Source organism: Streptomyces sp. NPDC055632 (genome assembly GCF_053618675.1).
On record NZ_JBSHHY010000004.1, the window covers coordinates 1 to 56,529 of the forward strand.

Annotated in this window: 52 protein-coding genes and 6 pseudogenes (1 of these 58 only partly in view); 31 read left to right on the forward strand and 27 right to left on the reverse strand. The window is 68.0% G+C overall.

From position 1 onward, the window contains the following. The first annotated feature begins 246 nt into the window (after positions 1–246). Positions 247–606 carry a UBP-type zinc finger domain-containing protein gene (locus ACWGSR_RS07295; protein ID WP_453564228.1) on the forward strand — a complete coding sequence of 120 codons (360 nt, stop codon included), beginning with the start codon at positions 247–249 and terminating at the stop codon, positions 604–606. Positions 607–772: 166 nt separating this feature from the next. On the opposite strand, the gene ACWGSR_RS07300 is transcribed toward ACWGSR_RS07295, so the two are convergent. Beyond that, complete coding sequence (locus ACWGSR_RS07300) at positions 773–1,495, reverse strand: flavodoxin family protein (RefSeq protein ID WP_453564230.1); 723 nt, start codon at positions 1,493–1,495, stop codon at positions 773–775. A 188-nt stretch (positions 1,496–1,683) separates the two neighbouring features. On the opposite strand from ACWGSR_RS07300, the gene ACWGSR_RS07305 reads away from it, so the two are divergent. Both ACWGSR_RS07305 and ACWGSR_RS07310 read left to right on the forward strand, forming a co-directional pair. Then, complete coding sequence (locus ACWGSR_RS07305; RefSeq protein WP_453564232.1) at positions 1,684–2,634, forward strand: DUF5996 family protein; 951 nt, start codon at positions 1,684–1,686, stop codon at positions 2,632–2,634. 562 nt (positions 2,635–3,196) lie between these two features. Further along, positions 3,197–3,451: a hypothetical protein gene (locus ACWGSR_RS07310; protein ID WP_453564234.1), complete on the forward strand. Its 255-nt coding sequence runs from the start codon at positions 3,197–3,199 to the stop codon at positions 3,449–3,451. A gap of 108 nt (positions 3,452–3,559) precedes the next feature. Here the strand turns inward: ACWGSR_RS07310 and ACWGSR_RS07315 are convergent. Beyond that, positions 3,560–4,404, reverse strand: a protein-coding gene (locus ACWGSR_RS07315; RefSeq protein WP_453564237.1) for an IS5 family transposase whose coding sequence is annotated in 2 segments (ribosomal slippage) — positions 3,560–4,068 and positions 4,068–4,404 — 846 coding nt in all. Because the reading frame shifts where the segments join, the coding sequence is not laid out codon by codon here. Positions 4,405–4,796: 392 nt separating this feature from the next. Here ACWGSR_RS07315 and ACWGSR_RS07320 point away from each other — a divergent pair. After that, positions 4,797–8,192: an RHS repeat-associated core domain-containing protein gene (locus tag ACWGSR_RS07320; protein WP_453564239.1), complete on the forward strand. Its 3,396-nt coding sequence runs from the start codon at positions 4,797–4,799 to the stop codon at positions 8,190–8,192. 35 nt (positions 8,193–8,227) lie between these two features. Further along, positions 8,228–8,353, forward strand: coding sequence for a hypothetical protein (locus ACWGSR_RS07325; RefSeq protein WP_261993161.1), 126 nt, complete (start codon positions 8,228–8,230; stop codon positions 8,351–8,353). A 479-nt stretch (positions 8,354–8,832) separates the two neighbouring features. Here the strand turns inward: ACWGSR_RS07325 and ACWGSR_RS07330 are convergent, their stop codons facing one another. Beyond that, positions 8,833–9,123, reverse strand: a complete 291-nt coding sequence (locus tag ACWGSR_RS07330) for a glyoxalase/bleomycin resistance/dioxygenase family protein (RefSeq protein WP_453564241.1) — start codon at positions 9,121–9,123, stop codon at positions 8,833–8,835. A 674-nt stretch (positions 9,124–9,797) separates the two neighbouring features. Beyond that, complete coding sequence (locus ACWGSR_RS07335) at positions 9,798–10,295, reverse strand: hypothetical protein (RefSeq protein WP_453564244.1); 498 nt, start codon at positions 10,293–10,295, stop codon at positions 9,798–9,800. 278 nt (positions 10,296–10,573) lie between these two features. On the opposite strand from ACWGSR_RS07335, the gene ACWGSR_RS07340 reads away from it, so the two are divergent. The 4 genes from ACWGSR_RS07340 (at position 10,574) to ACWGSR_RS07355 (ending at position 12,598) form a co-directional block, all read left to right on the forward strand. Beyond that, positions 10,574–10,963 (forward strand): transposase family protein, encoded by a 390-nt coding sequence (locus ACWGSR_RS07340; RefSeq protein ID WP_453564887.1) that lies wholly within the window; start codon positions 10,574–10,576, stop codon positions 10,961–10,963. Then, entirely contained in the window at positions 10,951–11,214 is a 264-nt protein-coding gene (locus ACWGSR_RS07345) for a transposase (protein ID WP_453564247.1), read from the forward strand. Before ACWGSR_RS07340 ends, ACWGSR_RS07345 begins: the two co-directional genes overlap by 13 nt. A 98-nt stretch (positions 11,215–11,312) precedes the next feature. Further along, on the forward strand, positions 11,313–12,128 hold the full coding sequence (locus tag ACWGSR_RS07350; protein ID WP_453564249.1) for a hypothetical protein: 816 nt from the start codon (positions 11,313–11,315) through the stop codon (positions 12,126–12,128). After that, positions 12,125–12,598 carry a hypothetical protein gene (locus tag ACWGSR_RS07355; RefSeq protein WP_453564252.1) on the forward strand — a complete coding sequence of 158 codons (474 nt, stop codon included), beginning with the start codon at positions 12,125–12,127 and terminating at the stop codon, positions 12,596–12,598. Before ACWGSR_RS07350 ends, ACWGSR_RS07355 begins: the two co-directional genes overlap by 4 nt. Before the next feature lie 210 nt (positions 12,599–12,808). On the opposite strand, the gene ACWGSR_RS07360 is transcribed toward ACWGSR_RS07355, so the two are convergent. Then, positions 12,809–13,219 carry a hypothetical protein gene (locus tag ACWGSR_RS07360; protein ID WP_453564254.1) on the reverse strand — a complete coding sequence of 137 codons (411 nt, stop codon included), beginning with the start codon at positions 13,217–13,219 and terminating at the stop codon, positions 12,809–12,811. Positions 13,220–13,480: 261 nt separating this feature from the next. Further along, positions 13,481–13,912 carry a hypothetical protein gene (locus tag ACWGSR_RS07365; protein WP_453564256.1) on the reverse strand — a complete coding sequence of 144 codons (432 nt, stop codon included), beginning with the start codon at positions 13,910–13,912 and terminating at the stop codon, positions 13,481–13,483. 352 nt (positions 13,913–14,264) lie between these two features. Here ACWGSR_RS07365 and ACWGSR_RS07370 point away from each other — a divergent pair, with 352 nt between their 5' ends. After that, the gene (locus tag ACWGSR_RS07370; RefSeq protein WP_453564258.1) at positions 14,265–14,891 is read left to right on the forward strand and encodes a helix-turn-helix domain-containing protein; all 627 of its coding nucleotides are present in this window, start codon (positions 14,265–14,267) and stop codon (positions 14,889–14,891) included. Positions 14,892–15,987: 1,096 nt separating this feature from the next. Further along, entirely contained in the window at positions 15,988–16,701 is a 714-nt protein-coding gene (locus ACWGSR_RS07375) for a Type 1 glutamine amidotransferase-like domain-containing protein (protein ID WP_453564260.1), read from the forward strand. Between the two features lie 46 nt (positions 16,702–16,747). On the opposite strand, the gene ACWGSR_RS07380 is transcribed toward ACWGSR_RS07375, so the two are convergent. After that, positions 16,748–17,119, reverse strand: coding sequence for an ankyrin repeat domain-containing protein (locus ACWGSR_RS07380; protein ID WP_453564262.1), 372 nt, complete (start codon positions 17,117–17,119; stop codon positions 16,748–16,750). Between the two features lie 108 nt (positions 17,120–17,227). Between ACWGSR_RS07380 and ACWGSR_RS07385 the strand changes: the two genes are divergently transcribed. Continuing rightward, positions 17,228–17,377 (forward strand): hypothetical protein, encoded by a 150-nt coding sequence (locus tag ACWGSR_RS07385; protein WP_453564266.1) that lies wholly within the window; start codon positions 17,228–17,230, stop codon positions 17,375–17,377. A gap of 126 nt (positions 17,378–17,503) precedes the next feature. Continuing rightward, on the forward strand, positions 17,504–17,812 hold the full coding sequence (locus tag ACWGSR_RS07390; protein WP_453564269.1) for a DUF6300 family protein: 309 nt from the start codon (positions 17,504–17,506) through the stop codon (positions 17,810–17,812). A 276-nt stretch (positions 17,813–18,088) separates the two neighbouring features. Here ACWGSR_RS07390 and ACWGSR_RS07395 read toward each other — a convergent pair whose 3' ends face one another. The 3 genes from ACWGSR_RS07395 to ACWGSR_RS07405 all read right to left on the reverse strand — a co-directional run bounded on the left by ACWGSR_RS07395 (position 18,089) and on the right by ACWGSR_RS07405 (position 20,060). Continuing rightward, positions 18,089–18,541: a hypothetical protein gene (locus ACWGSR_RS07395; RefSeq protein ID WP_453564272.1), complete on the reverse strand. Its 453-nt coding sequence runs from the start codon at positions 18,539–18,541 to the stop codon at positions 18,089–18,091. Between the two features lie 435 nt (positions 18,542–18,976). Beyond that, positions 18,977–19,558 carry a hypothetical protein gene (locus ACWGSR_RS07400; RefSeq protein WP_453564275.1) on the reverse strand — a complete coding sequence of 194 codons (582 nt, stop codon included), beginning with the start codon at positions 19,556–19,558 and terminating at the stop codon, positions 18,977–18,979. Between the two features lie 250 nt (positions 19,559–19,808). Then, positions 19,809–20,060 carry a hypothetical protein gene (locus ACWGSR_RS07405; RefSeq protein ID WP_453564278.1) on the reverse strand — a complete coding sequence of 84 codons (252 nt, stop codon included), beginning with the start codon at positions 20,058–20,060 and terminating at the stop codon, positions 19,809–19,811. Here ACWGSR_RS07405 and ACWGSR_RS07410 point away from each other — a divergent pair. Then, entirely contained in the window at positions 20,055–20,852 is a 798-nt protein-coding gene (locus ACWGSR_RS07410; protein ID WP_453564281.1) for a hypothetical protein, read from the forward strand. The genes ACWGSR_RS07405 and ACWGSR_RS07410 overlap by 6 nt on opposite strands. Here the strand turns inward: ACWGSR_RS07410 and ACWGSR_RS07415 are convergent. From ACWGSR_RS07415 to ACWGSR_RS07425, 3 genes are all read right to left on the reverse strand, one after another. Then, on the reverse strand, positions 20,766–21,467 hold the full coding sequence (locus ACWGSR_RS07415; RefSeq protein ID WP_453564284.1) for a hypothetical protein: 702 nt from the start codon (positions 21,465–21,467) through the stop codon (positions 20,766–20,768). The two genes, ACWGSR_RS07410 and ACWGSR_RS07415, sit on opposite strands and share 87 nt — an antisense overlap. Positions 21,468–21,792: 325 nt before the next feature. Continuing rightward, a complete protein-coding gene (locus ACWGSR_RS07420; protein ID WP_453564286.1) occupies positions 21,793–23,682 on the reverse strand; it encodes an SMI1/KNR4 family protein in 1,890 nt (629 codons plus the stop codon). 727 nt (positions 23,683–24,409) lie between these two features. Next, positions 24,410–26,590, reverse strand: coding sequence for a HEAT repeat domain-containing protein (locus ACWGSR_RS07425; protein ID WP_453564289.1), 2,181 nt, complete (start codon positions 26,588–26,590; stop codon positions 24,410–24,412). 390 nt (positions 26,591–26,980) lie between these two features. Between ACWGSR_RS07425 and ACWGSR_RS07430 the strand changes: the two genes are divergently transcribed. After that, positions 26,981–27,241, forward strand: coding sequence for a hypothetical protein (locus ACWGSR_RS07430; protein ID WP_453564291.1), 261 nt, complete (start codon positions 26,981–26,983; stop codon positions 27,239–27,241). Between the two features lie 114 nt (positions 27,242–27,355). Here the strand turns inward: ACWGSR_RS07430 and ACWGSR_RS07435 are convergent, their stop codons facing one another. Beyond that, positions 27,356–27,829 (reverse strand): hypothetical protein, encoded by a 474-nt coding sequence (locus tag ACWGSR_RS07435; RefSeq protein ID WP_453564294.1) that lies wholly within the window; start codon positions 27,827–27,829, stop codon positions 27,356–27,358. A 424-nt stretch (positions 27,830–28,253) separates the two neighbouring features. Here ACWGSR_RS07435 and ACWGSR_RS07440 point away from each other — a divergent pair, with 424 nt between their 5' ends. The 3 genes from ACWGSR_RS07440 (at position 28,254) to ACWGSR_RS07450 (ending at position 30,127) form a co-directional block, all read left to right on the forward strand. After that, positions 28,254–28,787 (forward strand): DUF4240 domain-containing protein, encoded by a 534-nt coding sequence (locus ACWGSR_RS07440; protein WP_453564297.1) that lies wholly within the window; start codon positions 28,254–28,256, stop codon positions 28,785–28,787. A gap of 90 nt (positions 28,788–28,877) precedes the next feature. After that, the gene (locus tag ACWGSR_RS07445; protein ID WP_453564300.1) at positions 28,878–29,282 is read left to right on the forward strand and encodes a hypothetical protein; all 405 of its coding nucleotides are present in this window, start codon (positions 28,878–28,880) and stop codon (positions 29,280–29,282) included. 32 nt (positions 29,283–29,314) lie between these two features. After that, positions 29,315–30,127: a DUF4253 domain-containing protein gene (locus tag ACWGSR_RS07450; RefSeq protein WP_453564303.1), complete on the forward strand. Its 813-nt coding sequence runs from the start codon at positions 29,315–29,317 to the stop codon at positions 30,125–30,127. Between the two features lie 804 nt (positions 30,128–30,931). Here ACWGSR_RS07450 and ACWGSR_RS07455 read toward each other — a convergent pair. After that, on the reverse strand, positions 30,932–31,711 hold the full coding sequence (locus ACWGSR_RS07455) for a hypothetical protein (protein WP_453564306.1): 780 nt from the start codon (positions 31,709–31,711) through the stop codon (positions 30,932–30,934). 222 nt (positions 31,712–31,933) lie between these two features. On the opposite strand from ACWGSR_RS07455, the gene ACWGSR_RS07460 reads away from it, so the two are divergent. The 5 genes from ACWGSR_RS07460 (at position 31,934) to ACWGSR_RS07480 (ending at position 35,442) form a co-directional block, all read left to right on the forward strand. Further along, positions 31,934–32,512, forward strand: coding sequence for a hypothetical protein (locus ACWGSR_RS07460; RefSeq protein ID WP_453564309.1), 579 nt, complete (start codon positions 31,934–31,936; stop codon positions 32,510–32,512). Positions 32,513–32,702: 190 nt separating this feature from the next. Then, complete coding sequence (locus ACWGSR_RS07465) at positions 32,703–33,329, forward strand: hypothetical protein (RefSeq protein WP_453564312.1); 627 nt, start codon at positions 32,703–32,705, stop codon at positions 33,327–33,329. A gap of 77 nt (positions 33,330–33,406) precedes the next feature. After that, positions 33,407–33,649, forward strand: a complete 243-nt coding sequence (locus ACWGSR_RS07470; protein WP_453564889.1) for a DEAD/DEAH box helicase family protein — start codon at positions 33,407–33,409, stop codon at positions 33,647–33,649. A gap of 81 nt (positions 33,650–33,730) precedes the next feature. Continuing rightward, positions 33,731–34,207, forward strand: coding sequence for a hypothetical protein (locus tag ACWGSR_RS07475; RefSeq protein ID WP_453564314.1), 477 nt, complete (start codon positions 33,731–33,733; stop codon positions 34,205–34,207). A gap of 566 nt (positions 34,208–34,773) precedes the next feature. Then, a complete protein-coding gene (locus ACWGSR_RS07480; RefSeq protein ID WP_453564317.1) occupies positions 34,774–35,442 on the forward strand; it encodes a hypothetical protein in 669 nt (222 codons plus the stop codon). Positions 35,443–35,801: 359 nt separating this feature from the next. On the opposite strand, the gene ACWGSR_RS07485 is transcribed toward ACWGSR_RS07480, so the two are convergent. Both ACWGSR_RS07485 and ACWGSR_RS07490 read right to left on the reverse strand, forming a co-directional pair. Beyond that, complete coding sequence (locus ACWGSR_RS07485) at positions 35,802–36,623, reverse strand: hypothetical protein (protein ID WP_453564320.1); 822 nt, start codon at positions 36,621–36,623, stop codon at positions 35,802–35,804. 441 nt (positions 36,624–37,064) lie between these two features. Further along, positions 37,065–37,352 carry a hypothetical protein gene (locus tag ACWGSR_RS07490; protein WP_453564322.1) on the reverse strand — a complete coding sequence of 96 codons (288 nt, stop codon included), beginning with the start codon at positions 37,350–37,352 and terminating at the stop codon, positions 37,065–37,067. A gap of 625 nt (positions 37,353–37,977) precedes the next feature. Between ACWGSR_RS07490 and ACWGSR_RS07495 the strand changes: the two genes are divergently transcribed. After that, positions 37,978–38,601 (forward strand): helix-turn-helix domain-containing protein, encoded by a 624-nt coding sequence (locus ACWGSR_RS07495; protein ID WP_453564324.1) that lies wholly within the window; start codon positions 37,978–37,980, stop codon positions 38,599–38,601. 131 nt (positions 38,602–38,732) lie between these two features. On the opposite strand, the gene ACWGSR_RS07500 is transcribed toward ACWGSR_RS07495, so the two are convergent. Continuing rightward, complete coding sequence (locus ACWGSR_RS07500; protein ID WP_453564327.1) at positions 38,733–38,942, reverse strand: hypothetical protein; 210 nt, start codon at positions 38,940–38,942, stop codon at positions 38,733–38,735. A 123-nt stretch (positions 38,943–39,065) separates the two neighbouring features. On the opposite strand from ACWGSR_RS07500, the gene ACWGSR_RS07505 reads away from it, so the two are divergent. From ACWGSR_RS07505 to ACWGSR_RS07520, 4 genes and pseudogenes are all read left to right on the forward strand, one after another. Then, positions 39,066–41,978: an NACHT domain-containing protein gene (locus ACWGSR_RS07505; RefSeq protein WP_453564330.1), complete on the forward strand. Its 2,913-nt coding sequence runs from the start codon at positions 39,066–39,068 to the stop codon at positions 41,976–41,978. 91 nt (positions 41,979–42,069) lie between these two features. Further along, a pseudogene (locus ACWGSR_RS07510) lies at positions 42,070–42,877 on the forward strand (transposase family protein). A 121-nt stretch (positions 42,878–42,998) separates the two neighbouring features. Beyond that, positions 42,999–43,391 carry a hypothetical protein gene (locus ACWGSR_RS07515; RefSeq protein ID WP_453564333.1) on the forward strand — a complete coding sequence of 131 codons (393 nt, stop codon included), beginning with the start codon at positions 42,999–43,001 and terminating at the stop codon, positions 43,389–43,391. A gap of 368 nt (positions 43,392–43,759) precedes the next feature. Continuing rightward, positions 43,760–43,897, forward strand: a pseudogene (locus ACWGSR_RS07520) (IS5 family transposase); the annotation flags it as partial. A 90-nt stretch (positions 43,898–43,987) separates the two neighbouring features. On the opposite strand, the gene ACWGSR_RS07525 reads toward ACWGSR_RS07520, so the two are convergent. Continuing rightward, positions 43,988–44,407, reverse strand: coding sequence for an Imm10 family immunity protein (locus ACWGSR_RS07525; RefSeq protein ID WP_453564336.1), 420 nt, complete (start codon positions 44,405–44,407; stop codon positions 43,988–43,990). 213 nt (positions 44,408–44,620) lie between these two features. Between ACWGSR_RS07525 and ACWGSR_RS07530 the strand changes: the two genes are divergently transcribed. Continuing rightward, positions 44,621–45,145 carry a hypothetical protein gene (locus tag ACWGSR_RS07530; RefSeq protein WP_453564918.1) on the forward strand — a complete coding sequence of 175 codons (525 nt, stop codon included), beginning with the start codon at positions 44,621–44,623 and terminating at the stop codon, positions 45,143–45,145. A gap of 18 nt (positions 45,146–45,163) precedes the next feature. Here the strand turns inward: ACWGSR_RS07530 and ACWGSR_RS07535 are convergent. From ACWGSR_RS07535 to ACWGSR_RS07550, 4 genes and pseudogenes are all read right to left on the reverse strand, one after another. Then, positions 45,164–45,963 (reverse strand): annotated as a pseudogene (locus ACWGSR_RS07535) (IS5 family transposase); the annotation flags it as partial. 186 nt (positions 45,964–46,149) lie between these two features. Continuing rightward, positions 46,150–47,340: a cytochrome P450 family protein gene (locus ACWGSR_RS07540; protein ID WP_453564338.1), complete on the reverse strand. Its 1,191-nt coding sequence runs from the start codon at positions 47,338–47,340 to the stop codon at positions 46,150–46,152. A 412-nt stretch (positions 47,341–47,752) separates the two neighbouring features. Beyond that, positions 47,753–48,333: pseudogene (locus ACWGSR_RS07545) on the reverse strand (AAA family ATPase). A 228-nt stretch (positions 48,334–48,561) separates the two neighbouring features. Beyond that, positions 48,562–48,831 (reverse strand): annotated as a pseudogene (locus tag ACWGSR_RS07550) (hypothetical protein); the annotation flags it as partial. On the opposite strand from ACWGSR_RS07550, the gene ACWGSR_RS07555 reads away from it, so the two are divergent. Continuing rightward, positions 48,736–49,089: a DUF6924 domain-containing protein gene (locus ACWGSR_RS07555; protein ID WP_453564892.1), complete on the forward strand. Its 354-nt coding sequence runs from the start codon at positions 48,736–48,738 to the stop codon at positions 49,087–49,089. The pseudogene ACWGSR_RS07550 and the gene ACWGSR_RS07555 overlap by 96 nt on opposite strands. 74 nt (positions 49,090–49,163) lie before the next feature. Here ACWGSR_RS07555 and ACWGSR_RS07560 read toward each other — a convergent pair whose 3' ends face one another. The 4 genes from ACWGSR_RS07560 to ACWGSR_RS07575 form a co-directional block, all read right to left on the reverse strand. Continuing rightward, the gene (locus ACWGSR_RS07560) at positions 49,164–49,727 is read right to left on the reverse strand and encodes a hypothetical protein (RefSeq protein WP_453564341.1); all 564 of its coding nucleotides are present in this window, start codon (positions 49,725–49,727) and stop codon (positions 49,164–49,166) included. 215 nt (positions 49,728–49,942) lie between these two features. Next, positions 49,943–53,260: a hypothetical protein gene (locus ACWGSR_RS07565; RefSeq protein ID WP_453564344.1), complete on the reverse strand. Its 3,318-nt coding sequence runs from the start codon at positions 53,258–53,260 to the stop codon at positions 49,943–49,945. Continuing rightward, entirely contained in the window at positions 53,257–54,543 is a 1,287-nt protein-coding gene (locus tag ACWGSR_RS07570) for a hypothetical protein (protein WP_453564347.1), read from the reverse strand. The genes ACWGSR_RS07565 and ACWGSR_RS07570 overlap by 4 nt, the downstream gene beginning before the upstream one ends. Then, entirely contained in the window at positions 54,540–55,595 is a 1,056-nt protein-coding gene (locus ACWGSR_RS07575) for a hypothetical protein (protein ID WP_453564350.1), read from the reverse strand. Before ACWGSR_RS07575 ends, ACWGSR_RS07570 begins: the two co-directional genes overlap by 4 nt. A gap of 631 nt (positions 55,596–56,226) precedes the next feature. Here ACWGSR_RS07575 and ACWGSR_RS07580 point away from each other — a divergent pair. Then, a pseudogene (locus ACWGSR_RS07580) lies at positions 56,227–56,529 on the forward strand (IS5 family transposase) (its annotated part continues 258 nt past the right edge of the window); the annotation flags it as partial.

Consider the following 56,529-nt stretch of genomic DNA (forward strand, 5'->3'; position numbering starts at 1 on the left):
CAGGCACAAGATCATCCGACACCCGAACCACTGTGCCGCCACCCAACCCGACTGCCAAGCCCCTACGCCGAACTCATTCTGAAACGATCAGTAAGTGAGGAGCCGACCAGGCCTGCGAGAGCCAGACCGGCCGCCGTTCTTTTGCCCGCTGGCGCCCCTCCCCTGCCGGGCGCAGCCTGGGAAAGGGCCATCGTCCCGCGCCGTGCGGCCGTACCGGCCGGTGCCTACCGAACGAGGAGCACACCAATGGCTGACCGAGCGATTCCCGGCATCGACCCGCAGGCCACCCCCAGCGGCCCGGGCTGCGCCGACTGCATGGCGGGAGACGGCCCCGGCTGGTGGTTCCACCTGCGCCGCTGCGCCGCCTGCGGCCACATCGGCTGCTGCGACTCCTCGCCCTCCCAGCATGCCACCAAGCACTACCAGGCGGTGGGGCATCCCTTCATCACCAGCTACGAACCGGACGAGGAGTGGTTCTACAGCAACGAGACCGAGCAGTTCTACGAAGGTCTGCAGCTCGCCCCGCCCACTTCCCACCCGGCCGACCAGCCCGTGCCGGGCCCGGCCGGAGCAGTGCCCGATGACTGGCAGCAGCGGTTGAACTGAGTCGGCGGCAGGCCGCCGCGGACCCGGGCGCGCGACCGCGAACACCACCACGTCATTGAGTCGCCCGCCGTGACGCCGCCGGCGAGCTGTCCCGTATGGCCGAGGGGGATTGCCGTCCTCCCCGCGGCCTCTGCACCGCAGTCCCGTCCGGGGCGCTGGTCGCATGTCAGCTGCGATGCTCCGGGTTGGGAGCGTCGAAGCGGCAACCGGCGTCCCACTCGGGGCGCTGGTTGCCGTACGCGGGGATACCGCCGGCCCGTTTGAGGAGGGCAGCGAGGTGCATGAGGTTCCAGGCGGCGAAGGTCGTGTTCCGGTTGGTGAAGTCGTTCTCGGGACCGCCGGAGCCCGGATCGAGGTAGCTGGGGCCCGGGCCGGCCTCGCCGATCCAGCCCGCGTCGGCCTGCGGGGGGATGGCGAAGCCGATGTGCTGGAGGCTGTAGAGGATGTTCATGGCGCAGTGCTTGAGGCCGTCCTCGTTGCCGGTGATCAGACAGCCGCCGACCCTCCCATAGTAGGCGGACTGGCCAGCCTCGTTGAGTTCGGCCGAGTTGGAGTAGAGCCGTTCGATGACATGCTTCATCACAGAGCTGTTGTCGCCGAGCCAGATCGGGCCGCAGAGCACCAGGATGTCGGCGGCCATCACCTTGGCGTACAGCTCTGGCCAGGCGTCGGTGGCGGCGCCGTGCTCGGTCATGTCGGGCTGGACACCGATCGCGAGGTCCCAGTCGACGGGGCGGACCACCTCCGTGCGCACGCCACCCGCGCGCATCACTTCGGCGCTCAGGTCGATCAGTCCCTCGGTGTTGCTGGTCTCCGGTGAGGATTTCAGGGTGCAGTTGAGGTAGAGGGCGCTGAGACCGTCGTAGTGGGGCGGAGTGCTGGAGGGCATGTAACGGCTCCCTTCACAGAGGCTGATGCCGCAAGCCTGGAACACCCGGGCGGGGACGGCACCACAAGCGAAGCGAACGCGGTACCCACGTGGGTCCTGTGGATGCGGCCATGTGTGCCGGGGCCGAGAGTGGAACCAGGTGTCCCCGGCCGGCCGGGCCGGGGCGGGCCCCGCGGGAAGGATCCCCGATGGACTTGTTCCCCGCGCTGCCCAGGGAGTCCTGGGCAGCGACGAAGGAGACGCTGCGCCGGTTCCTCCAGATTGTCGGCAAGGTGCGTCTGGCGGCCAGTGTCCGGCGCAACCACTGGTGGAACGTCCCCTTCCATCTGACCGGGAGCGGTATCACCACCCGGCCCACCGGCCCGCTCGCCGACGGGACAGTCTTCACCGTCGACTTCGACTTCGCCGCCCACCGGCTGCGGGTACTCAACCTCGACGGGCGTCAGGCATCGTTCCCTCTGATGGGCCTGTCGGTCGCCGGCTTCTACCGCGCGTTCACCGGCACCCTGCCCCACCTGGGCATCGGCATCCTCCCGGAACACCCCTACCCCTTCGACCTGCCCGACGCCGCCCGGCCGTTCGCCGAGGACGACGAGCACGCCGCGTACGACCCGGCCGCTGTGAACCGCTACTGGACGATCCTCACCCAGGTCATGCTGGTCCTGGAGAAGTACGCGGCCGGATACTCCGGTAAGACCAGCCCCGTCCACCATTTCTGGCACACCTTCGACATCGCCGTGACCCGGTTCTCCGACCGGAATGTGGCGCAGGGCCCTTCCGTCGATCCTGTCACCCGCGAGGCGTACTCGCGCGAGGTGATCAGCAGCGGCTTCTGGTTCGGCGACGACCGGTCCTACCCCGAACCCGCCTTCTACTCATACACGGCGCCGGAGCCTGACGGGCTGGCGCGGCAGCCACTGGAACCGGCGACCGCGCAGTGGACGCAGAACAACGGCTCACACCTCGCCCTGCTGCCCTACGACGACGTGCGCACCGCACCGGACGCCCGCGCCGAGATCCTCCGGTTCTACGACAGCGCTTTCGTGGCCGGCGCGCGCCTGGCGGGGTGGCCCGCCGATCGGCTCTGCCCGGGTGGAGTGACCGACCCCCAGGTCCGGGACGCCTCCAAGGCTCCGTAAGCGCTCGCGGGACCCGCCTTCGGTGACCTCCTCCGCCATGCGTGCCCTGCTCCGGTGCGAGATGACGCACGATGGGGACCCCGATCGCGAGACCTCGTGCGCTTTCCAGCAGCCCAGCGTCGTAGCCCGTCGTACGTCCCTCGTGCTGAAGCGGGTCCTCGCTCCACGAGGGCACCCTGAGGACCTACACCTACATCTGTATGTCGCCGGAGTCGCCCGCTGAAATGCGGGTCTGTCGTGGGCTCCGGCCAGGGCGCGACCACGTTCCGGTCAAGTATTCCGGTTGTCCCGTATAGGCGCCAGTTGCTGAGCGAGGCCGTGCTGAGCAGAAGGTGAAAGGCCGCCGCTAGCAGCGCCACTGGCGTAGGCGCTTCGTCAGCCACCAGACCTCACACCACTGTGCCGCGTCCCTGACCTCCCATAAAGACCATGAGGTGGACGACCAGCCCACGGGCTCGTACCCAGCCGGGCAGCGCTAGGAGCTCTCTTACGGATCACTGGCGGAGATTCGGTCGCAAAACCTGCTGGCGTTGACAGAACTGCTGCCTGCGACGATGCGCCTGTGAGCTACGACCTTGCTGTGTGGGACGGCGACCGTCCATTCGATGACCGCCAAGCGGGCTCGATGTACGACGAGCTCTATGAGCGCTACCTGGAGTCGGACGATGTCGTCGCGCCTCCGGCGCCGCGCATCGTGGCGTACGTGGAAGCCCTCGTCGCACGGTACCCGGATGACATCGACCGCAGCATCGTGTGGGCGTCGACACCGGTCGTCAATGAGGCATCGGGGCCGATCGTGTACCTGCTCATGTCTTAAGGCAAGGCCGAGGAGGTGTCGGAGTACGCCGCTGAGCTGGCCCGCGAGCATGAGCTCGTCTGCTTCGATCCGCAGGGAGAATGTCTCCGCCCCTGAGCGGGCTGTTCTTCAGCGGACGGACCAGAGGAAGATGCCCGCGATGAGGAGGCCGACGCGGTAGACCGTGGCGGTCTTCTCGTAGCGGGTGGCGAGACCGCGCCATTGCTTGAGGCGATCGATGCAGCGTTCGACGGTGTTGCGTCGCTTGTAGGCCGCGCGGTCGAATCCGGGCGGCCGCCCGCCGCCGCGTCCTCTGCGCTTGCGGTTGGCGATCTGGTCGGCGGGTTGTGGAATCACGGCCCGTACTCCGCGCCTTCGCAGATGGTCCCGGATGGCCCGTGACGAGTACGCCTTGTCAGCCAGCACCATGAAGGGCCTGGCCCTGGGCCTGCCAACCCGACGCGGGATCCGGATGGCAGCCATCACGTGGTCGAACGCTGGCGCGTCTCCTGCCTGGCCGGGCGTGAGCACGAAGCACAGCGGGCGGCAGCGGCTGTCAGCGGCGAGATGGACCTTCGTGGTCAGCCCACCACGCGACCGTCCGATCGCGTGGTCGGCCGGCTCGTCAGCCGAGGCCACCTTTTGCGGGCCCCGGCACCATGTTGGTGCACGCGCAAGACCGTGGAGTCCACCGCGACGACCCAGTCCAGCTCGCCGTCAGCATCGACCTGGGCGAGTAGGGCGGTGAAGACTCGATCCCAGGTGCCGTCGATGGCCCAATTCCTCAGCCGCGCATAGACGCCCTTCCACGAACCGTACTCCGCGGGGAGGTGCACCCACTGTGACCCGGTCGGGAACTTCCAGGCGATCGCGTCGATCACCTGCCGGTGATCACGCCACCGCCCGCCCCGCCTCGGTATCCGGTCCGGCAACAACGGCTCCATCCGCGCCCACTGCGCGTCAGTCAACGGCATGGCCGGACCAACGATCCGATGATCGGTAAGAAACGCCCTAGGGGGCCCTGCCTCGTCACCACACCTGCTGACCAGCCCATTTCGCTCTCCAGTACAGGGTGAAAGAGGATCACGGAAAATGGTTTCCGGTCAGCTTGCCTCTCAGGAAAAAGCGCCTTGCGACATGGCAAGTGTTGTCCTGCGACATGATTTGAGGCAAAAAGGTCGGTCGCATACTTGTCTGATTCTCGCCCGTGTGTGCGACTGAATGGCGGGCAGTCACCGGCCGGTCGGGAAGCGGTTGTGGCAACGTGTGCGGCTCCGGTGGCTGATGGGGCTGCTGTGACATCTCTTCTCGTGGGGGGAAGTGCATGACTTCGCGTGCTTCCGGCACGCCTTCTCGGCGTGCCCGTATGACGGCAAGACACTCACTGACTGCGGCGATCGCGGTTCTCGCGCTGGGCGCGTCGGCGCTGCCGGCACTCGCCACCTCGCCTGTGGCCAGTCCGGGCCCCGGCTCGGTCTGGGGCAAAGAGGCGGCGCCTTTGGAGATCCCGCCGGTCAAGGTGGGATCGACCAGGCCCGTACCCGGCAAGCCCGAAGCGGCGCCGTCGAAGGAAGAGGCGGCCTGGCGGGCAGCACAGAAAGAACGCGCCCGCACCGGGAGCATCCCTGCGAACGAGGGACGGGTCACGGCCAACCGCACGGCCGGCGAGACCGGAACCCTTGTATGGGTGCCCGAGGGACAGGGCTCGGTGCCCTGGCACCAGATCTCAGACTTTCGTATCACCGACTCCCTCGTCGCGCGGATCAACCTGTCCAACGGCAACCTCATGTTGGCCGCGACCGACTTCGAGGTCGCTGGAGTGGGACAGAAACTGCGCCTGGCACGTACATACAATTCGCTGGACGGGCCCTACGGCAAGGTTTCGGACCGCTGGTGGCAGGAGTACGAACGCTACCTGCATGTCTTCACGAACTCGGTCGTCCTCTACGACGCGACGGGTGCCTCGGTCAGCTTCACGAAGAACGCCGACGGCACCCTCACCACGCCCAAGGGGTACTCGCAGGACCTGAAGAAGAACGCCGACGGCACCTACACACTCACCAACCGCAAGTCGGGTGTGAAGGACACCTACGACGCGAACGGCACGCTGACGAAGGTCACCGACCGCAACAAGGGCACGATCACGGTCGACCAGCACGATGAGACCGACGAGCACAAGGGCTTCAAGCTGACCGAGACTCGTTCGGGCCGCTGGATCGACCTGCTCAAGACGTATCCCAACCAGTGGCAGGCCAAGGACCACACCGGCCGGACCGCTGTCTTCGATCTCGATGCTGACGGCAACCTCTCGCGCACCACGGACACCGAAGGCAAGACCACCTCTTACGCCTTCGACGCCGATGGCAGGATCACTAAGATCACGACCCCGGAAGGGCGGGTGACGGTCTTCAGCTACGACGCCCAGAGCCGGGTCACATCCATGCTGCGGGCGACCCAGACCGGCAGCTCCGGACACACCGGCCCCACGTACACCTACGCCTACACCGGCGTTTATCCCTCCGGCGCGGGCACGACAACCGTCACCGACCCCGAACAGAACGCCACGAAGCACGAGCACGACGCGGAGGGCAAGGTCACCAAGGTGACCGACGCGCTTGGCCGCTCCCGTTCGAAGACCTTCGACGGAAACAACAACGTGCAGACCGCGACGGACGCGATGGGTGTCGGTGGTGCCAGCGGCAATGTCACCACCTATGGCTGGGACACACGCAACAACCTCACCTCGGCGAAGCTGCCCACCGGAGCCACTGCCGCCGTGGCGGGTTACCAGACGCTCTCGGGCGCAGATCTGCCCGGCTCGATGACAACCGTCGACGGGGAGAAGACGGACTACACCTATGACACCGTCGGCAATACCAAGTCGGTCGCTGTGACCGGTACGGGCGGCGGGACACAGTCCTTCGACTACAACCCCGCCACCGCCACCTGCGGTGGGTTCGAGGGCCAGCGCTGCAAGGTCACGACGAAGATGTCGTCGACCAAGTCGGTCTCCACGTCCTTCACGTACGACGCGAAGGGCAATCTGGCCAAGGTCACCCCGCCCGCCCCCCTCGGTGTGACGACGTACACCTATGACGACCTGGGGCGGCCTGCCACCGCCAAGGACGCCCGTGGTGTCACGACTCTCTACACCTACGACCACCGCGACCGCATCACCAAGGTCGACACCTCCGGCTACGCCACCGTCACCTACTCCTACGACGGAGACGGAAACCTCACCCAGCGCTCGGACGGCACCGGCGTCACCGCCTACGCCTTCGACCCGCTGTCCCGCGAAACCGTACGCACCTTGCAGAACGGCTCGCAGACCCGCCTGACCTATACCCCGGCAGGCAACGTGGACACGTACGAGGACCCGGCGGGCGTCACCGACTACACCTGGAACCAGGTCAACAAGCTCACGCAGTTCAAGGACCCGACCGGCAAGGTCACCACGTACACCTACAACAACAATGACGTCCGCACGAAGACGACGTATCCCGGTGGCACCGCCCAAGAGGTCACGCTCGACAATTCGAACCGGCCGGAGAAGATCCGGGCGACGTCCCCGAAGGGCACGCTGGTCGACCTCGCCTACACCTACGGCTACGACCACGACGCCAACGCCACCACCCCCCTCAAGGACGGCGGCAAGATCCGCACCCGGACGGACGTGGTCGCGGGGATGAAGACGACCTACACCTACGACGATGCGGGCCGGTTCTCCTACGCCAAGGAGGAGAAGGGCACCACCCTCAACTCGTCCTGGCAGTACTGCTACGACCTGGCCGGCAACCTCACCTCCCAGGGCGTGGACCCCGGCTGCCCGCGCGGCACCACGTACACGATCAACGACGCCCAGCAGATCACCGCGAAGAACGGCGTCGCGACGAACTGGTCGTACGACAAGGTCGGCAACGAGACCGCCGGAGCCTCCACCCCCGAGGGCACCCGCACCGGTGAGACCTGGTCCGACTACTCCCAGATGAAGTCGATCACCGTGGGCGGCAAGACCTACGCCGGCCAGTACGGCTCGACGGACCAGAGCGAGCGGATCAAGCTCGGCGACACGTTCTTCCACAACGGGCCCCTCGGCCTGTCCGCGAAGAGCATCGGTGGCGTCGACATGGGATTCAATCGTGAACCCGGGGGCACCCTGAACTCCATGACCACCGGGGCCAAGTCCTACTACTACCTCACCGACGCACTCGGTTCGGTGGTCGCGCTCGCGGACGAGGCCGGCACGAAGGTCAACACCTACTCCTACAGCCCCCGCGGAGTCCAGCGCGCCGGAAGCTCGGAACAGGTCCCCCAGCCCTACCAGTTCGCCGGCGGCTACCACGACCCGACGGGCCTCTACCACTTCGCCGCACGCTACTACGACCCCAACATCGGCCGCTTCACCAGCACCGACCCCTCCGGCCAGGAGAAGAACCCCTATCTCTACGCCGAAGGCGACCCCGTCAACCGCATCGACCCGAGCGGACTGGCTTTCTTTGACGCGGTCGGCAAGGGCTTCGACATGTACGACATCGGCAGCATGGCCAAGGACGTGTCCGAGGGCAACTACAAGGACGCCCTGGCCACGGGAGCCGGCCTGGCGGCGGGTGCCGCCGCCGAGGCCGGGTGCGGCGCGGTCGCCGTCGCTGTCAGCGCACCCACCGCAGGTGTGGGCGGACTTGCTGTCGGTGCCACCTGCTTTGCCGTCGGATATGGGGCGGGCGAACTCGGCGAGAAGGCCGCGACCAGCGTCCTGAATTAGGCATCGAAATCGGTAAACAGCAGAGGGAGGACAACATGTCATACAGCCAGTTCTTGGCCAAGGGCGCCGGGGAAGGCACTCCGCCCTTCTGGATCATCGCCATCGCCCTGATCGTCATCGTCGGGGTGGCGTTCCTGGTGAGTAAGGCCCGCAAGAGGTAGCACCACCCGCCAGACACGCAGGACGTGTGGCGCTTCGCCCGGCTGGTTCCGTACCGGCCGGGCGAAGTGTTGCCCGCGTAAGACCGTGACCTATGTGGTGAAGCGGAGGAGTCGCTTGTAGCAGCAGTTGGCTGCTGCGAGGCCGAGGAAGGCCAGGCGGATCAGTCTCTCGTACTCGTCGTTCTTCGGCCCCATCCCGCTCACGATAAGGCCGCCCTCACAGTGCCAGCACCGGGGCAGACGAGCCGCACGCCTGATGCGCGCTATGCCCGGCTCCTTTTGGCAGTGGACGTGCCCTTCCGCCCAAGAACGCCCCGTGCAGAGGCTCGCGGTATGTCTTGCCACGTTCGTGGCGCAGGTCGTCTCGTACCCGGCGGCCCTGGAAGCCTCGAAGTGCTTCCCGGCCTACCCGGAGAAGGTTGAAGTCCAAGAGAGCAGCCGGCGCGGGGTGCTAACGACCTGGGAGCGATTGACAGTGCTCAGGTTGAGTGGACTTCGACCGTGCGGCCGTCGGGGTCGGTGAGGATGTGGCGTCCTGGCATGAGTGGCGGAGTAGCCGTGCTGCCGTCGACGGCCAGGCCGAGGCGCAGTGCGTCCGTCTGACGTCCAGGGCTGGCTGGGTAGAGCTCGAACACCATGCCGTTTGGAAGGACCGCGGCGTAGTGCTCGGGGCCCTGGCCGTGCCGCTCCGCGACGAAGTCCAGGCCAAGGCCCTGGTAGAAGCGCCAACATTCCTCAAGCCGGAGCGAGTACAGCACCAGCAAGGTCACGCCGACTGGCTTCGGGTCACTCATCGGTTCCTGGCCTTTGCTGACGTTGACGGGGGATCGAACCGTAACGCAGCAAGGGCCGTACGGGTTGGGCAAGTTGTGAGGCGCGCCTGGGCCCGTGCGGCCTGTTCCCATCCTGCCCTGTCCGGGGTCTCTCGTGCACACTTCGGCAAGTTGCTCGAAGAACTCGCACCCAAGTGGCAAGCGACACCCGAGAGTCCAGGCCGAGGTCGACGAAGGCTACCGGGGCTTGGCCAACGAGTTCCCTGCCCAGGTCAGCGCCCCTCCGAAGAAGCCCAAGGACGACGCGCCGCTGAGCGAACACCACGCCTGACGCGAGCAGCAGCGCCGCCAGTCCTCCAGGCGGATCTGTGTGGAACACACCAACGCCGAGTTCAAGCAGTGGCGACCGCTACAGCGGTTCACCGGGCGCCGGGAAATCTACGCCGAGACCCACCTGGCCATCGCCAGCCTGGTCTCCGACCGCTCCGGCCGACCGCCGACTGATCACGCACCAGCCGAACCGCCAGGCGAGCATGCCCACACGTCAATCGCTCCCAAGGTCGTAAGCCGTCAAGCCGTGGAGGTGAGCCGCCTCCTCCGGATCTTGCCGCGGGTTTGCCCTGGGCCCCGGCCGGCGCGCAGGTTCGGCTTGTGGCAGTAGAGCGAGTGGATCACCAGACCGTCCCGAAGAACCGTGTCCACCAGCTGGGCCGGGCCGAGAAGTGCTCCAGCTTGCTGGGGCCGTCGTAGTCGCTCTCCAGCAGTTCCTCGGGGACGCTCACGTAGCCGAGGTCGGCCAGCGCCCGTTCCACGGTGGCGAGGTCGCCGAGGTCCAGCGCCCCCTCCTCGTAGGCCTCGTCCGTACCTAGGAAGGCCCCCGGGTTGTCGGCGCAGACCTCGGCGAGGGATCCGAACTTGCTCACGCAGACCACGATCCGCGTCCCGCAGACCGTCGCGTCCGCGGGCACGTGGACGCGCCCGTACTCGCTGGAGTCCTGGGTGTCCCGCTCGGACTCGCACATGGCACCGAAGTCCGCTTCGAGCCGACGCACCAGCCCACGGAACTTGAGGCCGGTCGCCGCGCGGTCGTAGTGCAGCGGCCGTTCCAGCCGCTCCGGGTCATCAAGCCCGCGCAACAAGGACAGCAGTTCCATCTCGCTCTTCGCCATCCACACATCCTGCCCGTCGGGCGGAAGCGGCAAGACAGGGCCGTCCTGTTGGCTCTGTTCACGTCGCAGGGTTCTGGCTCAGGTTCCGTGCAGGGGCCACGGTGAGTGACAGCTGAGCGTCCCCGGCGGCTTGCGAAGTCGCCCGAAAATGGGCGTTGGTCGGTACTGCCGGGCTGACAGTCCGGACCGTGGAAGAGGTCGTGCTCCGGTTGAAGGAGTTGTTGTTCCCGGCGATCGCGGACGTCGCGGTGGTGTCGGTGGACGTCGATATCGAGATAGTGCGTGTTGACGCGCAATGCACCACGGTCGGCGCCGCCTGTGCGGGGTGCGGAGCCTGGTCAACCCGAGTTCACAGCTCCTACCTGCGGTTTCCCGCTGACGCGCCGAGCGCCGGGCGACGCGTCGTACTCCAGTTACGAGTTCGGCGCTTCCGATGCGGGAACAACATGTGCTCCCGCCGGACCTTCGCGGAACAGATACCCGGCTTCACCCGCAGGCACAGCCAGCGCACCGAGCGACAACGTTCCACCCTGGCCGCAGTCGGTCTCGCCCCGGCCGGCCGGGCCGGTGCCCGGCTGGCTGCCGTCCTGGGCGTGGCCGTCAGCCGGAGCACGGTATTGCGCCTGGTCGACGCTCTTCCGAGCCGGAGGTGCCCGTGCCGCGGGTAGTCGGCGTCGACGAGTACGCCACCCGCAAGGGCCGCCACTACGGCACCGTCCTGGTCGATGTCGAAACCCGCCGCCCGATCGACCTGCTCCCCGACCGGGAAGCATCAAGTCTGGCCGCGTGGCTCGCCGAGCGTCCCGGCGTAGAGGTCGTCTGCCGGGACCGTGCGCTCTTCTTCGCAGAAGGCGCCACAGCTGGAACGCCGCAGGCGATCCAGCTGTGGCGGACCGATGGCACCTCTGGCATAACCTGAGCGAAGCAGCTGAACGAGCCGTCGCCCAGCACCGCCACTGCCTCCGAGCCCTCGTTCCTGATTCCGCCGGCCTTGGGCCGGAGCCCGCGTTCGAAGGCATGCCGTCCAGCTCTCCCCGGCCGACGGGGCACCGGTTCGCCGAACGCACACGCGCCAAGCACGCCACCATTCACGCACTGCTGGACGCTGGGCACAGCAAGCAGTCCGTGGTCCGGCAACTCGGCATGGGCCAGAACACGGTCCTGCGGTTCTCCCGCGCTGACGCTCCCGAAGACCTTTTTGACGGGCAGTGGCAGAACCGGGCATCCGTCCTCGACGAGTACAAGACCTACCTCGACGACCGCTGGAATGAGGGGTGCACCAACGCCTGGAAACTCTGGGAAGAGATCGTCCCGCTCGGCTACAGAGGCAGCTATCAGCGCGTCCGCACCTACCTGCACAAGAAGCGCACCTCGCCGCGGCCGGTGACCGCACGGCCGCCCTCACCTCGAGCCGCCGCCGGATGGATCCTCCGGCCCCCGGACACCCTCACCGAATCCGAGCAGCTACAGCTCAAGAATGTGCGGACGCACTGCCCCGAAGCCGATGCGCTCACCAGGCATGTGCGGTCCTTCGCGGCCATGCTTACCAGGCGTCAAGGCGAACGCCTGCCGGACTGGCTCGATGCCGTCCGACAGGACGACCTCCCCAGCCTCCACACCCTGGCCGCTGGCATCGACCGAGACCGCGACGCTGTCATCGCCGGCCTCACCCCCCTGGAACTCGGACGTCGTCGAAGGCCACGTCAACCGGAACAAAATGCTCAAGCGCCAGATGTTCGGGCGCGCAGGCTTCGCCCTCCTCCGCAAGCGCGTCCTGCTGGCAGGCTGAGAGCTTCCCTGACTGGCCATCGGCAGAGATCATGGTCGATATGAAGAACCGGTCCGGCCAGAACACAAGCGACGACAGCAGCGTTCCTCAGACCAAGTGGACCGAGGAGATCGACCTTCAGACCATTGACGCTGTCGGCATGGTGCATCACGTCACCATCTGCCTCGGCGACCCTTCCACCGCTCTCATCGCGCTCATCGACGCTCACTCACGCACCGAGTTCAGCGGGACCGACTATCTTGACTGCCTTTCCCAGGCCCGCCGACATCTCGAACTTGATGGCCGCCTCTTGTGCTGCCAGGGAGCCCGCCGCAACGTCCACCCGTCCGGCCAGCTCCGACAATTCACCAACGGACGGCAAGCGTATGCCCGCCACTCGGAACCCCAGAGCGAGGGCACTGAGACAGTCGACATCTTCGCCCCAGCACCCACTACAGACGTCGTAACTCTCGACGACCAGCGAGCAGCGATAATCAGCTCTTGGAATGCTCAGCACCTGGGAAATCAAATCTGACGCCTTCATAGCCTCCGTCACGCTGCGTAGATCCTTCACACAACTCGTGCCAGAACCCGAGAATAGGCAGCACTTCGGCACTGCTTTGAGAAGCGGTCGGCGGCCGCTGCATGACCGGATTGTTTACGAGTTTCCGGCAGCACCCGGGCCTGATCGGAGGCACTCCCGTTGACGAGGGCGCACGGCCTGGCGTGGCCGGGCTGTACTCGCCTACGAGTACACCTGCCACCACTGGTCTGTCTCGGCACGTGCCACTTCGGCGTCGTACTGGTCCGCGTCGAAGTGGAGCTCCGGCGGGGGATGAGGCATGGCTGTGTGCGCTGCCCATGGGACTTCCCAGTCCGACCACTGCACGATCTGCCCGCACCGCTGCACGACCACGGCCAGGAAGCCGCAGCACCCGCCGGTGCACTCAGGCTCCCCCAACTCCAAACGGCGGGCCTCTTCCGTCGCCCTGAGAGGACTGGGCTGCCCTGCCGGAAACATGACGACGGCATACGGCCCACGGCCGCCCGCGTCGACCGCCTCTTCGACGATGTCCTCGCCGTTGACCCACAAGCGCACCTGAGCCGCGAACCGGCACCCCGGCGGCAACACCCTGATCTCCAGACGATCGAACATCCGATCACCCTACGGGGTGCGCTGACACCTGCGCGCAGCCCGGCCCACGCCCCGCCTCTGCCCGGCCGGCAGAAGAGGCTGGGAGACGCCTCCCGTTGTCGTGAACATCGACCACGGCCCGGATGGGGCGCTTCCCGAAGGCGCGCACACCTGCTGTTGGAACGCGTGAGCGGAGCCAGCTGCCCGCGTTCGCTTCGTACGCAGGCCGCGATGTGCCGCCCACGATGAAGCCGGCACACAGCCGCACCGGCAGGAAGCAGGTCATTTCACGACGAGATCGCCTTGTGCTGTCTCGTCATAGGACAGCCCGCGGCGAATTCCCTCACGGGTGCAATTCAGGGGGGCGAAGTCTCCGATAATCAACTGGTAATTCTCCGAGGTACCGGGAACCTTGAACGAGAATCCGACTGAGCAAGCTTTCATCAAGGCGTGGCCCTCCGTCATGCCGCCGTCGATCTTTCCAGTACCGATGACGGTGCCTTGATCGTCCAGCACGCGAATCTCCTGCCCGAGCTGCGTCTTCGCGCTCGGGTGCGGCGTGCACGGCGTGGAGAGCTCGGGCGCCGCATCGACGCTGGGAAACATGACGTCGATGCCGCCGCTGATGGCGAGCATGACGGGCGAGGGGGTCGCGGTCGGCGATGCGTTCTTCGTTTCTTCCGACGTGCCGGTGCAACCGGCCAGGGCGACCACACTCAAAACCGCGCCACAAGCCCAAAGCGTCCTCATACGCCCCCCTATCGCATCCCACGGACAGAGCGTCGGCCGCAGGTAGCGTGCACCCTACACAGACGAGATCAGCACATGGCCGACGGGGCGGCACGGGGGTCGGATCCCTACCTGCGGAAGACAGCTCGAAGAGTGCAAGACGCTGCGAGGTTGAAACTGGTGGCCAGTGGGTCCGCACATGAACGAAGTCGGCGGAGGGCCGCCCGGAAGCGACCCGGCACACCGCCGGCTTCTCACACTGTCAGCCCCCCAAAACCGGGCCAGCACACCCACCATTCCCAGCCACGCTCCACCGCCGAAGACCCAGGGAGACAACGTGATCCCCCTCGGCCGCCCCGTCCTGAACGAAACCGACGTCGCCCGCCGCGCCGGCGTCCCCCTGCCCACCTGGCGCCGTAAGCACGCCGCCGCCTTCCGCGAACACGTCCCCGACCTGCTCCCCGACAGCCGCTACCTCCTCTACGACCTCGCCCAGGCCGACGCCCACCTCGAAGGCCGGCCCATCCCCCCGCTGCCCGAAGGCGAACACCCCGACGACCTCCTGACCGCCGACGACCTCGCACAGATCCTCGGCATCAACACCAGCACCGTCCGCGCCTACGCCACCCAAGGCCACCTCTCCCCCGGCACCACGCGCTACAGCGCACGCCTCTGGCCCCGCCACGAAGTCCACGACAGCCGCGACAACGCCCCCGGACAAGGCAAAGGCGGCGGCCGCCGCCCCGGCAAACCCGAAGGCCCCCGTAAAACCCACCCCTACGAGAACGACCCCCGCCTGACCGTCGCCGCCCAAGCCCTCGCCACAGCGCCCGCCGGCACCCCCAAAAGCCGCATCGCCGCCGAGCTCGCAGACCTCCACGGCCACACCCCCCGCACCTGGGAACGCCTCCTCACCACCGCTGCGGCACTCCACGACTCCGCAGACGAGGCAGACCAGACCTGACGGGTACCTCGACCAACCGGCCGACGAAGCCGACGACCGCGGAATCGTGAAGCGCCCGCCCCGACGATGAGGGCCGGCCTTTTCTGCGCCCTCCGCGCCCCGGTCCGGTACGGCGCACGATCAGCGCCCGTACGCCTTGCGGCACCACTCCCCCGCGCCCATGGGTGCCTGGATCTGCTGCGCCTGACGGCAGAGCTGCCGCATCTGCCGCATCTGACCATTCGTCGGCTGCCGACGCGGCGCCGTGTTCTTCTTCGGGCTCTTGCGGGGCTTGGCCGCCTTCCGGGGAGCCGTCCTGGTGGTGCTCCTCTTCGGCGTGCTCTTCGCCGGACGGCAGGTCGTCGGCGTGGTCCGGCGGGCAGGTCCGGGGTTGGCGGGCCGTGCGACCGGGCGCGCTCCCGCAGCGGCGGGCGCGGGCCTCGCCAGGAGGCGGAGCGGTCGACGGCCGGGGGTCGGTGACGTCGAGCGCTTCCCGGGGCGCAGCCGGGGTCGGGTCGGCCGGAGCAGGGAGCGGGACGGGCGGGCGGGCGTCGGCGGGCGCGAGGGCGGCGGGCCGAGGCTGCGGAGCGGGGGCCGGGGCGTGGGGGACGGCCACGCACCCGCTGGTGGCCAGGAGCGTGGCCAGGGCGGCGAGGAGAGTGCGGCGGGGGTGCATGGGCTCCACGCTCCCGCAGGAGGAGCACGGCCTGGTGGTGGCGCGGCCCGGATCCACCGTGCCGAGTGACCGCGCGGACCGCGCTCTCCGGGCAGGCGACCGAGAACGGCGGTGCGCCCGCCCGGGGTACGGGCGGGCGGGTCAGGCGGGGGTCTTGGAGGAGAGGACCGGATGGTCGATGTGGTGGTGCTCGACGTCCATGCCGTGCTCACCACCTCAGTCCTCCCAGACGAGCCGGGCGGCTGTCTCGGCTATCGCCACGCTGCTTTACCGGACTACAGCCATGGAGCACGGACTGACTTCTTGCCTCTACGGTCGTTCCTTGGTCTGCCTTGAGCAGGTAGGCCTTCAGGCCGCCGGGGGACTATTGGATTGCGAGCCTGCCTGACGGCTTGGCACGGTTCAGGGGTCGTGTGCATCGTGTGCTGAGGAGGCACTCGCGTGGCTGTGGTTCCGGAACGTCGTCTGGCTCTTCTCGGAGGCGGCTTCTCCACCGATGCCGACGGCCTTCTCGATGACTGGGTACTGAGCCAGGTGTCCGTACACCGCCCCAGGGTGTGTTTCGTTCCGACAGCCAGCGGTGACGCTCCCGGCTACATCGAGCAGTTCCTCGGGGCATTCCGGTCGCGTTCGTGCGAGGCAGGCGTCTTGGAGCTGTTCCGACGGGAGCTGGGTGACGAGGCCCTGCGCGTGTTCCTGCTGCCTCAGGACGTGATCTACGTGGGCGGCGGCAACACCGCGAACATGCTGGCCGTCTGGCGTGTGCACGGTGTAGACCGGCTGCTTCGTGAAGCCTTCGACCGCGGTGTTCTGCTGTGCGGCATCAGTGCCGGTGCCAACTGCTGGGCCGAGGGCTCCCACACCGACTCCTTCGGCCCGCTGACCCACCTCGCCGACGGACTGGGGCTGCTGCCCGGCTCGGTATGCCCGCACTACGACAGCGAACCGGGCCGCCGAACGTCCTACCTGAAGGCGGTGGCCGCCCGCGCGCTTCCGGCCGGCTGGGCGGTGGAGGACGGGGTCGGCGCACTATTCACCAACGGCCAGCTGAGCGACTGCGTGACACGCACACCCCAGGCCCTGCTCTACCGCGTAGAACCGACATCAGACGGTGAAGCCGTCGAACAAGCCCTGCCCTGCCGTCTGCTCACCTGAATGTCGCAGCCCCATCAGGACTTCTCCGGCCGATCATCGGCGGAAGCTACCGCCGGCAGAGATTCCTGAATCGAGTCTTCGGCTTGGCCTGGCGGGTGCTGAACCGGTCCAACAGCCTGATCGCCATCTCATGATCGTAATAGCGGGCCAGGTCGTAGGCTGTTGCACCATCGATCTCTGCCGCAGGATCGGCGCCGTAGGCAAGAACGACCGCAGTAAGAGCACTGTCGATCGGTTTCCCCGATTGCAGCGCCGAGTCCCCTTCCAGGTCAATGGCGTGCATCAGCAAGGTCATCCCGCAGCAGACCTCATCGACGTCCGCCCCCTCGTCGAGGAGCCGCGTGAGCATGGCGGATTCGCTGGACTCCACCGCTTGATGGGCGGGCGTCCAAGGACTCTCGATCTCGAAGCTGATCACCACGACATCGTGCCTGCTCGCAAGGCCGGCCGGGCTGTCGGTGCCGGATCAGATGCTGATCAGGTCCTGCGGCATGCCGCAGGAGACGGTGAAGCGATGAGGAGCGGCATGGAGAACGTGAAGATCGTCTGGGTGCATGACGGCCGGGAGCGGGAGTCGGCGGTCATGTACAGTCCGTCGGCCGCCAAGGACTACAAGAGGTACAAGGATGCCCAGGAGAGCGTGTCCGACGTAAGGGTCGTTCCCGCTCAGGCCTGAGGCTGCGGCGGCTCCGGCGTGAAGGAGAGCGTCGTCGGCGAGTGCTTCTCCTGCGTCGGCGTGGTTGACGGCGCAGGTCGGCGGGGTTTGGGTGGAGGAGTACGTCCACGGCGAAGGGAGCCGGGCATGGAGCGGGTCAGGCGTTCGGGCCGGCTGCCGCGGTGCTCGCGCTGCGGGGGCGGTCTCATCGTGAGCGCGGTGGCGCCGGAGGACGACGAGCACGGGCGGCCGATCCACCTGGAGCTGTGCGCGGCCTGCGACACCGGTGACGTCGATCATCCGGCCGCCGGCCTTCTTGTCCAATGGTTCACCGATGGCGGTGGGAAGGACACCAGCCGCGTCCCGGAGGGTGCGCACCTGCTGATGGAGTGGACCAAGGAGTGCATGGCCGCCCACGGCCAGAACTGGCGGGAGCTCCCGCCCGAACAAGACTGAACAGCCGAGCCCGGCCGGACAGGCAGGCAGACAGACAGACAGACAGACAATGGACCGGTACGGGCTGTGGGGGCGTCCGCGCTGTTGAGCGCGTGCTCCAGGCACTCGGTGAGGAAGCGCGCCCGGATGCGCCGGGTGGTGTGGGACAGGCCGCGTTCCTCCAAGCCGCCGAGGAACGCGGCGATGGTGTCCATGGCCGTCTGCGTCACGCCCGACAGACTATGAAACTGCTCTGGCCCCGAGAGGGTACATGCGGCAGGTGGCCCGCAGGGGGCGTCACGCCGCGTGCAGGTGCCTGCCTCGGCCCGGGGGTTCCTCTTCCGCCGTGGCGGGCGGTTCTGGCACGGCCTGGAGGGGGCCCGTCTCGGCGGGGTCCTCGGGCTTGCGGTTCAGCTTCGACCTGAGGTTGTTGAACTTGCTCTTGATGAGCGGCGCGGTCTTTACGGCGACGGCGCCGAGCACGGCGGTGACAGCGACGCCGATCACCACGCCCTTCACCATGCCCTTCGCAGCGCCTTGCTGGTGGCCTTCTTCCCTCGCCTCGGCCCTGATCTGGTCGAGTTCGTCGTCGGCCGGATAGAGCACGGCGTGTCCGGCGAGTACGTTGGCGGCGTCCCGTAGGAGGGCGCTGATCCCTCCAGGGCTGCTCGAATCGGAGAGGTTCGTCCCGGCCGGGCGTTCCACCACGAACACGTCCCGGATGGTCCCGGGCTCTTCGTCATAGGCCATGGGAACACTGTAGGGGCCGACGCGGGCACCGTAGCGGGGAATCGGCAGGTAGCCCTCGCACGGGCGCTACTTCTACTGCAGGCGGTGCTGTCGGTCGTCTCGTCGACGAGGCGTCGTAGCGCGGGGCACTGCTTGAGCTCGGCGGCCTGTTCGGCACGTACGCGCAGGCCTTCGCCGGTCTGCAGCAGGACGGACGCCGCCCACAAGCTGCTGTGAGGGGGAGGGGCTTGGGGTCGCTGAGCGCGTCTAGGCGGTCGATATCGGCGGCGATACGGAGCATGGTGGCGACCATCTCCGCCTCGCTGTCGGTGGCCTGCCGTCCGGGCTGCATCGCGGGAGTCGATTCAGCGGCACAGGCGCCGACGGATACCTGTCCGGCGGCCGCCCCGCAGAGCGCGGCCGCCGGTCTTCGCTTCCGGGTACGCAGCGCCCGGGTCAGGCCGCGGGGGTGGCGCGGGTGCGGGGGCGGTCGGTGGAGAGCACGGCCCAGACGCGGCGGCCGTCGTCGGAGGTGTCGGTGCCGCAGCTTGCGGTGGCGGGGACGGCGGCAAGGTCGGCGAGGACCGTGCCGTCGGGCACGGTGTCGGTGTGGCTGAGGACGGCGATCAGAAGCATGCCGTCCTGGTCGGCGAGGTGGACGCTGATGCGCCGGCCGTGGTCGGCGGCGGCCGCGCCGACGAGGAGACGGACGACGGCCTCAAGCTGGTCGTCGTCGGGGTGGGTGTAGCCCCAGGCACGGACGGTCGCGGTGACCTTGGTGACGGCCTGCGTTCCGGTCCACGGGTAAGCGGCCAGGGCCCAGTTCGCGGCGCGCCGGTTGCGGACGGTCATGCGGGGCCGGCGGGTCTGTACGCGGGCCTGTCCGGGGCCGGGGAGCGGCAGGGAGGTGGTGACGGGCTTCGTCGACGGCTTCGGCCGCGGGGGCTCGACGGGCTTCTTCTGCGGGGGCGGGGTGCGGGGAGGGTAGGTCGGCGGTAGCTTCGGGCCCTTGTCGTCCATGGGCAGCGGTTCGTTCACGGCGGCCTCCTCGCGTTCCCGACCATCCTGCCAGCGCAGGCCGCCGTCGCGTGGCTAATTCCCAAGACCGGCTCGACGAGCGCGCCCGCTGTTGCGCAGTACGGGTTTTCCTGCGATCGGGGTAGCCGGGCGGCGCTGGAACGCCACAATCTCAGGCAGCCGAGTATCAGCGCGCCCTGACGTTCCGGCGGCGGCATGTACCGCCGAGATGCCTGGGGTACGGGCGGGCGGCGGTGCTTCCGGCCGGAGGTCAGGTAGCGGTGACGTCGGCGGGCAGGCTACTGGGCGGGGTGGTGGTGGAAAAGTCGCGCAGGGGCTGGTCGATGCGGTGTCTACAACTGGTGCACTGCGCGGCGTCGTCGAGCAGGGGTGCGAGGTCGTCGGTGTCGGAAGGGGTCAGAACAAGCCAGCGCAGGATGGTCTCCTGGGTCAGGAGCCTGAGGGCCCGCAGCTTTTCCAGTTTCTCCTGATCTTTCTGGTCTTTAATCACGTCGCCATGCACGTAATCGGATCGGGCCGCATAGGCCCGCTGGAACCGGCCGATCTGCCGATCGTCGACGTGGATGTCCCCGCGACCTGGCCCCGTCCGCTCGCCGACCTTGTCGGCGGGCTCGCCGACGACGCCGGCCGCTCAGGTCACGCCCCGGAGTACTACCAGGACCTCGACCTCCTGTCGCACGAGGACACCGTTCTTGCCCACCTCGAAGGGCACCTCGTCCGGGCCCGTCACCACACCCGTCTGCTGGACCACGAGAAGGACGCGATCCGCGCCCAGGGCCTGCGGCTGCTGACCGCCCGGCTCGTCAACGACCGCCTGGACCAGGCCCACGCGCTCGGCTACCTGAGCGCGGCGGAGCACGAGAGGCTGTGGTCGGTGAACGAGACGGTCCCCGGACAGCGCGGCTGGGGCAGGCGCGAGGACCAGGTGTGCCTGACCCTGTCGGCCGCGCCCCAGACCCACGACGTCGGCGCAATCCACCGGCTGCTGACCTACTGGGGCGGCGAGGCCGTCTACTGGCAGCACTGCGAGGGCGCCCCTGCTCTCGCCGCGAAGCTCCGCAGCCTGGGAGCTCCCTCGGTCGTCACCGCCCTCCTGGACCTCGCCACCCCCGTCCAGGAAGGGCACAGCGTCTTCCCCTCCGTCGTCCACGTCTTCGTTGGCAAGGCCCTGGGCCACGAGTCGGCCGACGCCGACGTCTTCTACAGATCACCGATCCCGCCCCAGCGGATCGAGTCCATCGTGTCCCCCGGCGACCTGGCCTACGACCGGTTCCCCGACCTGCCGCGCGGCTGACCTGCGGAGCCGAGCCGGCCGGCTGCGGCTGCTCAGGCGCCGACGCCGCCGGGGGCGTGGTGCCCTGCTGCTACCAGCGCAGGTTCGGCCGGGGCCGGGGCGGCAGTTGGCCACGAGGGTGAGGTGGCTGGGTCGGCCGTCGCCGGTCAGGGGCTGGGGTCCGGTGAGGTTGTCCAGGAGGGCGACGCGGTCGGGGTGGTCCATGTGGACGGTGTCCGCGCGCACCATGGCGGGGACCAGGGGTACCTCTTCGGCGTCCTGGCCGGTGCCGGCGGTAGGGCCGGGGATGGTTTCGCCGGTCAGGGCCGCGGCGGTTTCCAGGAAGGTGTCGGTGAAGGCCTGGACGTCCTTGACGCGCTGGTGGAAGCTGATCCACTTGCCGGCCCCGGTGGTGCCGGGGTAGCGGGCGGCAGGCTTGAGCAGGGCGGTGGACAGGGAGATGAGGGCAGCGGTGTCCTGGAAGGTGGCGTTGCGGGTGCGGCGCAGCTGGTGCTGCAGGCCGAGGTGTTCGACGACGACCATGACGATGCGGTAGTCGCAGACCAGGCCTTCAAAGATCGCCTCGCTCAGTTCCTTGCGGTAGACGACGGGCCCGTAGACGTCGGGGTCGTCCATGGAAACGGCCAGGTGGGGCTGCTTGCGCCGGGCAGGAGGGTTTGGGCGTAGGCAGGATCGGACTCCCGGATGCGGGGGGGTAGTAGAGACGGCGGCGCGCGGGGATCTTGGTGTCGTCGTGGACGGCGGCCCAGGCCTTGTTGACGCTGCCCGAGGTGCGGTGGGCCTCGTCTGCGATCAGCAGGTCCCAGGCAGGGATGAGGCCGGACTCGTGGGCGGCGAGCAGGCCGCCTTGCTTATCCTCGCCGTCGGCGAGGGAGGCAGTTGAGACCGCGGTCGGTCGTCGCCAGCGGGCCCGCCACCACGGGGGCGGGCCCCCTGGCGGTCAGGACCGGTGCCGCGTGAAGCTGAGGTAGGCGAAGCCCTCACCTGCGCGTGGCGCCCGGGTCCAGGACCGGGTGGTGAAGGTGTGGAGCCTGCCTTGGGTCAGCGCGAAGCGGGGGAGCGAGAGCCCCAGTTCGGTGTGCAGGGCCTCCAGCACCCGCCGTTCGTTGTCCCGCTCGGTGTCCTCCGGCCGAAACAGCCGTGCGGGGTCCAGGGTCTCGGGTATCGCGCCGGAGCGCTGGATCTCCGTGCCCCGCACGGTGAAGGCGTAGAGCTCCTGGCCGTGTTCGGCCACCGATACGTGGAAGGCCGACGGATCGTCCGGGGACGAGCGCCTCGGGTCGGACCACACCACCACCGCGCGGCCGGACGAGGAGGCGGCCGCGGCCGGGGACAGGAACAGGCCGTGCAGGTGGCGGTGGGAGGGCCCGTCGAAGGCGAAGGCCCACCCTTCAGCCGTGCGGCCGACGGCGACGCCGGCCCGGTCCTCCCAGAGTTCCACGCCCTCCCGCTCGTGGGGCTGGGGCGCCCGCCGGAAAGACCTCGACAGATCGACAGGCGGGCTCAGTTCGGCACCCTCCTCACCGATCAGGGCAGGCAGGCCGACGGGATCCGCCCCCTCGACCCAGACGCAGCGGTAGCCGTCGAGCGGCTGTCCGTACCTGAACGGCCCCGCCAGCCAGGTGAGGCCCGGCGGATCGAGATCGGGCACCGGCTCGGGAGCGGGGCCCGTCTCACCGGCCCGCGGTGTCGCGAGGATCTCCCGCCCGCGCTCCGGAGTGATCAGCGGCCCCAGGACTGGATCGGCGAGCAGGCCGAGCGGGACGACCATCAGCGGCCCCGGCGCCTCCCACAGCGGCAGCGCGTCCCGCAGCACGTGCCACGCGGCGTCGGTGGCGCCCCAGCGGGCCGCCTCCCGGGCTTCGGCGACGGCCCGCCCCCACGGACCGGGAGGCGTGTACTGGTGTGTGCCGTCCCGCACGGCGCCCAGCACGGCCTCGGCGATCTCCGGGGCGGCCCCCCGGGCGACCGTCATCCGCAGCCACTGCTCGTCCCCGCCCGACGACCCCCGGCCGTTCGCCTGCTCCATGGCCTCCAGGGGCAGGATCTCCGGCTGGTACAGCGGGTCCGCCACCAGGTTGCCGTGGCCCTGGGAGCCGCTCGGAGCGAGCATCTGCCTGAGCTGGTTCAGCAGGACGGCGCTGCGCGGCCTCCCGAAGGAGAACGCCTCCTGCAGCAGGGGCAAGGCCTCCTCGTACCGTCCACGCAGGGCCAGCAGACGAGCCTCGTCCACGTGGACGTCCTGGGCGAGCGTGGTCGCGTTCACGAAGTCGGATTGCGCCACCCGGTCGGCGTGGAAGCCGCGGTACATGGCCTCCATGTATGCGCGGAACGAGGGGTAGCGTTCGGGCACTTCACCGCTCCAGCCCTTGTAGACGTAGAGTGCCCACTCGCCGTCCTCGTCGCTGTCGCCCGGGTCGAGAAGGGCGTGCGACATGTCGGAGTCCGTCTCGAGGCGCAGCGCCCGCTGCCACATGCCGGCCAGCAGCACGTCCTCCTCGCGGGGGTCGTCGCCCGGATCCGGCTCGTACAGCGCGGTCATGTCGTACGGATCCCGGAACCAGTCGATATCCGAGGCACCCCCGAGCCGGTAGATCCCGGCCGTCTGGTCGACGTCCCACCCGTCGCTCGCGGCCAGGAACCCCCGGTACGAGGGCGGCAGCCGCCGCCCCAGCCGCTCCTCGGCCACGGCGATCACCGCCTCGTCCGCCCCGGGCAGGCCCGGACGGACGAGGATCTGCTCACCGTCCTCGTCTGCGTCCGGGCGCGGAACCCACTCCTCCTGCCACCGTCCCAGGAACTCGTGCCAGTTGAACGATTCGCTACTCATGGCCGGATGGTGTCACCCGGCACTGACAAGGCGGCACCCTGTTCTCATCTACCGCGAGGGCGGGCCCCTCAGCAGGGCGACCCGCGTTTTTTCGCAGGTGAGGTGACGTAATTACCGCGACAGGCCCAGGCCAGCTGCTGATTCTCGTTTCGCTGTACTGGGCACTCTCACGAGGGGTCCGTCGCCGCCTCACCACGTGTCGAGGACATACCCATCAGGTCCGCATCCCTCCGGACACCAGAACGAGAAGAAGCTCAGGCGCTGAAGTGAGAGTCAGCAGAAGGTCTCAGGGGTTGACGTCGGGAGTTGCCCGTAGGTTCCGCGTGACGGAAAGCGACAGCTCTCACCCGCCCACCCCGCTCCCAGGAGTCCGGGGGTGTACTGCGGGGTGTAAGAACGCGCGGGGGGGCCGTGGTGGCCGGGTGATGGCCGCGACGGCTCAGGCGGGGAGGTCGGCGTCGCTGACGGGCATAAAGCGGCCCGAAGAACAAGCTCCGCCCCACTCAGGAAGACCCGGGCGGGGCGGAGAGGCCGACGGAACGGCACGTACGGACGGCCCGGTGGTACTGCTTCCAGAGCGCGCTGGGCACCGGGCCTCGCCCGCGCACGCCATATCGGCGCGGGCTGGGACCGACCCTGCCCGGGCGGGCCGGGCTCCTGGAACGGACAGCCGGGCATCGCGCGGAGGGGGGTGGTCACGGAGGGCGGGATCCCTGGGCGGTGAGGCCTATCGCCTCCCGGCCGGTGCCGGGTCCGGAAGACCATTTAGGCGCGCGAGGATGCCACGGCAGGCATGCTCTACTTCGAGGTCGAAGATGACAGCGTCTGACCACCGTGGGTCGGCGCGGTGTGGTTGCTCAAGTGCGGCCTGGATCTGGGGCAGGGCGGGGTGTGCGGCCGGGCCCATGCGATTCAGGCAGGCGAGGACGTCGCGGGCGGTGAAGTTGTTGTTCTTCCAGGCGGCCAGCAGCGCGGGCACGACGGTGTCGGCCTCATTCATGCCGCCTATGTCCCACAGGGCGGATGCGGCATGGACGAGGGTCCAGGAGTCGTTCAGAGCGGCCGAGCCGTTCTGCTCGTTGCGCGCGTTCTGCTCGAGTTGCTGATTCAGGATCTGCCGCAGGCGCGGCAGTACTGCTGCGGCGCCGGGGCCGATGCGGCCGGCGAGATCGAACGCGTCGAATTTCCGGGGGGCGTCGAGGAGGCCTGCCAGCAGCGGCACGACGGTCTCGGGGCGGCGTTCGAGTTCCCAGACGGCGCTCGCCGTAGCGGTGCGCAGGGAGATATCGTCTGCGTCGGTGAGGGGGCGGACGACATTCAGGGCGGATGCGGCGCGAGGACCGAAGGACGCCAGTGCCTTCAGGACAGGCTCGACGGTACGCCCCTGCTCGCGCTGGAGCGCGGCCCGGAGGGCTTTGGTGAGTGCGGGTACGGCTGCCGGATCGGCGAGCTTGGCGAGGGCGGAGGTGAGCGTCGCAGGGCTGACACCAGGCCAGTCACCGGAGTGGTCGACGTCGGCAAGGCGGCCGATCAGCCGGGGTGTGAGCTGCGCGGCGCACTGGGGTAGATGGCCCACCGCGCCCAGGGCGCGCCAGACGTCGGTGTCGGTTTCCAGCGCGAGAAGCAGGCTGGGCAGGGCCCGCTCGTCGGTGAGGCCGGCCAGCGCCACCACGGCCATCTGATGGGCTCGGCGCACGGTGCGGTGCGGGCTCGCCCACGCGTCGGGCCGGTGGGCGGTGACGTAGGCGGCGAGGGCTTCGCGGGCCGGTTCGGCAAGGGTGTGCAGGGAGCCGAGCGCCTCGGCCGCGGCCGCTGCGGTGTAGGGGTCGGCGGGGAGCAGGCGGTCGCCGACGAGCCGTACCAGAGCGGTGTGGTCGCCCCGCAGAGAGGTGATCAGGCTGCGTGCCATGTCGATGGCGTCGTAGCGGGTCCCCGGGTCCGGGCTGCGCAGCTGTGCAGAGAGCAGGGCCGTTCGGTCCTCGACGCGTGTGCCCAGGGCCGTGTGGAAGGCCGTCAGCAAAGGGGTGGTGGCGTGGACGCGCCCGTGCCGTTCTAGGTCGGCGAAAGCGGCCGCGACGTACCCGGGAACGTTCGGGTCGGGGTCGGGTTCGGCCGCACACGCACACGGACGGGACGGATCCTGCTGCGTCTGCGTCCCCTCTTTGGGCCGGGGCGCGGGGGTGACCTGGCCGAGCAGTTCGATCACGGTCGGCACCGTCTGGTCGTCGGTGGAGTCGGGAGCGCAGCGGGCTCGGTGGACGAGGGCCGCCAGACGGGTGTCCGGATCGGTCACGGGGTTGTCGGCCAGCGTGTCCAGCCATGCCCGCGTCGGCGCAGCAGCCATAGGTAGACGGAGCGCCAGGTCGGCCATCGTCCGCACCACCAGCAGCCGCTCCGCAGTCCCGTCCTCTTCCGCGAGGCAGCCTTGCAGGAGCGCCACCGCCCGCCCGGCGTCGTCCAGGAAGAGCCCCAGGCCCTCGATCGACGCCCGGCGCACCCGCGGGTCGGGGTCACGGGCGTAGGCGACGAAGGCGTCGGCGTGCTCGCGCATCAGGTTCGCGGTGTCCGGATAAATCGTGGACTCTTCGCCGTCCTCGCCGCAGATAACGGCGTAGATCTCCTCGGCGTCGACCGCTTCCCGCCCGATGCTGAGCAGCAGCGCGACGACTTCTCCACGGTCAGGAGTCGCGGGGTCGTCCGCCATTGCGAACAGGAACGGCACACTGGCCACCGTGCTCGAGTACACGCTCCCCTGATGCAGCGCGGCGCCGTAGAAACGGCTGAACGCCTTTTCCCGTATAGCGGGGTCGGGCGAGACCATGCCGCGCAGCCATCCGGGCACGTCGTCGGCCGGGCCGTAGGCATGCCCCAGGGACGCCCAGTCGGTCCTGTCCAAGTCGTTGATCATGACCGGCACTATGCAGGGTGGCACTGACACCCGGGACAGAACCGACCACGGCACCGTCCCACGGCAGGAGCCATCTTCCTCAGCGGCCATGGAAGGTCGGGGCAGGGTGCGAGTGCCAGCCTGTGGTGCGTGGGAGGAGTGGCAGGCGTACGGGGCGCCGTGGTGCGCGCTCCGACCTGGCCTATCAAGATTCTACTATTGCGGTCATCGCAAAGATTTGCGATGACCGCAAAATGGACGCGACTCAAGAACTTGCCGTCCTGTGTCACCCGCTGCCCGAGCCGGGCTCGGTGACTCCCGAGGCCCTGCTTCACCGACGCCTGCGAGAAGACGACCGAGCTGCGCGACGAGGAAACCTTCCGCCTGGAGGCCGCCAGCGAGGCACTGGGCGTGGATCCGCTGCTGCTGGCACTGGACGGCCTCAAGGCGCAGAAGGAAGCGGTCGACGCCCAGATGCGTCGACCGCTGGCCTACGGCCGTGAGTTCCACGCCAACCACCCCTACGGCCTGGAGGAACTCGCCCGGCACTCCGGCTACACCTTCTCCGGCGTGCGCACCGCCTACGGCGACAAGGAGGTCCAGGCCGTCGCCGAGCAGATCGGCCGGCAGCCCAACCGCCCCGCGCGCCCCAGCGCCGACAAGACGCGATGAGCACGGCAGGAGAAACGCCGGGAAAGGCGGGGGCCACCATCCAGGAGATGTCTTCGCTGCGCTCTGGCCGTGGCCGCGGGGCTCCGCCTCTGTACTGACAGATAGCGTCTGCGGTCAGCGGTAGTCGTCGGGGTGGCCCTGCATCCAGGTGTTGATGAAGTCACGGGTGGCGACGAGCTGCTTCTGGTGCTTCTTCAGGTTCTCGAAGGAGGCGTCGCCACCGAGCGTTTTGTTGAGCTCGGTCATCTTCTGGATCGGCTCGGGGAAGTGCCCGGGTCCCTTGGGATCGTTCTTCATCGCCCGGTCCAGCTCCTGGAGCTCCTTGTTCACACGGCCCAGGAAGTAGCCGCAGTCCTTCGCGCAGGAGTCGTTGAGCGTGGCCTGGAGGGTGGCGAAGGCGTCCCGGACCTTCTCACCGGTGGACGGCGCGTACGCGTTGTCCGGGTAGGGGGTTGCGCCGGCCCTGTCGGGGGCGCCCGCGCCCGATGCCGGGCGGACGGGCTTGGGAGTTGTGCCGCAGGAGACGGCCAGGGTCGCCAGGACGGCGGCAGCTAACACGGTGCCTTGCACGGACTTCTTGTGGATCATGTGGGTCCCTCCCCGGCGTCGTAGGACCAGGCCAGCGTATACAGCTTGGCTGGGCTCACGGCTTGCGGTGGGCGCCCGGCCGGAGGGCTGCGTTCGAATCCTTCCGCCTGTCACGGTCCGCACCGGCAGACCTTTCGGCCCGGGATGCCCCGCCGGCTCGGCGTCGACCAGCTTCAGCACACCCGAACCGTGCAAGAGAGTGTCGAGGTGCCCGACCTTCGAGTCCGGGATCTCGAACGGCGCGTCGGTGACCGGCCGCGGCCGACACTTCCTGATCTTCTCCGGACTCCGCCAGGCCCGGGGCTTGGTCACCGATCCGGTCCACGCAGGAGCCGTGCGGCAGTAGCGTCATCGACGGGCGGCACCAAGTGCTGCCGGCGTCCTTGGAGGCCGATGTCAGTACGTAGTGGCATGCTCGCGGCCCATGAACAAGGAGCAGTTCTGGATACTGATCGAGGAAGCCCGCGAGCAGGTGCTCGACACCAGGGACGCCTCCGGCATCGCCGGCCGTGCCTCCGAACTGCTTGCCAGCCGCTCATCACCAGAGATCACCGCAGCACAGCAGATCCTATGGGATCTCATGACCGGCTCCTATCGAAATCGGCTGTGGGCCGCCGCCTACGTTCTCAACGACGGGTGCTCGGACGATGGCTTCGATTACTTCCGCGGCTGGCTGATCGCCCAAGGCCGCGCGGTATTCGAGCGCGCCGTTGTGGACCCCGACGCACTTGCAGCACACCCCGACGTTCGTGCTGCCGCGCCTGAAGGAATCTTCGACTGTGAAGAGATGCTGAGCATCGCCTGGAACGCCCACCAGAAAGCCACCGGCCAGGAACTTCCCGCCGATGTCTTCGCCATCCGGTACCCGGACCTGGACCCTGCCTGGGACGTCGATTTTGACGATCGTGAAGAAATGGCTCGCAGGCTCCCCGCCTTGACCGCGCTGTATTCGTACTGACAGCAGGCGGCAACATCCCGTGCTTCCGACAGCTCCCTGCCTGAGCTGACCCACCGTAACCGCTACTCAAGTCCTGTTCGGAAGGCCACCATGAGCTGGGACGTGATCCTCCTACGCCTGCCCGACGACGTCACCTCGGTGCAGGAGATCCCCACTGACTACACCCCGGATCCGCTCGGCCGGCGAGACGACGTACTCGCGGCTGTCGCCCAGGCCGTTCCCGATGCTGATCTCTCAGACCCCGCGTGGGGTGAAATTTTCAGCCCCACGTGGTCCATCGAGCTCAACATCGGCTCAGAAGAACCGGTGGACTCCGTCATGCTCCACATCCGGGGCTCCGCAGACGACGTTCTGACGCCCGTCCTCCGTCTCGCCGAGGCTCTGCAGTGCAAGGCGTTCGACTGCGCCGAAGGGGGCCTGATCACTCCGGGTCAGACATCGGGCTGGCACGCATTCCAGCAGTTCCGCGATCGAGTGATGGGACCCTCTCAGTGATACGTCCCGGTCAGAGCGCCAGCATCCACTCCATGCGCCCTGAAACCCGACTGGGCCTTGCAGGCATGCTTCCGCCCGGTCGGATGGTCACGTCTGATGAGGGCAACGGAGATGTCCAGCCCCTGTGGGTCAGCAACGGGCCGGCCACGGCCGAGCTATGGACACGGATGCACGCCGAACACACACGCTCCGGGCTGTGGCCGCTGCTGCTCGACTCGCTGGATCCGAGCGATGTCGAGTTCCGCCCATGGGGATCTGGGGAGGTCTTCCCCGAGCAGATGTCCTCCCTGGCAAGCCACGACCCTGCCGGCCTCCTCGCACGGTGGTGGGCGACCTACACAGCGGTCGACGAAGACGACGACATACTCGACACCGACAGGCGCCTCGCCGTCACGGCTCCGTTCGGACAGACCTGGCCCGGCCTCGCGCCCAGCCGGGAGAGGGCAACGAATCCCGATCAACTGGCCGCCGAGTTCGCGCACGCGTTCCTCGCCGACCGCCCACAGACACGTCTGGGGCTGGTCGCCGCAGCCTCCGGTGCCGAGGCGCTGACGGCCGTGGGCTGGTCCGGGCCCTGCAACTACGACAATGACACCGCGAAGTTCTCGGCGGTCCTCCGTGACTGGGAGCACCGCTTCGGTGTTCGTGTCGTTGCGGTCGGGTTCTCCACGCTGCACCTCAGCGTCGTCGCGCCACCGGTGGACGAGCATGAGTCTCTGTTGGTCGCGGCGGAGCACTTCGCCTTCTGCCCGGACAACATCTGGCAGGGCAGCAGGCCGTACACACTGGCTGCGTACGCCGAACGGATCACCGGAGCCCGCCACTGGGACTTCTGGTGGGACTGAGCCTCTTTCATCCTGTGCTGAAGGGTGAAATGGGCTGGTCAGCAGGTGTGGTGACGAGACAGAGCCCCTCGTCGTTGGCGTGGTGATCTCACTCAACACGCTGGCGACCGAAGGGGCCCTGCAGGTTTCCGTAACCTGCCATGCTCGACGTCCCGCACGATCTGGTCGAGCACGTTGCCTGGCTGCTCCACGAGCACCGCCGGGCTCGCAACACCCGATGGCGCAAGCTCGGCTGCTTTAGTACTACAGCAGCGGATCGTGTCCTGATCTGCGTTTTCGGTAGTGGCAGCGGCGGGCGACGGCTTGGCGGCGTCTGCGCCAAACCGACCACTTCAGTGCGTGGGTGATGGGGTCGCGGTCGGCTTGTGGGTGGGGCAGGAGAGTGTCCAGGAGCCGTCGGACTTCTGCCACGGTAAGCGGGATGAGGGCTGATCCGTTTCTGCAGCCCCCTTTGCGGCCCCACCACGACAGACGCCTACATGCCCTGAACTGGTCCCACTGGCGCAGACGCCACCAAGCCACAGCCCGACACTGCCACTACCGGAGAAGAACCAGCTCAGAACACGAAATCTCACTGGAGCACTAAGGAGACCGGAGCTTCGTAGCCGGGAAGTGGGCCGGATTCCTTGCAAAATCATCTTTGTTCCCGCAGGGATCCCCGGGGGACTAGCGTGTCCGCGACCGGGTCCGGTGAGGCGGTCACAGCCGTTGTGGGGAGCGCGTGGTGGTACGTCCTGTATCCGGGCAGGAGGTTAAGTGTCGCACCCTGGGAATGCACCCTGGGGGCGGGCTGCTTGTATGGGATCAGCTGTTCTGCTTCCCTGCTTCGGGAAGGCAGGCTTGCGCCGGCCGTCTGACCTGGGTGCACAGCCCGCACCAATCCTCGTTCCTCCACACGCCACCCGTCACCGCCTGCCGTAGCGCATCGGCGGTGGCCGCCAGATTCTCGGCCCGCTGCGTAAAGCAACGGGCGATCCAGACGTCTTCTTCGCCCCACCATTTGTGAAGCTTCAGGTGAATCGCAACATCGCTGCTGACCCACCATCTGTCGGCGGGCCCGGTTGCTCCGGTGTCGAGGCCGGGAAGGACGGTTGCGGCGACCGTCGGCTCCCGGCCGGGTTCGGTGGCGATCGCGAAGGTCACATGGGGCCGGTCTCGAACCTGTGACAGCTGGGCGTGGGCCTCCAGTCGCTGAAGGATGCTGCTGTTGACGACCCGGGGGCGTCCCGCGAGTGTCATGGCGGTGCGCCCGTCGGGGAGGACGTCGACCGGCCAGGTCTCGTCGCCATCGAGGATGCCCGGGAAGGTCCAGCCGTCGGTGTCGAGGTAGACGATGGCCTCGCCGTTCAGGCCGTGTTCCATACCGTTGGAACCAAGGAGCGGGTACCACAGGCCGCCGTAGCGTTCCTCGAAACGGATCATCGCCTCGACGGCCCCGGACGGCACCGCCGCCTCATCCCCCTCGGGAGTCTGCGCACGGGCCAGCGCACGTATGCGGTTGGCGGGCATCGTGGAACCACGCCGTGCCCGCGTCAGGAGAGCCGCGACACGGGGCGACACGCAGGGGTCGTCGAGGATGTGCACGTCCATATGCTAGCGGGCCGGCTCAGCCGCAACGGCTGGATGTCGGCCCTCTCGTCCCCTTACGGATCACTCCGCCGAAACCCGCCACGCCCGCCCACTGGTTGACGCGAGAGGCCGGGAGTGTTGATCGGGCAGGGCAGCCCGGGTCAGTCGGTGGCAGAGTCATGACCTCCGAAACCGCCTACGAGTATCGATGTCGGCGGCGGCCGATACGTTGCGACCATGGGTGTCTATCTGGTGAGTGTCACCGCACAGGACTGGTCGCAGCCCGGGGAGGACGGGTACGGGGACATCGCCGCCGCGCTGAACATCGAGCTGCAGCAGCGCGGGCTGCCCCCTTGCGACCTGCCGCGGGCCGCGCGGGAGGCGCCGGGCTGGTTCGAGGAGAAGGTCAGCCCGTCCATGGACGACTTCGTGGCGCTGTGCAGGACGCTGCTGACCGATGCGGAGCTGTCGGCCCTCCTCGACTGGAGCGTACTGGTACCCCTCGCGCTGGAGGAGACGATCGTCCTGCCCTTCGGCACCGCGTACTCCGGCGAAGAGACAGTGGTCGCCGGGGCCCCGCAGGTACTCACCCTGGCCGAACGGCTCGCCGGCACCATCACCCTGCCCATGGACACGCTACCGGCAGGCGAGAACCTCGCACTGAGCCGATGGTTCCTGGACGGCGGAGCAAAGCGGACCGCCCGGACGCGGCCGAGGCCGTGGGCCGAGGACCGGGACACAGCCTTCTACGTGGCGCTCTACCTGCGCGCCGCACAGCACTCCATCCGATACGGCTGCCCCATGACCTACTCCTGAGCCACAACAGCGGCACCGGTCCGCGGGCTGGGGTCTGACCCTGCGCGAAGCGGGCTCTCCCGGTCCGTGGTCGGGGCACCGTGCGTGTTTCGATCGGTGCGCGCCCTCTAGGCTGTGCTCCGGTCGGGCCCGTGCGCGGGGGTCCCAGGGGGTGGAGAACAGGGTGTCCGTGGAACGTCACATAGCGGGAGTGCTCGAGCAGATTGCCCGTCAGCAGGACATCGTTGAGCTCGCCCCTCAGGGCTCCGCGCCGAAGGCGGCCGCTCTTGCGCATGTGGCGGAGCAGTACGGCTATATGTACGGCATGGCGCACAGGACCGGGTTCAAGAACTCACTGGTCCAGGTCAGGATGTACCGGGACCCGCGGCCCGACGCGCGCGTCCGCGAGGCGGCAACCATCACTGCCCACCCGCGGGCGGGCAACGGCGAGACAGTGCCGGGGCTCAAGCAGGGCTCGCTGAAGCCGCTCCCCGAAGCGGCCGGTGCCGTGGCGGTGCTGAAGGATCTCATCACTTTCGACGTCATGGCCCTGTACGTCGCCGACCGGAGCCAGAGGCTCCTGGTCTACCTCGCCTGCGCGGTCCTGACCGCCCTCCTGTTCATCGACAACAGGTCGCCGGTCGAAGCGGTCGCCTCCGGCGGGGCGGTCGCGCTGTTGTGCACCGTGGCGTTCAAGGTGGGCGCGGTCCGCCGCAGGGTGATCGCACGGCGGCTGACGGACGCCGGGTTCCTCGCGGTGCACGACGAACACGACGGCCAGCGGTTCCTGCGCCCGGGGCAGCAGTTGCCCGACCACACCAACCGGTTCGCCGCCTGAAGGGCCCGGCCCCCGTCATCGCGAAGTTGCCTGCACGCTCGACCGTGCCCGAGCGGGGGCTCCTCACGCAGGTGATCATGGCGACCGGGTCGGGCAAGACCCTCGTGGCCGCCCGCAGCGCGGAGGAGTTCCATGCGAGTCGGGTGCTCGTGCTGGTCCCGTCACTGGACCTGCTCGCGCAGACCGAGGCCGCATGGCGCGCGGCCGGACGCCGAGGGCGATGGTCGGGGCGTCCTCGCTGCGGGGTGAGGAGGCAAGCTTTCCCAGCACCACGGACGTGGACGAGCTGGTGGAGTGGACGCGGGGCCTGGAGAAGGTGACCGTGTTCGCCACGTACGCCTCGCTCGGTCTGGGGATCTTGGAGCGCGCACGCCGCAGGTCTTCCGGGGTGGGATCTGATCATGGTGGATGAGGCCCATCGGGTTTCGGGCCGGATCGGGAAGCCGTGGGCGGTCGTCCACGACAACCAGAAGATCCCGTCCCTGCGCCGCCTCTACATGACGGCCACGCCCCGGCTGTGGCAGCTCGGGGACGACGACGCGGCCGGGACACCCGGCGAGCTGGTGGCGAGCATGGACGACGACGCGGCCGGGACACCCGGCGAGCTGGTGGCGAGCATGGACGACGACCCCGAGGGGCCCTTCGGCAGCAGGGCGTTCACGCTGACGCTCTCGGAGGCCATCGACCGGGGATTCTGTGCCCCCTACCAGGTCGTGTGCGTGGACGTCACCGACACCGCCCTCCAGGCCGCACAGCTCCTGGACGCGGAAGACCGCTCGGACCAGGTCCGCGGGGCGCGGCTTGCCGCTCTGCAGACCACCCTGGTGAAGGCGTCGGCCGAGGAGGGCTTCCGCCGCACGCTCGTCTTCCACCACTAGGTCCGCGAGGCCGAAGCGTTCGCGGCCGGCCTTCCCGACGTCGCCGCGCAGCTGCACGCCTCCGATCCCGACCCGTACCCGAAGACGATCTGGGCGAACTGGCTGTGCGGGGACCACAAGCCCCTCTACCGCCGCCGCGTCCTGACCGAGTTCGAGGACGGGCGTCGACCAGGACGGCAACGTGGTGGAGAAGGCGTTCCTGTCGTCGGTGAAGGTCCTGGGCGGAGGCGTCGACACCCGCCGGTGCGACTCGGTGTACTGGGCCGACGTCCGCGGCTCCATGCCCGACCTCGTCCAGGCCGTCGGCCGCGCCCTGCGGATGCAGCCCGGCAAGGGCAAAGTCGCCTCCCTCATCGTCCCCGTGCTCCTGGGGCCCGGGGAGACGGTGGACAACATGCTTATCACCCGGGCGTTCGGCGGGCTCGCCAAGCTCTTGGAGGCGCTCAGGGCACACGTTGCACGGGTTGTGGAGGCGTTGGCGAGCAGCAGCGGCCGAGCCGTTACAAGCCCGTCAGCAAGGCCGAGGAGGGGTCCGGCACACGTGGGAACGGCCAGGTTCAAAAAGTGTGAGCGCCCTCGCCAGGGCGCTGCTGAAGTTCTCCACGCCCCGCGACCCGGCACAGTTGGCGGCGTTCATCCGGCTGCGGGTCCTGGCCCGCGGCGACATGGACCCCGAGAGGGCCCGGGAGCTGGAGAAGCTCGGCATGGTCTGGTCCCACCACGACGTCGCCTGGGAAGAGGGCCTGACCGGCGCGCGCGGGTGGGCCAAGGAGAACGGGCACCTCCTGGCGCCGCTGGACGCGGTGTTCCAGGGGGTGGAGCGTGAGGCGCGCCTTGCCCGGGAGCAGGCCGAGAAGGAGGAGCGGGAGCGCCGGGCGTTGCAGACCGCTCGGGCGTGGTGGGGCCGGCTGTCGTCGAAGCAGCAGACCGAGTTGCTCTCGGCCGTCGCCGAGTACGCGTGGCGGACGTCGAGCCTGCGGCTGGAGATCCCGGAAGAACTGAAGATCTGGCCGCAGTACGCCTACGGGATCCCGCTTTTCGGGAGAGACCACCGGCGAACCCTGTACGGGATCGTGCTTCCCTGCCCCAGCCTCGCCGCTTCCTGCCCGGGGCTCGCAGGAGAGCTGATCCTGACCCGGAACGCCTCGGAAGAACGCGGGCTCGCCCAGGTCCTCCCCGAGAACCGGATCCTGCACCTCGACCTGCCCGAACACGAGCAACTCACCATGGTCTGAAGTTCTGAAGTCCCGCGCCCCGCCGCGGCACCCTCCAGCCGGCCTTCCCGAACCCAGGGCCAGGGGCGGCCACCCGCGAGTTCCGGGTGGCCGCCCCTTCTTGGCAGCCGGTCAGGTGATGCGGGCGATCAGGGCGGTGGCGTTGTCGGCGTACGGGTCCCGCTGCGCGCGGGCACGCCGGACGGCGTCGTCGACCAGGAGCTCGGCGACCTCGCGCGGATCGCCGTTCAGGTAGTCGCCCAGGTTGGCTATGCAGGCGAGAACGGAGAGCGATTGTCTCTAGGTACGGAGAGCGCCGGTCCGTTGCGGATGCCTGAAGTGTCGGCGAGATATGGGAGCAGTTGGGCGTGTCGGGGAGGCTACGAGAGCGTTTTGCCTTGGATCGCGGTGAGGGCCAGATGGATCGCGAACGCGATCCCGCCGAGCCCGAGGAGGAAAAAGCAGGGGCCCAGGGTGATTTCGAAGAACCGCGAGGACGGGTCCTGGAGTACGACCACGTTCGACAGGTCTTGCGGGGCGTAGGCGACCTGGATGGACGGGGCAACGCTCTGGTGGGTGAGGACACGCGTGGTGCCGCTGCTGTCCATGTACCGGTACGTCATGGGGGCGTCCGCCTGCACCGCGTCAACGGTCACACCGTGCCTGCGCAGGCAAGCCTCGTGGAACCACGGCACTACGCACACCGCGCCGAGCCACAAGGGCAGGGCAGCCATGACACCGACCGCCACGATGAACACCGCGCCGGCCACCGCGGTGCGCTCGTCGCCCACGATGGCGGTGGCCAGGGCCAGGGCGAGGACCCCGCCCAGATAACCGAGCATGACCCGGCCGAGTCTGTGCCGGTACGTCTCGAGCCAGGTCTTGGTGAAGGTGAGCACGTCGACGAGGGCGCCGCCGTCGACGTCCTCGACCGGATCAGGCAGCAGTGCGTTCACGGCGTCGGCGAAGGTGACGGCCGCGGCCTCACTCACATCCTCGATCCGGTGGAGGGACGGTGTCGTCCCGGCGAGCGCCCTCAGCTCGACCGTGACGCTCCGCGCCTCGGCATGGACACGGGCGATCGCCCTGATAGGAATCGTCAGCTTCTCGCTGGGGCGTTCCAGGACCAGCCCGTCCTGCTGCGAGCTCAGGGTAGTGGCTCCGCGTCCCCGCAGGACGGGTATGGAGAATGTGTTCGACATGGGCAAGATCGTAAGGCCGCCGGTTGCTCGCGACAGGAGCAAAGACCCTCTCCGCCGCGCAGCACACCCATGGTCCCGCAGCAAGCACCGAGGCGCTCTCAAAACCCAGCTGCATCACTCTCCCGTCGGGAAGGACGCTCTCGGCGCCGAGCAATTGCGCTCTCGTAACCCATCAACAAAGCCACGCCGGCCTTTCCCGGCACTGCTGCGCACTGCTCTTGGCCATGGGGCCTGGAAGTCAGCCGCGCCCCATCACGGCCCGGCCGGGCGAACCTCAACGAGGAGAGCGGGCAGGGCCGCTGTACGCCCTCCCGCTCCTTCAAGGGCCACGTCATGGTGGGCCACGCCCTGGCCGCCGTCGTCGGATCTCCGGCATGTGCATGAGGGCGGCGGCATGGACGTCCGTTCGGCAGATTGCCCTCCTCTAACGCTCGTGGACGGTCAGTAACGTGACCACATATCGCGCGGAAGAAAGTGGGAAGGGTCGTCCATCGCTTCGGAAGGCACGAAGACCGGCCGGGTGAGCAGGTGATCACCTGCTCGCTGTACGTCGATGAAAATGCCCAGGCTGTCCGACCCCGGTATGCCTGCGCCCATGTAGATGGGCTCCGAATCACCTTCGTGATTCTCGGCCCGGTCGACCATCCGCTTCTCCAGGTCGGAAGGCACTCGGCCGACCAGCGCCACACCGTCCGCGAAAACCTGTGGCCCGCGCAACGCGTCAACCACGATGGCCGACAGCCGCTCCCCCAGTAGTAGAGCTTCAGGCCGGGTTCCCAGGAGTCGCCCCGCACGATCGTGGAGTGGCTCTCGGACGCGGGACAGTAGGACTCCGCTGTCACACCGTCCAGCACCGCTGACGTCTCGCCGGGGCTCATGCCGAAGAGCAGCGGTCCCACGCTCACGAACGGATCCAACGTCTACTGCCGGCGTTCATTGTCCGCCAACACATTCCACCACTTGAACATGGCCATGAAGACTACGGCAGGCCTCCCTCCGGCAAGACCCGCCGGATAGAACCAAGACCGTGCGCCCTTCGGCCGGTGCCCCGTGCTGCACGCCGCCACCCCGAGCGCCGGCTGCTTACTTCTCGGCGTCCGTTACGCACGGCTTCATGACGGAGCAGGCCACAGGTCCCGCAGATCCCTCCCCCGGAGAGCGAGAATGATGGAATGTTGAGCATGTCAAATCTGAGGTGGTTCCAGAAACGAGCGAAGCCGGCGGAGGACCGCCCAAAGAGCGCCCCGGCACACCGCCGGCTTCTCACATCGTCAGTCCCGGGAAGAGCCGCTCCTGCGCTCCGTCCACCTCTACCGACCGCGCCCACGGTGCGGCAGCCCCTCAAGGAGACGACATGATCCCCCGCGGCCGCCCCGTCATCAACGAGGCCGACATCGCCGCCCGCGCGGGCGTGCCGCCAGCCACCTGGCGCCGGCGCGACGCCCCCGCCTTCCGCAAACGCGTCCCCAGCCTCCTGCCCGACAGCCGCTCCCTGCTCTACGACCTCGCCCAGGCCGAGGCCTACCTGAAGGGCCGGCCCATCCCCGACCTACCCGGCGGCGAGCATCCCGAGGACCTGCTGACCGACAAGGAGACCGCGGCCGTCCTCGGGATCAGCAGCGGCACCGTCCGCGCCTACGCCACCCAAGGCCACCTCTCCCCCGGCACCACCCGCTACAGCGCACGCCTCTGGCCCCGCCACGAAGTCCACGACCGCCGCGACAACGCACCCGGACAAGGCAAAGGCGGCGGCCGCCGCGCCGGCGAACCCCAAGGCCCCCGTAAAACCCACCCCTACGAGAACGACCCCCGCCTGACCGTCGCCGCACAAGCCCTCGCCACCGCGCCCGCCGGCACCCCCAAAAGCCGCATCGCCACCGAACTCGCAGACCTCCACGGCCACACCCCCCGCACCTGGGAACGCCTCCTCACCACCGCCGCAACCACCCACCACACCGGCGACAACAACCAGACCTGACAGACACCTCCTCAGTTCGACGAGGGAGCACCGGAGCCAGGTGAGGCGAGCTCACCCAGGAGCAGCAGGGGTACCGCAGGACCTGGGGCATGGTGGGGATAGCCGCCTCCGACTGCTGAGGCGTATTTAGTTCACAGCGCCGTAAGGATGAAGGTGAGCAGTGCCAGGGACAGGGTGGCACTGCCTGCGAAGGCCACGGCTCCGCGGAGCAGGGCGGTGGCGTAGGTGGCTCCGTCGATACGAGCGAGCAGGCCGGCCGCCGCTCCTACGAGTGCGCAGAAGAGAGCGATGACGGCTAGGAACAGGGCCAGCAGGGTCAGATGGGTGAATGAGGTGTTCATGTCTTCTTCCCAGGACAACCGATGATGCGGACGACGACGAATTTTGCGGTTTCGGTGTTCACCGGGGTTCAGGACGAACAAAGATGAACGAAGACGGCCGCCGGGGAGACGGGGAAGCAGAGCATGGGGGATGTCCACGAGGATCCGTTGGCGGAGCTGGCGTTACGCCTTCGCGCTCTCAAGGCGCAGCGGGGCCTGCAGATGGGTGGGTTGCTGCTGCGGACGGGGTTGGGGCGGACAACGGTCAGCCAGGCGTTGAACGGCCGCAAGGTGCCTTCCGAGGCCACCCTGGTAGCTCTGGCGAAGGCCCTGGATACGGATGTGGGCCCGCTGCTGGCTCTTCGTGAAGCCGCCCCTCCCATACTGGAAATCCGTGAGGCCTACCCGAGGAGAGCCACGCGCAGGTTGGCGGGGACTAGGGCGCAGCCCTCGTTTGAGAAGCGGTACCTCAGCTATGTGAGGGAGCGGCATTCGCATCTGACCGTTGTGGGGCTGGACTTGAGCCGTCCGGAGCGTGCGCGCTGGCCGCTGGACGCGGCGTATCTGAGTCTGGAGCTGGCGGAGCGGCAGGAGGACTGGTCTGCGGGCGGTGAGGAGGGGGGTCGGTCGTCTGTCGTGGTGAAGCGTGCCGAGCACGCGTTGGCAGGCTGTCGGCGTGTACTTCTGCGGGGGCTTGCCGGCAGCGGGAAGACGACGCTGTTGCAGTGGCTGGCTGTCACCGCAGCGTGTGATGAGCTGCCGGAGGAGCTGGCGGACTGGCGGGGGCGGATTCCGTTCGTTCTGCCGCTGCGGACGCTGGTGCGGCGCGGGCCGTTGCCAGAGCCGGGCGAGTTTCTGTCTTCGGTCGGTGCGCCCCTGGCCGCCGCGCAGCCTGAGGGCTGGGCCGATGGTCTCCTTGCCAGGGGGGAGGCGCTCGTCCTGGTCGATGGCATCGATGAGGTTCCCCAGGAGCACCGGGGTGCTACGCGGGACTGGCTCGAGCGGCTCCTGGCCGCCTACGGGGACGCACGGTTTGTGGTCACCACGCGTCCGTCCGCTGTGCCGGAAGGCTGGCTGGCTCCCTCGCACTTCACCGAACTGTCCGTACGGCCCATGAGTGCCGGCGACATCGGGGTCTTCGTTCACCGGTGGTATACCGCAGCCCGGCACAACGCGGCAACCGATGCCGAACGCTCACAACTGGATGACCTCGAAGCGGCGCTGCGGCTGGCAGTGCGTGCTCAGCGCGATCTGGCGCAACTGTCCAGCACTCCCTTGATGTGTGCGCTGATCTGCGCGCTGCACCGGGACCGCCGTGGTCATCTGCCGCACAGCCGCATGGAGCTCTACGAGGCAGCGCTGTCGATGCTGCTGGTACGCCGTGACCTCGAGCGCAGCATCGACGTCCCCGAAGGTATCCAGCTCACCGAACACCAGAGCGTCCATCTATTGCAGCGTCTGGCCTACTGGCTCATCCGCAACCGCCAGACCGAGATGGAACGAACCACCGCAACGGCCCTGGTCCACGACGCGCTGCCAGCCATGCAGGCCGTCGCCGAGCAGGGCATCGCCGAGCAGGTCATGACGCATCTGGTCGGCCGCAGCGGGCTCCTGCGCCAGCCCACCATGGACACTATCGACTTCGTCCACCGCACCTTCCAGGACTACCTCGGCGCCAAAGCCGCCATCGAAGCCCACGATTTCCCCCTCCTGGTCAACAACGCCCACGACGACCAGTGGGAAGACGTCATCCGCATGGCTGTCGCCCATGCCCGACCGGCGGAAAGCACTGACTTGCTCCGCCGCCTCATCGAACGCGGCGACACCGAAGACACACACAGGAGCAGACTCCACCTCCTGGCAGCCGCCAGCCTGCAGTACGCCACCGAAATCGAACCCGACACCCGCAAACTCGTCGAACAACGAGCACGCGCCCTCATGCCTCCCCGCTCACACGAAGAAGCCGAAGAACTCGCCGCACTCGGACCAGGCATCCTGGACCTACTCCCAGGACCGCAGGGTTTGGAACCCGATGAAGTAGGACCCATCATCACAGTAGCCGTCCTCATCGGCGGCGACCACGCCTACGCCTTCCTCAGTCACTTCGCACAGTCCCTGAATCACGAATCATTGCCTTACGAACTCGGCGAAGGCTGGAAGAACTTTGACGCCTCTCCTTATGCGCGCGATATTCTCCTCCCTTTCAAAAACCGCCTGAATCTAATTGTACAGAACGAAGATCAACGCAAGGCCTTGCCCTTGCTGGCACCTATCACGGCCGTCACCTTTGCAGAATCTTTCCGCAGAGAAGAAATAATCGAGCATCTTTCACCCCAGCACATCCAAAAGCTGGATATTTACTCAGGCCATGCGCTGACAGACTTGAAGTTCATTCGCCAGCTCCCCTCCCTGAAAGAACTAACTATATCCGAGTGTCGCCAGCTCACACATCTTGACGACCTTGCCGGGCTATCGCTCACAGGATTGAGCCTCATCCAGGTTCCAGAAGGATTCTCCTTCGACGCCCTAGAATTACTTCCTGAGCTCACGCACCTTGCCCTCTATACCACCCTACCTTGGGATAGCCTGGAAGAAATGCCTGCGCCACCAGGTTTGACCACATTGCGCATGTCAGACTGGACTGCAGCATCACTGAAGGGCATCTCAAAATGGCAACTGCTGGAATACCTAGTTGTCAACTCAGAACCCTCCGCCGCAGAGTGGCAGGAAATTTCCTCGCTGCCAAATCTGACAAGGCTTCAAATATCCGATTGTGATCTCACCCAGGCTGCATCCATACCCAACCTGAAGAATCTAGAACTGTCACCATTTGATGCAGATATTCAGCTGCATCTGATTCCCGACCTGTTCCCCGGACTTGAAAGCATTTTTGTCAATTGTCACGCAAGTCGACCCGAGAACACCAAGATTACCCCACTTAAGCAGATTGAAGGATTGCATATATCCATGCACTATGCGGGCAATATAGTGGGTCTGGAAGGATTCAATCCGGACAACATTACCCTTTACCCGCGACCCCGCATAGCAGGTACTTGACCTCCATTGAGCCTTTTTCATCCTGGCTCTGAGAGGCGATAAGGCCTGGTCAGTCGGGGTGGTGACGTGGCAGAGCCCCCGGTCGTTGGCGGTGTTGATTCCACTCGACACCGCCGACAGCCCGGGGGCCCTGTTGGTTCCTTATCCTTCCATGCTCGACGTCCCGCACGAGCTGGTCGAGCATGTTTCCTGGCTGATCTACGCTCGAAGGCGTGAACTGAACTCGCCGTGGAGACGGCTCGGCTGCTTCAAGCAGGCACTCCTCGCCCTGGCCCACCTAAGAAAAAACAAGACATTCGCCCAGCTCGCGACCTGATTCAGTGTCTCGACCGCGACGGCCTGGCGGTATGTCGACGAGACGCTGGACATCCTGGCCGACTGGGCGCCCGGTCTCCATGAAGCGCTCACCGGCCTCGGTGAAGGCGACCACGTCATCGGCGACGGCACTCTGATCCCCATCGACCGGATCGCCGCGGATGAGCCGTACTACTCGATGAAGCACCGCCGACATGGCATGAACGTGCAGGTCATCGCCCGGCCCGACGGCACACCACTATGGTTCTCCCGTGCGACACCAGGTCGCACCCATGATCTGACCGCGGCCCGGGCCCACAGCCGTCGTCCAGGCCTGCCTCACCCGGCAGATCCTCGTCCTCGCCGACCGCGCCTACCAGGGCGCCGACGCAACCGTCCGCACCCCGTACAAGAACCACCGCGCACAGCCCGAGCGCTACCATCAGTTCAACCGCGACCACGCCCGACTCAGAGCCCCGGGAGAACGCGCCTTCGCGCAGCTGAAGTTCTGGCGGATCCTCCGCCGAGCCCGATGCTCCACCCGTCGCATCGGCACCATCGTCCGAGCCGTCCACACACTGCTGACCTGCAACTATTCAGGATGAAAAAGCTCACTGCCAACCAAGCCGGGAAAGACTCACAGGTGTCAAAGAAGGAACTTTGATGAATGGCCTTCAGCGAAGAGACTGCTGGTCGCTGGCAGTCGCCATAGCCTCTGCTGCCGGAATGGCAGCTGCGATCCTCATGGGATTGAACAGCGGTCAAGACCGCTCCTCACTTGAAGTCGCTGATGTGGAGGGAGTCTGGTCGGGTTCCAGCGGCCAGCGCCTCACGGTCCGGGCCGATGGTTCCGCGGAACTTCAACGGGTGAGGGAGCCGGACACGGGCTGCGGGCAATCCACCAGCGAGATCCATCTCTCCTACAGCGGTGCAGCGACCTGGGCGTTCGACACCTGGCCTGACGAGTCACCAGGGATCAGGTTCACCTACCAGGGCGCCGGCACGGGCAAGGCATGCAGTGTCTACCTGTCCATCATGAACACCGATATCGGCACCAGGGCATTCTTTCCACACGAACCAGACGTGCGGTACGAGCGTAATTCTTCGCATCGGGGCTGACCGCCGCAGTGGCTCGACTGCGGCTGTGTGGGAGATGGAACAGACCGGGTGCTCGTAGACCCAGTTCGCCGTGTACGGTCAGGGCTGCGGCCAGCACCTCGTCGGCCTCGAGCAGTTCGTCCTCGCCGGTCGGCGGCATCGCTCGCCGTCTCTGTAGCCATTCGACTCGATCCGACAGTCTCCTGTTTCCTCACCAGCCCGTGTGCCCGCGGTGTTGGAGTCCGGTGTCAGAGGTGGCTCTTCAGCCAGCCAGAAAACTCACGCCGTAGTCCCTGGAGAGCCGGATGACCGGGAAACCGTCATGCTTCGGTTCGGCGGGAGGCCGCTCACAGCAGGCATCTCACCGCACGGCCGATCCGACCGGCTGACTCCTGCATCACCGCCGCCTCGCCCGCGACTACGAAACCCACCCCCACCGCCCCGAAGCCATGATCAAGGTGCCCATGGTCGACCTCATGAGCCGACGACTCACCCACGAATCGACCCCGACCTGGAAGGACTCATAGCCTCCAGGCCAGGCCGATCCGCACCTCTTCCGTAGTGCACGCCTCGCCGAGAGCACTGGCGAGATCCTGACCGTCCTTGTGTCTGCAGATTCAGACTGCGATCAAGATCGGCAGCGCATCGGGGCGACCGTAGGCGAGGATGTGCGTGAGTGCCTCTCTCATACGAGCCAGGTCTTCGGCCGGCGCATGCAGGACTGCCTCGACTACCGGATCGTCCAGGCACAGGTCGTCCAGATGCGCAGGATCGAACGTCACCCGCAGGAGGTTTCCTTCCAGCTCCACCATGCGCACGCATCCGTACGCGGTGTTCTGATCGGGAGTGACAACGCAGTACGAGTCCATGCCGAGGCGGACGGCCTGTTCGTCCGGTTCCTCGAAACCGCCCTGGAACTCGAGCGCGAAGCTCTCCTCGTCCCCTGACTCCGCAACCCCGGCGGTCGGGACGTAGCTTCCCGGTGGACACTTCTCGTGCCATCCGTAGGCGATGTTCGCAACGAATCTGTAAGTCACACACGTGTTCTACCAGACCTGTCGCGGCCCGCGGCGTGCGGTCAGCGCGCCTGCGCCCTGCCAAACACTCCCACCAGGACAAAAGCTCTTTTAGACGTCGTTTCCTTTGGCCCATGTGGCTTTGCTGGGCCATCGATGCATGCGTCGGGAAGCGCTTCGCAGAGAGCCGAGCCGGGCAGGAAGCCGGGCCAAAGACTGCCGGGTACAGGAAGCGTGGAACGTGCAACGAACGTGGATGCTGTTGTCGTTCACCGTGAGCCAGGGAAGAAAGAGCTACGGACGATGCTGTTCTCGGTTCCGGAACAAACGTGGTGGCTGATCGCGGCTGCGGCGACTGTGATGTTCATGATCACGCTAGTGGCGCTGCCGCCTGAGCCTGACGGGGTACCAGAGGTGGCAAGAGCTAAATGCGAGCAGCTCAGGAGGAACGGCAAGTGGGCCGCCTACGTGGGAGTCCCCGTGCTCTACGCCGTGGTCGGCCTGACAGCCTTGATCCGGCCGGAACCGGTAGCACTCATCCTGTTCCTGTACAGCATCGCGGCCGGATCCATGCCGATTGCCCTGCTCCCGATGCGGCGTCGGATGTATCGGCACTACTTCGCCCAACTGCGGAATCCCGGAGGCAGAGTCACCATGGACCGCCTCTCGGCCGTCTGGCTCTACGGCGTCCTCACCCTTGTGATCCTGGCATCGACCGCGCTGGCGATGGCGGCAGCGCATGAGTCCAGGGGCCTTTGAGGCAGCGCCCTGCTTGGTGAGGCGTCGGTAGTCGATGAGACTGGTGGCGATGGCTGTGAAGGCGAGGAAGTGTTCCGGCTTGCGCTCGTAGCGGCGGTGAAGCCGGCGACAGCCGGCCAGCCAGGACATGGTCCGTTCGATGACCCATCGATGGCGTCCCAGCCGCTGTGATGCCTCGATCCCTCGACGGGCGATCCGTAGTGCGATGCCGCGAGAACGAAGCCATCGCCGCAGGTGAGGGTAGGCGTAGCCCTTGTCCCCGTGGAGCTTGTCGGGCCGCCTGCGGCGGGGACCGCGACGGCTGCGGATCGGCGGTATCGACGCGACGAGCGGCTGCAGAGCGAGACTGTCATGGGTGTTGGCCGCCGAGATGGCGACCGCGACCGGCAGACCGGACCGGTCGGTGACGAGGTGGATCTCCGATCCCTTCTTGCCGTGATCGGTCGGATTCGGTCCGGTCAAAAGCCCCCTTTGAGGGCCCGGACACTCACCGAGTCGATAGCGAAACGCGACCAGTCCAGCTCTCCCCGGGCGCCGAGCTCATCCAGGATGACCCGGTGCAGACGGGCCCAGACCCGCTCCTTGCTCCAGCGGGCGAACCTCCGGTAGACCGTCGGCCAAGCTGGCCCGAACAGCGGTGGCACCTGCCGCCACGTGCACCCCGACGTCGCCACGAACACGATCGCGGCCAGACACTCACGATCCCCGGCTCGTCGGCGGCCGCCTCCTTGCGGGCGTATCACCAGCGTCTCCGGCACCACCCTGCGGAACAACTCCCACAACTCATCGGGCACCAACCGCTCAGCAAGGCTCGTCATGCCCGGTACAACGAGACGAACCGCCAAAGGAAACGACGTCTTAGCCGTGCTGTTCCTTTTCTCCGCGCCGACCCTGCCCATGATCGGCGCTTTGCGTAAGCGTCTTTGCCAGGAGAAAGCCCTGGCCCGGAGCAGCTGCCCATCGCCATACGGATCCGGGCAGCAGCGTTTCAGCAGGTATCGCCGTCAGGGCGATGTCCTGGTGGTCCGGTAACGCACCGGCAGGTCGAGGAGCCCACGGGCACGCAGCGAGGGCCGCCACCGCGGTTCCTCTGCGGTGAGCCCGAGTTCGTCGAACCGCTCCAGAAGCGCGGTCAGCGCGATCTCGGTCTCGGCTCGTGCCAGGGGTGCACCCAGGCAGTAGTGAATGCCGTGGCCGAGTGCCAGATGCCCGGTAGCATCGCGGCCAAGGTTCAGGCGGTCCGGGTCTGAGAAGCGCTTCGGGTCGCGGTTGGCAGCAGACAAGGACAGCAGAACTGTCTCGCCGGCCGGGATCCGGACGCCGCCGATCGTCACGTCCTGGGTCGGGAAGCGTCGGATGGCGAGCAGGGCCGGACCTTCGTAACGAGCAAGTTCCTCGACACAGGCGTGTACTTGCGAGAGGTCCTGCCTCAGGGCGCTCATCTGGTCAGAATGCTGCAGCAGGGCCAGAATCGCGTTTCCGATCAGCTGAACGGTGTTCTCGTAACCGGCGAAGAGGATGAGGAATGCCAGGGACATCAGCTCGTCCTCGGTAAGCCGGTCGTCTTCCGTGTCACGTACCGCGATCAGGTCGGAGAGGATGTCGTCGGCCGGCTCGCGCCGCTTGTGGGCCATGAGCTCCTTGAAGAAACCCAACATGGCCATGACGGCCTTCTTCGCCTCCTGGGGACGGCCCGGATCCGGAGCGATCAGTGCGGTCGTCCAGGCACGGAAGTCCCGCCGGTAGGCGTCCGGGACACCGAGAAGGTCGCAGATCACCGCGATCGGCAGGGGGGCTGCATAGGAGGCGATCAGGTCCGTGGTGCCCTGCTCACCGAGAGCGTCCAGGAGCTGGTCGGCAGTGGCACGGATCGGCGTGCGCAGCTGTTCGATCCGACGCTGGGTGAAGGCCCGTCCCACAAGGCGGCGCAGACGGGTGTGGTCAGGCGGATCCATGTTCAGGAGATTGGCATCCAGGGCCGGCGGCAGTGACAGCCCACGGTAGTTGCCCTCGCGAGCGTGCTTCTTGTCGAGCGACAGGCACGGATCAGCAAGAGCCGCGCGGACATCGTCGAACCGAGTGACGAGCCAAGCAGGCTGTCCGTCTGTCCCCGTAATGCGGTGCACCGGGGATGTGGTCCGCAGCCGCTCGTAGACAGCGTACGGGTCAGTCGCCAAATCATCCGCAAGATCCATGCGCCCACCCTAGGGCGCTTCTCCCTCTCAGCCTCTTCCGGGCCCGATCCCGTGCGCTGGACACGCCTCCCCCGGGCTGCGGCCGGTCCGTCCACGGCTTTTCATGTCTCTATATGCGCCGGATGGCGATGGCGATCGTCCAGTACGCCTGGAGGATGGGCTGCGCACCCCGCCATCAGCATGAAGGAAGGCGCTGCTCAACTCGGTATCGGGCCCGTACACCCGACCCCAAGGGCCGTGCCGTTCCGGCACGTCACGCCAGGGGACGCCGGTGCGGGTCCTAAAGCGCATGCCGTCGATCAGCTACCTTCTCGTCCATGCTGGCGGACGTCCCGGCTTCTTGCCGCCGGGTAACAATGGCGCCGGCCGGTCCCACTGGGTACCCGTCAGGTCTCCGCTCACCACCTGGCGATCATCGCAGAGGCTGATCGACCTCAAAGATGGAGGCCGGACCGGTCACGGACAGGATCGCCTCTACGGCCTCTTCAACCGTCTGCGCAGCATTGTCGATCCAGGTCCCCTGCTGCGCGAGCTCGGAGCGCATCGCCTCATCCAGAGGCGACCAATTCACGGCCAGTGCCTTCTCGCGAGCCTGGTTACGCCGCCACGCTACTGCCACACCAGGAGCCAGGATCACGATGTGCAGCGGCACCGCCGCCGGCGCCGTGCGTTGGAAGTCCAAGTGGGAACGGCAGACCACAACGTCATCGAGCACCGGGACGAACCCGGCTCGCGCGAAGCTATCCGCCAGAAGGCACGCGTTGCGGGCGCGTAGGAAGATCTGCCGGTCGGCTTCCTCGTTCGCGGTCAGCGAGGGCCATTGCCCACCGCGGACAATCATCTCCTGAGGGCGTCCACCCCGATGCGGGCCGACATCCGGAGTCCCCCGGCCAGAGCAGCGGCCACCGTGGACTTCCCACTCCCGGAGATGCCGGTCAGCAGGACAGCCCCGGCAGCCTGCTCACGTTCGATTGGCATCAGATCCAAGCTCATACAAGCTCTCCAAACACAAATGATCAAGACCTTGAGGGTACGCGCTGCCCCTAATCCGCCGAGTTGACGGCCGCTTGATCTACTTTCGATACACACCTGGGTCTTCCTTGTACGCGAGCAATCCCCCACCAGGTGACAGACCCGATCCCTCACCAGCCGGCGGACATGCGGAGAGGTCGGCCTTGCCGGCGGCGCACAGTCGGCTTGGTGCAGGACGTTGCGGGTCAGAACCTCGAGACAGGCGACAACGACCACGGTGCGAAGTGCCGTGACCCAGTACAGGAGGCGTACGCGCTCGACTTCGTCGGCGTACTCGCACAGCTGGGGGCCGGTGGTATCGCCGGGGATCGGCTCGCCGATGTCGGAGTCGACGAAAACGACAACCAGGGCGCGGTCCAAGGCGTGGATCTCCGCCTCGCTGGTGATGTTCTCCAGCTGCTCGGCGGCAGCGTCGGAGAACGCGATCCGAGCGCGGCATCGACCGTACTGCGGGCGTATCAGGCGACGGCCGGGCGCCGGGAGGCGAGACGCCTCGATGCGGCAGAGCGCCCCACGCCGCTGGCTCTGTCCCTGCGGAGCAGGGACCGGTGCGAGAGCGACGAGGAGTTCGAGATCTACGGCGTCATGTTCCGTACGGTGGCGCACGGGGTGCACGAGATGAATGCGAACCCGATGATCGCCAATCTGGGTTTCGACGAGCTCGCGGACATGGCCAGGGAAGATCCCGAAGGTGCCTTCCGAGGGTTCACCGGCTGAAGCACCCGGCCGCCCGCGTCCGCCGAATACACCCCCGGTCCGTCAATCGGGCTCCTTGCCGCGGGTGGTACGTCTCAGCCCTGGCGGGGGCGACGGTGCTGCTTGCGGGGGCGCCGAATCGTGTCGGTACCCACCTCGGCGGTGCCGGCGGAGGAGAACAGGCTGGGCACCCCCGGGCGAGGCAGCACCTGCGTGCGGTCCTGGCCCTGGATGGTCGGCTTGGCGGTGGCACGCCGGGCAGGGGTCGCGGCGCGGGCCAGGGTCCGGGCGTGGGGGATGTGGGGTGCGTACATCGCGCAGACTTCCTCGACGATCCACACCTGCCCTACGATCGGGTCGTGGCGCAGGATCATCACCACCTCACCCGCGCACAGCGACTTGTCCGCCGGGTGTGCTTCGCAGCGTTCGGCGCGGCAGTGGCAGGCAGCGTTGGGGTGGACGGTGGCCGCTTTGGCATGGGCGGCAGCGTGCTGCGCGGCAAAGGTGCGCAAAGCGGCCAGGTCGCGGGAGCGGGTGGGCATCGTGCACGGCGAGGTGCAGGTGACGCTTACCGTGCGGTCGCTGTGGCCGGTCAGACGGACGGTCCAGGCCCGCCCGGGCACACGCGCAGTGGAGGGTTCGAGGGGAGCGGTCGTCACGCGGGAAGGCCCGTTCGGTAAAGGGGTCGATCATGGGCCAGGTCCACTACGGGGCCTCTGTAGGCTGCTCGGACCACGGGTTTTCTTCCCCACTTCCCGTTTTGCAAGCAGGGCGGCTCTTTTGTGCCGCTGTGGTGGATCCACGGACTGCTTTACGATGCACGGCCGGGCCCGTCCCCCTTCGACAGGGCTGGTGAACGGGCCTGGCCGCTTGCTCAGCTCCTGCAGACCGGCGTGTAGAGAACGTCCTGGCCCACGTACTGCTGCCACTCCTGTTCCGTCAGGTCGCGACCAACGGCCCGGCACACCCGGGCCCGCAGGTCGGACTCCCCCAGGGTCCACAGGGCCACGTTGAACGTCGCGAAGCTGTACGTTGCCAGGACCCCGCCGTCCGGTGGGGCGTCGGCGGACAAAAACGGCGCCCCCATGGTCCACGCGCGGCGCGGGGTCATGGTGTTCAGTCCGAAGACGGCGCTGTGCAATTGGCCCGAGACCAACAGCAGGCCCCGGTCCGGGATCTCGGTGAGGTCCATGACGAACTTGAGCTGGCCGTCGGAGACCCGGCCGCGCTGTTGCAGGTCCGCGGTGAGAAAGGTGATCGCCCCAGCGCCGGAGCCCACGACCACCTGACCGTCCCGCATCACTTCGACCTTCGCAAGCGCCGTCCCGCCCTCCAACTGCCGGGTCGCGGTGACCGCGAGGTCGGAGGTCCGCAGGGCGACGACGGACGGCCGGTCGGCGGATGCGGTGCTGATGACCGCGTAGAGCCGGTCGGTGTCCTTTCCGCCTCCGCCGAGCGCGGCAATACCGGCCGCGAGCCGTCGGCTCCCCGCGCTCCGCCAGGAGCCATCCACGGTTGTGAAGCGCCTGACCTCGCCGTCGCCGTATCCGACGTAGAGATCGCTGCCGACGAAGGCGACGTGCCGCAGCCCGGTCTTCTTCGGCAGCGGTACGGGCGTCGTCCGCCGGCTCTCGAGGTTCCACACCGCCAGATCGCGGCTGCGCTCCCCCTTCCTGCTGTAGAGCGCCGCGGCCCAGGGGCCGGTTCGGCTGGTGGCGAGCTCCTTGCTGGTGGCGCCCCCCGGCAGGGGAAGGCGGTGGTAGTACGCCGGGTCCGTCATCGTCTCGGACGTCAGGTCCTTCGCATCGGGCAGTACGTACAGGGCCGGGCCGGAGCGCAGCACAAGGTCCTCGCCCGCCCACGCCAGCGACCCCATGCCCGCATAGAAGCGGTTCCACGCCCTCGTCGCAGCGGAGTGGTCGCCATCATGGAGTTCGGCGACTCCACCGCGGTGCCGCAGCACGATGTCGTTGCCCATAAGGGAAGGCCCCGCCCCGGGGTAGCCGTACTCCTGGGTCCGACGCGCCACGTTCCACCCGTAGGTGCCTCCGATACGTCCCGTGAGCCTCGTCGCGCTCAGGTGCGCCCCGTCGTCGGCGGAGGTGATCGAGACCCTCCCGTAGGGGCCGCGGTCGGCGATGAGGGTCTCGGGGCTCTTCGGGCTCAGGACGAGCAACTGGGCGCCGCGGGTGGCGGCAGCCACCACCCCGTCGTCCGCAACGGCCCCGTGCAGCTCCATGTCCTTGGGCACGGTGAGCACCACGGACCGGGCGCAGGTCTTCAGGTCCACCCGAACGACCTCGCGATCCTTGGTCAGCAACACCGCATTCTCCCCCGCCTGCATCGTCTGCGCCGTGCCGCGCTCGGGGCAGCGGCGCGGTGGGGCGTCGAGATGCCGGACGTCGTAGACCAGCATCCCGATCGTGTCCACGTACAGGACGAGCGAGCGGTGGTCCGAGGTGAACTCCAGATGGTCGACCTTGTTGCGCTCGGTGTTCAAGAGCCCGGGGTGGGAGGGGATGGGCAAGGCCATCCTCTTGGTAACCGACCAGGACCCCTTCTTCTGCTCCACGACGGTCAGGCGCAGGTCGCTGGTCGCGAAGGCCACCCGCTGGCCAAGGGGCGACACCGCAAGACCGTGGACGAACACCCCCCGGGCCGTGGGCTCCACCCCGCTCCCTTTCTGGCGCCACACCACGTCCCCGGACTTCGTGGACACGACCTGCACGGCCCCGGTGCTGGTGGACAGCGCACCCCACGCTCCGTTGCGCGACAGGGCGAGCCGATCGAACCGGCCCTCCTCGGGTCGCAGCAGCCTGCGCAGTGAGGAGCTCTCGCCGGCCATCGTGGCCAGGGCATTGGTCTTGTCGCCCGCCTTCTCGGCGATGTCGTCGCTCGCCATGGCCAGCAGCAGGCGCAGTTCCGGCTCGACCTCCCCGTCCTGCTCGTACGCCTGCTCCAGAACCCGGGCGGCGGTGTCGCGCAGCTCCTGGGTCTGCCGGTTGCCGTTCCAGATGAACGCGCCGGTCCCGGAGCCCGCACTGAGCACGAGGACGCAGATGAGGAGGACCCGCAACCAGGCCTTGCGGTCCGGTATCCGGCTGCGGCGGGCCGCCTGCTTCCACTCGCGCACCCCGACGACTGTGGTCTGCAGGCCGCTCGCGTGCTCCTGGGCCTCCCTAAGGTCGGTGTCCGGGACCACGACCCGGTCGAGGGCGGCCGCGACGGCCAGCTTGTTGCGGTAGCCGGTCACCCCGACCATGCGCCCCTCGTCGTCGACCCCGCCGACAACGGCGATCGAGCCGCCGAGACGCCGAACGGTGAGCGGGCCGCGCAGCCGCCGGTTCATCCGGCGCATCTCGTCCACGATGACGGTGAATGCCGCCGTCAGGCTGATGTCCTGGACGTGGTCCACCGGTCCGTCGACACCTGCCAGCGACCAGAGGACCGCGCCACGAACGTCGCCGTCGCTCCGTCGGTGGCCCGCCGTCCGCCAAGCGGTCTCCACACCGGAGCGGAAGCGGTCGTCCGCGGTGAACAGCAGCATGGTCCACGGGTCCGGGACCAGGGCGGGCGGCAGTCCGCGCAGCGTTGTGGCTCGCAGCGTCGCCCGGACCCCAAGGTCACCCCGGTCCAGGAGGACGTCGACCGTCGCCGTCGCCCCCTTCTTCAAGTCCTCCTTCTGCAGGGCGAGCAGCCACACCACCACGGTGGTCCCGTGCGGGTCGGTGCCCAGCGCCGCCACGACGGCGGCCAGCCGGTCGCGGTGGGAGCACGCCGGGGCCTGCCGCCCGGTGGGCCACGGCGTCTGCGCCGCGGCACGGGCGTGCGCCAGCCAGGTCAGCGCGACGGCCAGATGGTCCGCCAGCCGAGCCTCCTCATCGACCAGCACCAGCCCCAGCGCGGCCACGGCCCGTACCGCGCCGGTCACCGCACCACAGGCGGCGAACGGCTCCTCCTCGGGGGTCGGAAGAGCGCCCGCCACCGTGCCGTAGCGCTCGGTCAGTTCGTGCAGTTCGACACTTCCATAGCACAGCGCGCGCAAAGACTCCACGTCCCGGGCGCCGACCAAGGACTGGACGAACTCCAACAGCAGAGGCGAACCGATCAGTGCCCCGTAGAGAGCCGCCTCCTCCTCCGGTCCGTCGAGTTCGTCCGTGAGCAGGACCCGCAGGTCCTCGATGAAGGTCACGACGGGTGGCCCTCCCCATCGAGGCGACGGAGCGCCTGGCGCAGCGGGTGCCCCGCGGGCGACAGCTCTGCCGCCGCGCGCCACACCCGCAGGCCCGCGCGATGCGTCCCCACCAACGAAGGCAGCAGCTCCTCCGCAGAGACGCCGGACAGGCCCCATACACCCGTCACCGCGTCCTCCGCCCGAAACTCCCCGCGCACCACAGGCACGTCGAGCGTCCCGGACAGCCACCGCCGCCGGGCCTCCAGAGCCACCCAATACCGCAGGGCACCCCCGGGCGAGGCTACGACGACCGGAAGGAAAGCACCGCCGTACGCGTCGATGAGCCGTTCCCGCTCCGGCGAAGCCTCCAGGGCGAGCTCCACCGTCACCTTCAGCCGCCCACCCGGAGTGACCTCGGTGCGGACCGAGAACGGACCGCCATCGCCCAGCCGGTCGACCACCGCGCGGTCAGCCGTGCCCGACGCCGACTTGGGCAGGGAGGATTCGAGACCGATGACGAAACCGCTCGGGGCCGCACCCGTCAGCCGGTCGGCTGCCAGGACCGCCGCGTGCCGCAGGAACGGATTCACCCCGGCCAGCCGCCGGGCGACCGCTGCCAAAGCCGTCGCCACCTGCGCAGGGAACCGATCCGGATCCGCGGCGCGCAACCCACCGCACAGGGCCGTGCCGCCCCGTGCGGCAAGGACCGGATCAGGCTCCACCAGCCCCTCGTACAACTGCTCCAACGGGCCGGTCACACCCAGCGCCGCGGGTGTGACCCAGTGGCCGAGGTCCAGCGCCTCGGCGGACAGCGCCGGCGGCGCGTCCCCGTCGAGCAGCCGGACCACCGCCGACGCCAACTCCGTCACCGGCTCCCACGGCAGAAAGCGGAAGATCCCGGGCGGCGGCGTGCCCTCCCGGTCCAGCCGGTGCAGCAGCAGGTAGCGGACCTCACGGGACAGCGCGGCAAACGCCGTCAGATCGGCCGGACCGAGCACAGGGTGCGGCCAGGACGTCTCGACACGGTCGATCAGCGCGGCGCCCGTCTCGTCGATCCGTAACGGGGACCCGTGGTCGTCGAGTTCGACGTACGTGGCGGCCGTGGCCGGGTGGTGCAGGGCGAGCACCAACGGCTGGTCCGGCTCTACCGCCACGGCGCGCCGGACCCAGCCCTCGGCGAAGATCGGCAGGTCCCGGGCGTCGGCGCGTTCGTCGCCGTCGTTGATCGGGCTCGTGCCGGGGACGGGCGGCGGGCCAAGACGGACCACCCAGTCGCTGAGTGGACGGTGCACACCGGTCACGACTGCACCTCCAGGAGGACGGCGAGCAGGCCGACGGCGGCGGGACCGAGCGCGGCCGCGACACCGAGCTGGCGTATCGGGTCCTGGCCGGCGAGCGCTCGACGGTGGTCCCCAGCCAGCCGTTCCCAGTCGGTCGGCGACATCCCGTCCCACGCTGTCGCAGGCACGTGGGCGAGGCGGGCAGCGGTCGCGCCGAGTTCGCAGCCGGTGGTGTTGGCCCAGCGCATCGCGAACTTCACCGCGCGCAGGATGAGTCGTGCCTGGCCGAGTCGGTCCTCGGTGGCGTGGAGCGACGTGAGGCGGCGAGGCCGTGCCTGCAGGTCCGCGAGCCCCGCGCCGGTCGGGTCGACCACGGTGTGGCCGAGCGGGTCGTAGTAGAGGCTGTTCACGGTGAAGTCGCGGCAGTGGGCGTCGGTCTCGAGGTCGCTGCCGCAGGCCGGGAAGTCAAAGGCGTGAGTCTTCAACGTCCGGTATTCGTAGAGCCGTTCGCCGCCCTGAGGCGGTACGGCCGAGCAGACGAGTGAGTACGGCGACACCTTTGCCCGGAACTCCAGCCCGCCGCGGCGCCGCGCCCGCTTGGACAGGTCGGTGAAGCGGCCCGGTGGGGCCGTGCCCGTCAGGTCGAGGTCGTTGACCTCAGCAGCGGAATCGGCGATCAGGTCTCGGACAAACCCGCCGGTGAGCCAGAGCAGATGACGCGACTCACGCACCTCGTCGACGAGCGGGCCCGCGACCGCTCCCCAAGCCGACCCCGGCAGCGCCAGGGTCTCCGCCACCACGTCGGGCAGCGCGGCGTCGAGCTCCTCGGCCCGGTGCACCCGCGCCGGATCCACCCGCCGCACCGGTGTGGCTGCGAGGGTCCGGACGGACCCGGCGTCCACCGGAACGGGCCTGTCCGGCGGTTCGGCCAGCGCCTCGTCGCCGCTCAGCAGCAGCCGGTCGCACGCCGCCTTCGGCTGCGAGGACGGGGCGTAGCCGAAACCGGCAACCGTCCCCTCCTTCGTGACGTCACCGGCCAGGACGGGGCCGGTCGTGTCCCGCTCATGCCACACAGTTCCTCCGCAACGGGACCGGACGTCGTACAGATGTCCGGTCCGTGCCAGTCCGACGCGGGAGGTGAACCGACGACGGTGGGGAGGGGCGGTGGCCCCGACGCCGGGCGGCAACTCAGGTCGGACGATCGCCCGCGCGTCCACGCCGCACGGCTCCCACCACCATCGGGCAAGTAGAGCAACGTAACAGGAATGCACATCATCCGACCGGAGTTCGCGGATACTGCTCGGCGGTGTGGGGCGTCGTGCTACCACCCGGATCGGGCGGGTCTCCGTGGATGAGCGCGAGCGATGCGAGCGACGGCTCGCGCTCCCGTCCGCTCCGAGCCGCGGGCGCATGCGCGGACCCGCACGTCGCGGGTCCGGGCTCGGGGGGTGCGGAAAAATGCTGTCATCTCCAGCCGGGGTGGCCTCGACCCGCCGAGCGGGCCGGCCCGCTCACCCCGCGACATCGTGCCGACCGAACTGTGGGACAAGCAGATCGGTCTGCTGATGCGGGACCACCCTTACGATGCCGTCTTGGCCGCCCGCGTCCTCAGCCAGGGCTACGCCCACCTACTTACTGATCGTTTCAGAATGAGTTCGGCGTAGGGGCTTGGCAGTCGGGTCTGGCGGCGGCAGAGTGGCGCGGGTGCCGGATGATCTTGTGCCTGATGACCTGTGGGAACGTATCGGCCCGCTGCTGCCGACCCGCCCTCCGCGGCGCCATAGGTATCCGGGGTGTCTGCCGGCGGACGACCGTGCTGCTCTGCGGGGCAGCGTTTACGTGCTGCGCAAGAACGTGAGCCGGAGAGACGTGCCCGCCGAGCGGACCGGGTGCAGTGGGGTGACGGCCTGGCGCCGTCTGCGGGACTGGACCGAGACCGGCGTCTGGCCCCGCCTGCACGAGGTGCTTCTGGCCGAGCTGCGCAAGGCAGGTCAGCTGGACCTGGAC

Excerpts from the sequence above, each read along its gene's own strand:
- ACWGSR_RS07500 (WP_453564327.1), bottom strand. The coding sequence starts at position 38,942 with ATGAACACCTCATTCACCCATCTGACCCTGCTGGCCCTGTTCCTAGCC.
- ACWGSR_RS07450 (WP_453564303.1), top strand. The coding sequence starts at position 29,315 with ATGCGCCCTGAAACCCGACTGGGCCTTGCAGGCATGCTTCCGCCCGGT.
- ACWGSR_RS07305 (WP_453564232.1), top strand. The coding sequence starts at position 1,684 with ATGGACTTGTTCCCCGCGCTGCCCAGGGAGTCCTGGGCAGCGACGAAG.
- ACWGSR_RS07355 (WP_453564252.1), top strand. The coding sequence starts at position 12,125 with ATGAAGAACCGGTCCGGCCAGAACACAAGCGACGACAGCAGCGTTCCT.
- ACWGSR_RS07420 (WP_453564286.1), bottom strand. The coding sequence starts at position 23,682 with ATGAGTAGCGAATCGTTCAACTGGCACGAGTTCCTGGGACGGTGGCAG.
- ACWGSR_RS07320 (WP_453564239.1), top strand. The coding sequence starts at position 4,797 with ATGACGGCAAGACACTCACTGACTGCGGCGATCGCGGTTCTCGCGCTG.
- ACWGSR_RS07505 (WP_453564330.1), top strand. The coding sequence starts at position 39,066 with ATGGGGGATGTCCACGAGGATCCGTTGGCGGAGCTGGCGTTACGCCTT.
- ACWGSR_RS07385 (WP_453564266.1), top strand. The coding sequence starts at position 17,228 with ATGGAGAACGTGAAGATCGTCTGGGTGCATGACGGCCGGGAGCGGGAG.
- ACWGSR_RS07425 (WP_453564289.1), bottom strand. The coding sequence starts at position 26,590 with ATGATCAACGACTTGGACAGGACCGACTGGGCGTCCCTGGGGCATGCC.
- ACWGSR_RS07410 (WP_453564281.1), top strand. The coding sequence starts at position 20,055 with ATGCACGTAATCGGATCGGGCCGCATAGGCCCGCTGGAACCGGCCGAT.
- ACWGSR_RS07300 (WP_453564230.1), bottom strand. The coding sequence starts at position 1,495 with ATGCCCTCCAGCACTCCGCCCCACTACGACGGTCTCAGCGCCCTCTAC.
- ACWGSR_RS07485 (WP_453564320.1), bottom strand. The coding sequence starts at position 36,623 with ATGTCGAACACATTCTCCATACCCGTCCTGCGGGGACGCGGAGCCACT.
- ACWGSR_RS07495 (WP_453564324.1), top strand. The coding sequence starts at position 37,978 with ATGATCCCCCGCGGCCGCCCCGTCATCAACGAGGCCGACATCGCCGCC.
- ACWGSR_RS07445 (WP_453564300.1), top strand. The coding sequence starts at position 28,878 with ATGAGCTGGGACGTGATCCTCCTACGCCTGCCCGACGACGTCACCTCG.
- ACWGSR_RS07360 (WP_453564254.1), bottom strand. The coding sequence starts at position 13,219 with ATGTTCGATCGTCTGGAGATCAGGGTGTTGCCGCCGGGGTGCCGGTTC.
- ACWGSR_RS07435 (WP_453564294.1), bottom strand. The coding sequence starts at position 27,829 with ATGATCCACAAGAAGTCCGTGCAAGGCACCGTGTTAGCTGCCGCCGTC.
- ACWGSR_RS07295 (WP_453564228.1), top strand. The coding sequence starts at position 247 with ATGGCTGACCGAGCGATTCCCGGCATCGACCCGCAGGCCACCCCCAGC.
- ACWGSR_RS07460 (WP_453564309.1), top strand. The coding sequence starts at position 31,934 with ATGGGTGTCTATCTGGTGAGTGTCACCGCACAGGACTGGTCGCAGCCC.
- ACWGSR_RS07470 (WP_453564889.1), top strand. The coding sequence starts at position 33,407 with ATGGCGACCGGGTCGGGCAAGACCCTCGTGGCCGCCCGCAGCGCGGAG.
- ACWGSR_RS07335 (WP_453564244.1), bottom strand. The coding sequence starts at position 10,295 with ATGGCGAAGAGCGAGATGGAACTGCTGTCCTTGTTGCGCGGGCTTGAT.
- ACWGSR_RS07440 (WP_453564297.1), top strand. The coding sequence starts at position 28,254 with ATGAACAAGGAGCAGTTCTGGATACTGATCGAGGAAGCCCGCGAGCAG.
- ACWGSR_RS07475 (WP_453564314.1), top strand. The coding sequence starts at position 33,731 with ATGGTGGATGAGGCCCATCGGGTTTCGGGCCGGATCGGGAAGCCGTGG.
- ACWGSR_RS07415 (WP_453564284.1), bottom strand. The coding sequence starts at position 21,467 with ATGGACGACCCCGACGTCTACGGGCCCGTCGTCTACCGCAAGGAACTG.
- ACWGSR_RS07390 (WP_453564269.1), top strand. The coding sequence starts at position 17,504 with ATGGAGCGGGTCAGGCGTTCGGGCCGGCTGCCGCGGTGCTCGCGCTGC.
- ACWGSR_RS07395 (WP_453564272.1), bottom strand. The coding sequence starts at position 18,541 with ATGGCCTATGACGAAGAGCCCGGGACCATCCGGGACGTGTTCGTGGTG.
- ACWGSR_RS07515 (WP_453564333.1), top strand. The coding sequence starts at position 42,999 with ATGGCAGCTGCGATCCTCATGGGATTGAACAGCGGTCAAGACCGCTCC.
- ACWGSR_RS07350 (WP_453564249.1), top strand. The coding sequence starts at position 11,313 with ATGCCGTCCAGCTCTCCCCGGCCGACGGGGCACCGGTTCGCCGAACGC.
- ACWGSR_RS07325 (WP_261993161.1), top strand. The coding sequence starts at position 8,228 with ATGTCATACAGCCAGTTCTTGGCCAAGGGCGCCGGGGAAGGCACTCCG.
- ACWGSR_RS07540 (WP_453564338.1), bottom strand. The coding sequence starts at position 47,340 with ATGGATCTTGCGGATGATTTGGCGACTGACCCGTACGCTGTCTACGAG.